The organism is Cecembia rubra (assembly GCF_003014575.1).
In the GTDB taxonomy this organism is placed as follows: Bacteria; Bacteroidota; Bacteroidia; order Cytophagales; family Cyclobacteriaceae; genus Cecembia_A; species Cecembia_A rubra.
In genome coordinates this window covers 1-56,872 of record NZ_PYGF01000018.1, presented here as the reverse complement: position 1 = coordinate 56,872, position 56,872 = coordinate 1, and the positions used below count along the sequence as shown (strand labels likewise).

Here is a 56,872-nt window from a genome sequence, read left to right as displayed (position 1 = left end):
CTTTTTTCATTTTTGCAATCTGTGTGTTAAAGGTAAGAAATTGTCTGCACACAGATCGGGTATTCGCCTACCGCGGGTTCCTCAAATTCCCCGTGCGATTTCTTCTAAATCACACAGAGAACTTCGAGGTATAACTTTAACTTCGTAAGTAGTGAAACCAACTTACACAGTTTTTGTCATAGTCCCAAAAATACCCAATGTTGGGTATTTTTTTTGTCAACTATAATCCTTTCCTTTGAAACTAACCAATTTCACTATGAAACTAAAAAACACCCCCTCCCCCCCACACACACATTTACTATCATTTAGTCTAATCTTTTTAGCGCTAATCTCATTTTGGTCCTGTACGCTCAATGAAATTGAGACTCCCGCACAATTAGAGGTGGCAGACCCACTTTCAAAGTCAAAGGATTACTATAATCAAGAAAAAACAACCCAAGGGAGCATGTATGCAAGAATACAGGCAGAACTTGAAGTTTATCCATATTGGGAAAGTTCAAAGTATCTAGTTGATGAGCAGATTTTAATAGTAGCTGCCCATAGAAAAGTACAGGCAACCTATTCACATGAATATCTACGCAGAATAGTATTTAATTTGATGCTAGCGGCCAAGTGATTAGAGGTGGTGTTTTAGAAATGTCCACCAAAGAGGAAAACTTGCTGCTAATCAATGAAGATATTTTAATCGAGGGCTTTCTGAATGGCATAAAATCTCCCAAAGTAACCTATTTATGGTCTGATTTTGCTTCTAGTCTTGTCGATGGTCTTCAAGCAAACGGATTGTCAGTTGAGCGATCCTTAGACCGTTTTCTCCAATCAAACACAGATATTTCAAATTTCAATTTTGAAAATTGCATAGACTGGTATTGGGTATATAGTAATGGCTGTGAAGAGTACAGTCATACGACTTGCGGATCAAGTTGCGAAGGAAATACCCAAGACGCTTGCTTGGATGATGGACAAAATGGTGGAGTAGGTGGAAATGGATTAGAGACCGAAGAGGAGGAGGAAATTGATATGGAAGTTTTATCTGATTGTCATAAAGATATTATTAAAAAATTGATAGGTTCATCACAGCAAGAATTCAAAAGAATATTTGAAAAATTTAACAGAAATCAACCAGTACCTGGAAATTATAATGTGAAATTTCAATACGGTACATGTCCGCTAGGGGCAACAGCTTGTACTAGTAAAAACATCCAAGACGGATGGGCTACCATCACCATCAGCCAATCCGTGAATCAAAACGCAACAGACCTTTCGTTTGCTAGGACCATGTTACATGAGACACTGCACGCTTATTTGATATTTGAACAGAACTACCCGTCAGATTGTGACCTGAACTGCTTACTAAACAACTATATCAGCAAATACGGGGGGAATAATTTAAATCCCGCACATCATAACCTGTATGTCGAAACAAAGTTCCTGAACGATATCGCCACCGAGCTGAGAAACTACGCTGCGGGTGCGGGATATAACGTAAACACCCTGGGAGATCAGTTTTTCAAGGATATGGCCTGGGGAGGGCTTCACGAAACGAACCTGTTTAAAGCAAAACCAATTTCTGAGCAAAATAGAATCAATGCCAGGGTAAAAGCTGAATTGACGGGCGGATCTCATACCTATGGGAGTAGCAGTGCATCGCCAATTGGTATTACAGCATGCGATTGAATTTGTGTTTTATGAAAAGATTTATATTCATGGTATTTTCTCTGTTCTTAATGCTTTCATGCACTGACAGGGAGGTGAAGGAGACCAGGCTTTTAATGAAATCCTTGGTGGCAGGAGAGGCGAACCACATTGTCGACACAGTACTTGTTTCAAATCAAGCCGTGACTGACTGGATAGAGAGGGCGGGTTTGGATTCCTGTATCCTTGGGGATTTGATAATGAACAACAAATTGGAGCTGGGATTATTTAAGTCAGAAAATTTCGAATCGGACTTTTTATCCGAATCGGATTACGAGAAGTTATGCAGAGAAAGCGTAGTCGATTTCCGATTTAGCCAGAAACATGTTCCCGAAGATGTATCGATTGTTCCGTATGAGTATATCCAGGGGTTACTTGAAAAATTTAGAGTTGATGGGCAGACACCAGAGATTGGGGGAATAGCTTGGTATAGTTTCTCAAGACCAGTGTTTTTTCAAAGCTACAAATATGCGTTTGTGTATTACGAAAGGTTTACCATCTCAGCTCCAATGATCGATGGCGGTACATCACTTTTGTTTTTTGAAAAATGCGATGATGGAGAATGGAAGTTGATATTATCCCAGATGCTGATGATGACATAAACCAAAGTGGGCTGATGATGGACGTAAAGTTACATTAATTGAGGGGGAGTTAGTAGATTGTATTATTCATAGAAAAGATGATGATACCGTAAGGAATTCCCTGGCTTGAAGTAGGATTACCAACTGAATAGAACCCGAACTCTATAACAAAAACTACTATGGAGCAATTCCGAGAGGGTAGAAAGCCTGTGAATAAAATGAAACCTTATATCTTCATCATTGGAATAGTTACCTTGACATGCCTGGGCTGCACAACGAGGGAAGAGAGGGAGATCAAAGCCTTGATGACCGCCGTGTTCCAAAAGGAGTTGGCGCTGGTCGCAAAGTCATTTTGTTTGAGGATGCAGAAACTAACTGGGAAGTTCCTTGGCTTGATTCTTGTTCGGCCGAAGGAATCCTGAGCCTGTAAAGCGATTTTCACCATAAAGTGTCGACTAAAGATATTTTTACACTGGAGGTTGTCGAAAAGATTTACAGGGAGGGGAGAGAACCCTACAGGTTCCGTAAGGAGATGTTTCCGGAGGGGATACATGTCTCTCCGGATAGGAGTCGGTATGACAGTATTGTGGAGGCGTTTTACAAACATCTCGGCGAACCGGAAATAGTCGAACTAGATATGGAACTGAGAAAATACATGAAGTACAAGGCGATTTCCAAACCGGTCTTCTTGCAAGGATACAGGTATGCGTTCTTGTACATCTCGAGAGAAGGTCCCCATTTCTCTGTCTACAAGAAGGATGACGGCGATTGGACACACTATTTTACAATTACGCTTATGTTGGTATAGATTAGAATCATTGGGGAATATCGCCACCGAACTGAGAAACTATGCTTCGAGTGTGGGTTATAACGTAAATACCCTTGGGGATCAGTTTTTCAAGGACATGGTCTGGGGTGGTCTGACTGAAACTGATGTTTTCAAAAACTCCAAAACTATAGCTGAACAAAACAGGATAAAAGATAGAATTAATGCGGAGATTAAGGGTGAGTCAGTCGTTAGAGCTGTAAACAATTCCAATGGTGGTTATACTAATATTGTAACGGCACCTAAGGCTTTGAAAGCATGTGATTGATATGAAAACATTAATAAAAGTACTCATTGTAGTTATTGGATGTGCGTCCTGTCAAACTAAGGAGCAGGAAGAGATTGCGTCCTTACTTGGGGCTATTTTCGAAAGGGATGTTGTAAGAGGCGATTCCGTCTATCTTATACAAGATGCCGTATTGGATTGGGAAGGATACCTGGAGGGTTCACAATGTGACTTTGAATGGTTAGAAGATTTTATGGGGAGCAACTCATTTAATAAAATAGAAGTATCAACCATATACACCGAAAAAGATGTCGAGCTTATATGCAATGAAATTGGTAAAACCTATAAGTTTTTGCCTACTCAGCTACATCCGCAGATTAGTCTTGTAGCTAAGGAAAGGATTGACAAAATGATTGCTTCCTTAGAAGAAAATGTAAAGAGAGGTGGCCCAATATATATTACCGAGGAAATGGACAAGTTTAGGTATTATGAAAAATTATCAAAACCCATTTTCACCAAAAACTATAGGTACGCAATAATATACAGGCAATCGGTTTGTTTTCCAATCCTTTGTGTTGGGCCAGTTTTGACTATTTATGAAAAAATAGATGGTACATGGAAACCGATTGCTGGGCAGAACTTCTATCTGGTTTGATAGGAGCTATCTACAGCTATTCAAGCCTCAAAGTTGCCTTGAGGCTTGAATATATCAGAAGTGAAATCTGGAACAACTAAATCGTTTGTTTGTTCAAGCCATTTTATTTAGATTGTTAAAAAAAGACATTGAGAGAAGGAGTTTCTTGCATCAAACAATTAAGTATTGAAGATTTTTTGATGACCACATATCAAGGGACCACTCCTTAAGGCAAAAAAGCATGTTAATATTTATGAGGGTTTTTAGTTACTTATTCCTTGTCAGCCTTTTGATTTCCTGTGGTAAAACTACCAAAGATGATACTGAGACTGGATTAGAAGGGTCGAGAGAAGACACCACACAAATACACGAATTTATCAATTTTCTTTATCTTCCATTAATTGAAAGAGATACGATATTCTTTTTGGTTGAGGAAGCTGTGTTTGATTGGAGAGGTAAGTTGCCTGAATCAAGCATGATTGGAATGCGAAATTTGTACCATTGGCATTAATTTCAGCAGAATTCCAATAGGTATTCTACCAGGGTGAAGAATATGTCTGTACTCGATGTGTTTAGTGGAGGAGATGAGTTTCAAAAGGTTTTACAAGAGTCTTTTGAAAAGTACACATTCCAAAAAAGCTATTTATCCAGCGGCATACAGCTTTTGGACCGGAAGTATATTCATCAGGCTCTCTTGTCACAAACGGATAGCCTCAAGGAAGATAAGTTACGGTTTTTGGAATTCTATGAAATCTCAAAACCAGTATTTTTTGGCGAAGCAGATCGATTTTGTTTCCTATACAGGTCGTATGTTTCCTATCATTGGGGTATAGGTTCAGGAAGTAATGCTATTTCAATCTATAAAAGAACCGACCAGGGGTGGAATGAAGTAGTAACATTCGGTTTAATAATGTACTAATTCTTCTCTGAATTTGGTCTCAAAATTATATGCAGGTCGTTTTAGGTATTCAGAGGGAGGTTTTAGAAGTACTGTCCTAGGTTAGATTGACATCAAGGTTTAGAAGCTAGACAAATAAAAAGCACAAAAAGAAAAATAAATTTAATCATTAAACCTTCAGCTGAACGTGGTTCGATAGATGGAGAAAGGGCCATGCTGGAAAGTCTCCTCAGTATCAAGTGCGCCGGGGCTAATGTGATTTTAAGTTACTTTGCGAAAGAGTTTGGGCTTTTAAAAATTAATAGATAGTTGCGGCAACGTAAAAATTAAACAGGTAACTATTTGATATCTCATTTTTTTTTTAATTGCTAGGAGTCTGGCCGGGCTATTAATCAATTTCTAACTTAAAATTTTAAACGAAATGAAAAAAATTGCATTGTTTTCAGCACTAGTAGTAGCTTCTATAGTTATGTTGAACAGCCCTGTAGAGGCGGCAAGTTATGAGCCGACTTACCCAGCCTGATGATGTGATTATCAAGGTTTTGAAAATTGTGTTAATTATAATTGCACAAGACCAAAGCCAAATAATTAGGTTTCATTTGGGGTTTGTTTCCACAATGGAACAAACCTCTCTTTTATTGAATATTTGCTAAAAGCAGACGGTCATAAAAAGTAATTTTCTTGAGTTTTTCTATACTAAGTTTCTTTTATCTAAAGCTAATTTTCCATGAAAAACACCTCTTATCTATTGAATTTCCTACTTCCTTTAGTTTTAATATCCTGCGGTCAATATGATCGAAAAAACACAAAAGCCATGCTTCAGGCCGATGGGGCAATTATAGAATTTCAGCTTGATGATCAGACGCCTAATGTTAGCATGGGGATGGATTATTATTCAGGATTGTTGTTCAACATCAATTGGGCTTACAACCAACTCCAGATTTATGATTTTGCCAGTAGAAAGCTAATCAAAAATCTAAATTTTGAGGTGGAAGGGGATCAGGGTGTGGGAGAACTCTTTGGATTTCATGTGTACAACTTGGACAGTATTTTCCTTTTCAGTCAGATGGATCCATTTATTTACCTAACCGATACTTCGGGTTTTGTTCGTCAAAAGATCAGGTACCAAATACCCGATGGTTATTCATCTGCCTTTGTTCATCCAGGTTATTTTCTTTCACCACCAGAATTAAGGTCAGGAGAATTGATCGTAAAAACACATTTTGCAGGCAATTACAGGGAAGTTGAGAATGCTACTTTAAAACAAATGCATATGGTTTATGCCATTAATCTTTCTACTGGAGAAACCAGGTTTTTAAGCCATACTTATCCGGAGGATTATCTGGCCAATGGCTTAAAGCATTTTGAGCCAAGTATCGCCAGAAGTAAGAATAAGATAGTTTATTCTTTTTTTGGTGACCACCGGTTGTTTTATGCTGGTTCTTATGATGAAAAACTCTCATCCATGGAAACGGCAAGTGCCTTTTTAGATAAAAACTTGAAATTGTTCCCGCTTGATGGGGGGAGATTTGAGACCCAGCAATACCTTCAAGCTTCTTCTAGGTATGAAAGTTTGGTTTATGACTCCTACCGTGAAGTGTTTTATAGGTTTGCTTATCCTACGCTTGAAGTAAGTGAAGAGAATGATGTACTTCGATTGAGAACAGCACCGGGGCCATTTGTGATCATGGTTCTTGACAATGACCTCAATATCTTAGGGGAGAGCTATTTTGAAAAGGGGAGTTATTTGCCTTCCAATTTTTTTATCAATGAAGAAGGTTTGTTTATTTCTCTTAATCACCCTGATAATCCGGAAAATAGTGAAGAGTACTTTAGGTTTCAGAAATTTTCTCTGGAATTTTTGGATAACTAAAAGCCAGGTATGAAAAATAAAAAGACCTGTCAGGTTTCAAAAACCTGATAGGTCTTTTTGAATTCTAAATAAGCGCTTAGAGTTCTTCTTCCCTCTCCAACATCAAAATTGAATGCTGTGGAACGATATAATACTTTTCTCCTTCATAGATCACTTCGTAGGAGCCGTTCAACAAGAAAATGGCTAGATCGCCTTCTTTGGCCTGCAATGGAATATATTTGATGGCTTCGTCCCTGTCTTTCCAAGGTTCATTATCTTCTACAGGAGCAGGAATGGGATAGCCTGGACCTGTTTTGATGATATATCCTTGCTGTACTTTTTCTTTTTCCTGTACGCCAGGTGGTAAATACAGTCCGGAAGAAGTCCTTTCATCCGCCTTTCTCAATTTGATCAATACGCGGTCTCCCACGATGATCAGTTTTTTCAGTTTATTGTCGGGAGTCAATTTCATAGGTATACTTATTAGGCTGTCTTGTGATAGAACCAAGATGCAAGAGACAAGAGGTAAGACTCGAATTGCCCACTTCAAAACGAATCTGTTCCCTTTTTTAGGGGCAAGAAAATAGATCTTTTTCGCTTCTGAAAGAAGGTTTTTTTAGGAATCAAAAACCAATTTTGCCCTTCATTCCTTTTTCCCCCAATTTTATTTTAAGAACAATATTCATCCCTATACGCCCCTAATATATCGCCGAAGGCATATATCAATTTATTTCGCACAAGCATATTTCATTCTCAATACCTCAAAATTTCTCCAAAAGAAAGTCTAGTCTCTCGCCTCTAAACTCTCGCTTCTAAAAAAAGAGGCATCCATATCAGATACAGATGCCGTCTTTTGTTGGTTCAGTTGATATTATTTTTTGTCTTCAGATACTTCTTCATAATCTACGTCTGATACACCATCACCGGCATTGCCCGTACCAGCACCTGCATCAGGTCCAGGTTGAGGGCCAGCACCTTGGGTGGCATTGTAGATTTCCTGAGAGGCTGCTTCCCAAGCCTTGTTGAGGCCTTCCATGGCGGAGTCAATACCTGCCAGGTTTTGGGTTTGATGTGCTGACTTCAAAGTTTCCAATGCAGAAGAGATATTCGCTTTATTGCCATCTGACAATTTATCACCATACTCCTTCAATTGCTTTTCAGTCTGGAAGATCAAACTGTCAGCCTGATTCAGTTTCTCGATTTTTTCTTTTTCTGCTTTATCAGCAGCCGCATTGGCTTCAGCTTCGCGTTTCATACGTTCGATATCGTCCTGAGAAAGTCCGGAAGAAGCTTCGATTTTGATTTTTTGCTCTTTACCGGTTCCTTTATCTTTAGCAGATACATTCAGGATACCGTTGGCATCAATATCGAAGGTCACTTCAATTTGAGGAACGCCCCTTGGTGCAGGTGGAATGTCGCTCAACTGGAACCTTCCGATAGACCTGTTGTCCTTTGCCAAAGGCCTTTCACCTTGTAAGACATGGATATCAACAGCTGGCTGGTTGTCAGCAGCGGTGGAGAATACTTCAGATTTTTTGGAAGGAATCGTAGTGTTGGCTTCGATCAATTTAGTAAATACACCACCCATGGTTTCAATACCCAAGGAAAGTGGCGTTACGTCCAAAAGAAGGACATCTTTCACTTCACCAGTTAAAACACCACCTTGAATGGCAGCACCGATGGCTACGACCTCGTCAGGGTTTACACCTTTAGATGGTTTCTTACCGAAGAATTTCTCTACTTCTTCCTGTATTTTAGGGATTCTGGTAGAACCACCTACTAAAATCACCTCATCGATGTCTGAAGGGCTCATGCCGGCATCTTGAAGCGCTTTTTTGCAAGGCTCCATAGATCTTCTTACTAGATTTTCAGACAATTGCTCAAACTTGGCCCTGCTTAAAGATCTTACCAGGTGTTTAGGACCGGTCTGAGTAGCCGTAATATAAGGCAGGTTGATTTCTGTAGAAGCTGAGCTGGACAATTCAATTTTAGCTTTTTCAGCAGCTTCTTTTAATCTCTGAAGGGCCATCGGATCTTTTCTCAAGTCCATAGACTCTTCCGCCATAAATTCATCGGCCAGCCAGTTGATGATCACTTGGTCAAAGTCATCACCTCCAAGGTGTACGTCTCCGTTGGTTGATTTCACTTCAAACACCCCATCTCCTAATTCAAGAATGGAAATATCGAAGGTACCACCACCAAGGTCATACACGGCGATTTTCATGTCCTTGTTTTTCTTGTCCATACCGTAGGCAAGGGCAGCTGCAGTAGGTTCGTTGATGATTCTTTTAACTTCAAGACCTGCAATTTGTCCTGCTTCTTTGGTAGCTTGACGCTCTGCATCGTTGAAGTAAGCTGGTACAGTGATTACAGCTTCAGTAACAGTCTGACCTAAGAAGTCTTCCGCAGTACTCTTCATTTTCTGAAGGATCATCGCAGAAAGTTCCTGAGGGGTATAGGATCTGTCTCCAATTTTTATCGCAACAGTATCATTTGTTCCCTGTTCAACTTTGTAAGAGGCATGTTTTTTCTCTTCGGAAACTTCAGAGAATTTTTTGCCCATAAATCTCTTTACAGAAGAAATGGTATTTGCTGGGTTGGTAATTGCCTGACGCTTGGCAGGATCACCTACTTTTCTCTCTCCGTTACCATTGTCCAAAAAAGCCACGATGGATGGCGTAGTTCTTCTTCCCTCTGAGTTTTGGATCACCACCGGCTCGTTTCCTTCCATTACGGCTACACAAGAGTTAGTGGTACCCAAGTCAATACCTATGATTTTTCCCATGTTAGTATATTTAATTTCTGTTATTGATTACAAATTCAGTTACAAATCCTATTGGACAAGGCTTGTGCCAAGTAGATTTCAATCCAAAATTGTGTCAGTTTGACAGATTTTATGTCAGCTAAAACTTCTTTGTATTCAAAAATTGTCATTGAATACAAATTAGTTTGTCAGGATTATAAAGTCATATCTTCAATTATTTCCCTTTTCTTGGTTTGTTTTTTCCATAGGGCCTGTCAGAAATTGTGTCATTTTCCTTTTTTACATTTTTCATGCAACCTCTAAAGAACTTTATGTATCTTGGTAGTATGAAAAGGGGATTTCATAAGAGGTTGAAAAGTGAAAGAAAAAGATGGGGCACAGTGCTGATAATCTGTGCTTTGAGTTCTTTTTATTTTTCTTCCCAGCTAACTTTAAAGTCTATAACCTATCACCTTACCCATCCCATAGAGTTTTTTAAAATGGAACAAGAAAATCCTTTCTCTAAGATTTTGACTATTTTTAGAACCGACAGCTTACCGGATAAGTTAAAAAGGTTCAGATTGTAATACATGCATTTACAGGATATTTACATTTATCCCATCAAATCTTTGGGTGGAATCAGGGTAGAAACTGCCAATTTGGAAGAAAGAGGTTTTCAATTTGACCGCAGGTGGATGTTGGTTGATCATGAAGGCACTTTTCTAAGCCAAAGAACATTTTCTAAAATGGCCTTGCTTCAAGTTGAGATTTTTTCTGACAAAATGGAGGTTTTTGAAAAAAATCAGCTTGAAATGAGGCTAACAATCCCATTTGATTGCAAAACTGATGGATTAATTGATGTCAGTATTTGGGAAGACACTGTCAAAGGACTGTTAATCAAAAAAGAGATCAATGATTGGTTCAGCGAGTCATTGGGTATGGATTGTCGTCTGGTTTTGATGCCTGAAAGCACAAGAAGAAAGCTGAAGCCCAAATATGCGGTCCATGGGGAATCTGTGAGTTTTGCAGATGCAATGCCTTATTTGATAATTGGCCAAAGTTCCTTGGATGATTTGAATATGAAATTGACAGATTCTGTACCTATGGATCGATTTAGACCCAATTTGGTGTTTAATGGCGGAGCACCATTTGAGGAAGATAACTGGAAAAAGGTGAAAATCGGAGAGGCAATTTTTAAAGTGACCAAACCATGCGCACGTTGTGTGATGACCACAGTGGATCAGCTTACCGGTGAAAAAGGAAAAGAACCCCTACGGACACTGTCCACTTACCGCACTTTTCAAAATCAGGTAATGTTTGGACAGAATATGCTATTGTTGGAGGGCAAGCAAGTTCAGGTAGGGGATGATGTATTACCGCTTTGAGTTTAATGAGAAAAAAAAGAGCCGGAAAAACCGGCTCTATTTGATTAAAAACTGAAACCCGTAGTCAGTTTAAAAAATGAATCATTCCCTTCTACCAAATCTGTCCCAAATGAGAATCTTGCATAGGGTCCTCCTCCTGGTTTGGTAAACTGGACATAAGGGCCTAACCATTGATAAACGTCAGTCGAAGCAGAAACATTAGATCCTCCGGTATTGATTAGATGTTCGAAATGTCCCCCAAATGAAAAGAAATCAGAGGCTTTGTAACCGAAGTTTGCCCAATAATGTAAGTAGGAAAGTGTCGTTCCGCTAGGGGGTGCTTCATTTCTCAATGGCGCATAAAAACCTGCATAGATCTGACCTTCAGTTTTAGCTTTGTCCAATCCTATTGTAAGGTTAGGTACTACACCATCTCCAAATCGTCCAGAGCCAAAAGTTCCTGAGGAAAGAAGGTTACCTCCAAGAATACCGATTTGAGGGTTGACAGAGACTCCGTCAGCTACATCAAAATTCAAACCCACCCCAAACTCAGTCCAGTTGCCCCAGGCACCACCTGTTCCGCCTGACCAAAGGATGCCGTAAAAGGTAAAAGCGGTGTTGTCACTCAATTTGTAATTGCCCTGAAAGAAGGGGTAAAATCCGAAGAATTGATCTGAATTCAAGCTGACATCGAAACTGAATTTGTCCTCTTCTTGTGCATTTGCTGTCTGGAAGGAAATAGCCAAAATAAATAGGGCTATCAGTGAACTGCTCTTAAGCAGTAAGGTAAACTTGTTTTTCATAGGTTGAATAGGTTTTGTGAATAATAGGTTTAATTTTTAACCAGCTTTAATCAAAAAAATGATTAAAAGCTAAGATTCGGTTTCTAAATTAATCATTAATTTCAATAAAGCAATGAAAAACAAATTTTGTGGTTAAAAAAATAACCAAATATCCGTTTTGTTGCCAAAATTTCAATCAAAAGCCATGCGTATTAAAAAATAAAAAGGCCATCCTGTTTGCAGAATGGCCTTTTTTATGATCTAGGATAACCTATCGGTAATTTTTTACAGTTTCTATAAAAACTTTTACCATTTCTGGATCTATGTCAGGATAGACCCCATGTCCCAGATTGGCGATATGCCTGGAACCCTTGAACTGATCCATCATGCGCTTGGTGGCAGCCTCTACTTCTTTCGGACTGCCATATAGGGCAGCGGGATCTAGGTTACCCTGTAAAGTTTTGAGATCACCAATCAGTTCACGCGATTCGGCAATGCCCATGTTCCAGTCCAAACCAATGGTTTCGCAGTTCAGTGCCCCCATTTCTTTTCTGGCAAAGAATGCTCCTTTGGCAAAGACTGTTTTGGGAACTTCTGTAATGGCATCACAGATTTGTGAAATATATTTCAAGGAAAATTCCTGGTAGTGATCAGGGGGCAGGATTCCAGCCCAGCTATCAAATATTTGAATCAGGTCTGCACCGGCAGCAATCTGCGCCTTGAGGTAATTGATGGTGCTGTCGGTGATCATTTTGAGCAGTCGGTGCGAAAACTTTTGTTGGGTATATAACATTGCCCTAGCTTTAGAGAAAGTTTTGCTTCCCGAACCTTCTATCATATAGGCAAAAATAGTCCAGGGCGCTCCGGCGAAACCTATGAGGGGAACCCGTCCATTCAATGCTTTTTTGGTGATCTTAATGGCATCAATGACATAATTCAAATCATCTACACCGTCAGCTATTCTGATTTTTTTAAGGTCAGCTTCAGATTTGATTGTTTCAGGGAACCAAGGTCCTCTTTTTTCTACCATTTCGTAGGGAAGACCCATGGCTTCCGGGATGACCAGGATGTCGGAAAAAATGATGGCTGCATCTACGTCTAAGATGTCTACCGGCTGAATGGTCACTTCAGCGGCCAATTCAGGCGTTTGAGCCAATTCGATAAAACCGCTTACGGATTCCCTAACAGCTCTGTATTCAGGAAGTATCCTTCCGGCCTGGCGCATCAACCAAACGGGTGTTCTTTCCACTTTTTCCCCTTTGGCCGCCCTCAATAATAAATCATTCTTCAATTGCATGGCGCAAAGATAGCTGAGGAAATTTTATTTTGTGAATAAGTCTTAAAAATTCAAATTAAGGGAAAAAAGAAAAACCCTCTGGGGGGAGGGTTTTCAATTTATGGGTCAATGTCCTTTCAGTTCCTTGGCTGAATCTTGATCACATCCTCTTCAGTAGCGCCGATGAGTTTCATCACTGCCTCGTAATCAGTAAAATCAATTCTGCTAGAAGCAAAATCAGCAGGTACTACTACAGCTCTGATCCTTTGGTTTCTAGTCCAAGAATTATCCAAAATCGCAGGATCAAATGTGGTTTCCATAAAGACAGAGAAATCATTTCTGGTAAAATCATAATTGTATATAAGCACCCCTTCTTCGAACAAAACAGTCTGTGGAAGCAATCTCCAAACCGGGTTGCCGTTGAAGGTTTCCCAGCGGATGAAAACCAAAACCACATCGCTAGGTTCAATAGCCCGAGTGAAATCAAAGTTTACTAAATAGCCGTTTTGGGCAGTAAAATCAACATTTGCTTCAAAGGCTTCCCCAACCAATATTATTCCTGGAGCTCCCTCAGGTCCAGGAGGTCCGGGAGGTCCCATTGGGCCTTCGCATGCCTGTAAAATGGCAACTATCCCTAGCAGTAGAATAAAGAGTGATCTTTTCATAAGTTGAATATTTAAAATGTGAGCACAGTAATTCAGACGAATAATGTTTTGGATTTGTTTATAATCTTTGCAATGTATTTTATCAATCTAAAATTATACCAAAATTTATTTTTCATCAGTCTGATAAATCCCGATGACCCTAACGTGTTCAGGACCAAGTATTTGGTCGACGTAGATGTTTGGAACCGGCATGTTGTTGGATTTTGCAAATTCTTCAATCTTTGACTTGACTTTATTAGGTCCGGGCATAACAAATCGGTTGGCTTCAATTTCTGCTACTATGGCTTCATGACCATCTAAAGACAGGATTTTTTTTCCGGATATATCCTCAAGCCATTTCTTCTCTATGCCCACAAAAACTTCCATGGTATCCAACTTTCCTGCAGGCTCCACATAATATATCGTGTGTAGAATGGACCCTGAATTTTCTTTTTGCAAGCCCTCAATCAGCATAAAAGAATTCCCTAAGGATTCATCCTGAGGTGTGCCTCTATAATGTATGCCTACCAATTCAATCTCACCCAGATCTTCTATTGAAATTTTTATTTCATTGAATCCTCCCAGGGCATTGAAAAAGTATAAGCCTGCTGCTATGAGCAACAAAAGAATGATTCCGGCAACTGTTTTTTTCATCTTTTAGAATATATACCTGACTCCAACACCGCCCTGGAACCTCAAATGTCCGAATCGGTCCAATAGCTCCATAAACAAGCCTGCTTCAATGAATACACTTAAAGGAAGGTCATCAAAATAATACTCTGCTCCTCCAAAAATTTCAGGGCCAAAGTCCAGATTCGTTCTGGTCTCCCTAAATAAGGCATTAGGGTTGCGAGGAGGGTCTGTATAGGAATAATCCACTTGTGTGCTCCTTAACTGGGCCCCCAAACCTCCATAACCTAACAAATAACCCAGATCTATACCGAAAAAATCGGTGATGTCTTCATGGTAAATCCCTCTTAAATTGAAAGAAAGTATGCTTCGGGTACTGTGACCGGCATAAAATGAATTGGAGCTTGGACGGTTGTTTTCGAATGACCTTTGGTAATACCTGGCATTGAAGGCCCCGGCACCTCCAAACATTCCTTCAATTGCAAAGTGGTCATCTACAAATTTTTTCATGGTGATGGACAAGGGTTCTCCTAGCCTTATCCCTATACCATCTTCCTGTGCCCAGGCAGCGAATGGCAGGTAAAATGCCATCAATAAAATAATTTTCTTCACGGTATTTGGTTTAGTTTAAATCTGCTCCATTAACGGCGCAAAAATAGGGCCTGTTGTGTTAAGTTGACAGGAAAATAGGAAAATTGAATCCAAAATCCAGGTCAGATGGCCATGGATTTCAATTGCATCTGATGCAATTGGGCATAATAGCCTCCTCTTTCCAAAAGAGATTCGTGGGTACCCACTTCCTTAATCTCACCTTGATGCAATACGATGATTTTGTGGGCTTTTTGAATGGTCGAAAGCCTATGCGCGATGACAATTGAGGTCCTTCCCTTCATCATTTTCTCAATGGCCTTTTGTATCATTTCTTCCGTTTCTGTATCTACTGAAGAAGTGGCCTCATCCAAGATGATGATTTCCGGATCATAAACCATTGCCCTGACAAAGGAAATCAATTGCCTCTGACCTACAGAAAGTGTTGCACCTCTTTCTTTGACATTATAATCTAATCCACCGGGAAGTTTTTCAATAAATTTTTTGGCTCCGACAAGTTTAGCAGCCTGCATTACTTTTTCCCGGCTGATATCCGGATTGCCAAGTGTAATATTATAATAAATCGTATCTGAGAAAAGAAACACATCCTGCAATACCACACCAATATGTTTTCTCAAAGTTCCCAGTTCAAAATCTCTGATATCTGTACCATCAATTTTGATGCTTCCTTTGTTGATCTCATAAAATCTTGAAATCAGATTGATGATCGAAGATTTTCCTGCGCCTGTAGCGCCGACCAAGGCTACTGTTTCCCCGTGTTTGACATCAAAATTGATGTCTTTCAACACCCATTCCTCATCATTATAAGCAAACCAGACATTTTCTACAGCAATGTTTCCTTTGATCTTTTCAGGTTTGAAATTGCCTTCATTGGGAATTTGTTCCTCGCTTTCAAGGAGTTTAAATATCCTTGAGGAGCTTACTACACCTAATTGGAGGGTATTGAAGCGGTCAGCTATCATCCTGATCGGACGGAAGAAGAGCTGTAAGTACATGATAAAGGAAATCAGAACCCCTACCTTGATGTCTGCATCAAAAACTCCGGTAGCACCGTACCATACCACCAAACCTATACCTATTGCCTGAATGATTTCTGCTACAGGGAAATAGATGGAATAGTAAAGTACAGATTTGATATGGGCCTTACGATGTTCTTTGTTGATTTCTTTGAATTTTTCCAGTTCCCTTTTTTCCCGGTTGAAAATCTGAACGATGTTCATTCCGGTAATGTGTTCCTGCAAAAATGAATTCAGGTTGGAAACGGCATTACGTACCTCGTTAAAGGCCACTTTGATTTTTTCTTTGAAAATGTAAGTAGAAATGATCAACAGTGGCAATGTACATAAACTGACCAGGGTAAGTTTCCAGTCAATGTAGAACATGACCGCTAAGATGGTCACCAGTTGGAGTAGGTCTCCGATGATCGCGGCTAGCCCTTCGCTGAATACATCTGCCAGGGTTTCTATATCAGAAATGTTTCGGGTCACCAATCTTCCTATAGGGGTATTGTCAAAAAACTTCAGCCGCATTTTCAATAAATGCCTGTACAATTTGATACGGATGTCTTTTATAATGACCTGTCCTATCCAGCCGGATAGATAAGTGTGGGCAAATTGTACAATGGCCTGCAGGGCCATTAAAAAGATCAAGAGGTAAATTATCTTGACCAGGCCTTTTCCGTCTCCGATCGCTACGTAATCATCTATGGCAACTTGGATATAATAAGGCCTTGTAGGTGCCAAAATGGCCAAAGCTATTGTGAGAAAAACCAAAAAATAGAACTGTGCCCTATAAGGCTTTACAAATTTGTAGAGCTTTTTAAGCACTTGGGTATCTATGATTTCCCCACTATGGACGTTTTCTTTTTCTAAGCTCAAAAGACCTAAGGTTTAAATAAACAGGTTGTCAGGATAGGTAATGTCGCATAAAAAGAGACCATGGGCAGGTGCTGCTGCCTTGGCTTCATTTCTATTTTTGCTGTCCAGAATTTTTTGAAAATCTTCGACAGTAATCTTGAAGGTTCCCACTTCAATCAGGGTGCCCACTATGGCCCGGACCATTCCTCTTAAGAATCGGTTGGCCGTTATATGAAATAACAAAAGCGGGCCATTTTGTTCCCAATAGGCCTCCTTTATTTTACAATGGAAGGTATTGACGTCAGTCTTTACTTTTGAAAAACACTGAAAATCCTCATGTGAAAGCAGGAGGGATGCAGCTTGGTTCATTAAGTGCACATCCGGGTTTTTATAAAGTTGCCATGCTGACTCTTGTTCAAATGGGTCTTTTCTAAGGCTTATCCTGTAGACATAACTCCTCCAGATCGCATCGAACCGGGTATGAGCCTCCTCTTTCACTTTTCTTAGGCTGTATCCGGCTATGTCTTTGGGGAGTATTCCGTTTAATTTTTTCAGGAAGTCATCCTCTTTTAAGTCCTCAGTAGTATCAAAATGGACAAATTGTCTGGAAGCATGAACGCCTGTGTCTGTCCGGCCGCTGCCCATAATTCCAGTATTAACACCCAAGATGGTGGAAATGGCTTTCTCCAATTCTGCCTGTACGGTATGGGCATTTTTTTGGATCTGCCAACCATGGTAATGGGTGCCTTTATAGCCCAATTCTAGAAAGTATCTGTTGGTTTTCATTTTCCAGACACAAAGATAGTATTCGTAGTCAAAAAATTATCTCCGTTTATCCAAACCTTGCGATTACAGAAATAACCCTTTTTCTTTGTTAAAATTTAGAAAAGTTATGATACAAAGAATTCAGACTGTTTTTCTTTTTTTGGTGGCTGTCGCAATGGTATTGGTGATGATGTTTCCAATATGGCATCAAGTAAATCCAGGACAGACCCAAATGATGACCTTAGATGCATGGAGCCTGGTGACCAAAGATGTGGCCAGTGGCGAAGTCATAGAATCTGATAATAAAATGATCATAGGTATCTTGGCTATAGTTGCGGCCATTTTGGCTTTGGTGAGTATTTTCCAATATAAAAATAGAAGCAAACAGATGTTGATCAATATGATTAATTCCCTGGTCATGGTAATCAATGTGGGGATGATTGTATGGATGAGCCATTCTGCCAATGAGGTTTTTAATCCAGCAGTAAATGGGGCTTTTGTTCTGGGCTTTTGGGCAATTTTTGCAGGTATGGTCTGTAACCTTTTGGCCAATAGATTTATCCGAAGGGATGAAATGCTCGTAAGGTCTGTTGATCGGATCAGATAACAGGAAAGAAAAATATCACAAGCCGACAGCAACAGCTGTCGGCTTTTTTTATCTTTATTATTTTAAATCAAGACATCATGAAAATCGAAACCATTGCCATACATGCAGGGACAATTATCACAGATAGCAATAGGCCGGTCATACAGCCCGTCACTTTGTCCACTACTTTTGAACATCATGAGGGTTCCTTGATTTATACTAGGGCCAATAATCCCAACAGAATGGCTTTGGAGCATGTTTTGACCCAATTGGAATATGGTGCAGATGCTGCCGCATTCTCTTCAGGTAATGCTGCATCTATGGCGGTGTATCAGGCATTGCCCGCTGGAAGCCATATCATTGCCCCAGACGATATGTATCATGGAATCAGAAAGCAATTGCTTGAAATATTCAAAGGTACCCATGAGACCAGCTTTGTGGATATGGCAGATCTTGGAGCAGTAAAAGCTGCTGTAAAGGAGAATACTAAGTTAATTTGGGTAGAGACCCCTTCCAATCCTTTATTGAAAATTTCAGATATAAGAAGTTTGATTAAAATTGCCAAAACCTATGGGCTTTTGTTGGTATGTGACAATACCTTTGCGACCCCTATGTTTCAAAACCCTTTGAATTTAGGCGCCGATTTGGTGATGCACAGTACCACAAAATTTCTCGGAGGGCATAGCGATATTTTGGGAGGTGCTTTGGTCACACGTGAAAAAAGTGAATTTTGGGAAAAGATAAGGCTGGTACAACATGTTGGAGGAGCCGTACCTTCACCTTTTGATTGCTACCTGCTGGCCAGGAGTATCAAAACCTTACCTTACAGAATGAAAGGACACCATGAAAATGCCATGAAACTTGCAGCATTTCTTACCAGTCATCCTCGCGTTGAAGAAGTGTTTTACCCTGGTTTAATAAGCCATCCCAATCATGAAATTGCAAGTTCCCAAATGAGAGGATTCAGTGGTGTGCTTTCATTGACAATCAAGGATGGTCCTGAAAAAGCAGATGAGGTAATTTCAAAACTTAAATACTTTACAAATGCTACAAGTTTGGGCGGAGTGGAAAGCTTAATAGAGAGGAGAGCGGCTGTAGAGGGACCTGATTCCAAGACACCAGCAAATTTGTTGCGAGTGTCTGTAGGTTTAGAAAATCCGGAAGATTTGATAGAAGATTTCAAAGAAGCGCTGGAGTATTAGTTTTTTGCAATTTTTTCAAAAATTAAAAGAGGTTGCCTTCAAGCAACCTCTTTTGGTTTTGTTTTTTTGCGAAATCAACTGAATAAAAAGCAAATTGGGTGAAGAAAGCAGCTTTTCTGTTCTAATTCCGTAAAACAAATAAAGCAATCTTTTTTCACTTTTGGAAACGAATATTGTATTATTTTCTTGCCGTTTGAAGTTTTTCAATATCCTTAATTTTCAGGTGATTAACCTGCCCATCCTTCTCTATCCAAACTCCTGTACTGAATTGCTTCGGCCAAATGTTCTACTTTGATGTCAGGTGCTTGCGCCAGATCAGCTATTGTTCTGGAAACTTTAAGGATACGGTCATAAGCCCTGGCAGATAAGCCTAACCTTTCCATGGCAGTCTTCAGAAGCAATTTTCCTGCATCATTGATGCTGCATATTTCCTTTACCATGTGTGAAGGCATCATGGCATTACAATAGATATCAGGATTGTTTTTGAATCTTTCCATTTGAATTTCTCTTCCCAAAACCACCCTGTCTCTTATGGATTTGGATGATTCTGATTTTCTGGTGGAAGTCATTTCGTCAAATTTCACTGGGGTCACCTCTACATGTAGATCTATTCTGTCTAAGAGAGGACCGCTGACCTTATTCAGATATCTTTGAACTACTCCAGGACCGCAGACACATTCCTTCTCGGGGTGATTATAGTAACCACATGGACAGGGGTTCATACTGGCAATAAGCATAAAGTTAGCTGGGTAATCTACAGAAACTTTGGCTCTTGAAATTGTTACCTTTCTTTCCTCCAAAGGTTGCCTCATTACTTCCAGTACCGTCCTTTTGAATTCCGGCAATTCGTCCAAAAACAACACTCCATTGTGCGAAAGTGAAATTTCCCCTGGCTGAGGATTTCCTCCACCTCCCACCAAGGCTACATCCGAAATGGTGTGGTGAGGCGACCGGAAAGGTCTTTGTGCTATCAAAGAGGCATTTTTTCCCAATCTTCCTGCTACAGAATGGATTTTGGTAGTTTCCAGAGCTTCCTGAAGACTGAGTGGAGGCAAAATGGATGGCAATCTTTTTGCGAGCATGGTCTTTCCAGCTCCAGGAGGTCCTATCATGATTACATTATGACCACCAGCCGCAGCGATTTCCATTGCCCTTTTGATGTTTTCCTGTCCCTGGACATCGGCAAAATCAAATTCATAATTTTCCAATGAGTTGAAAAAAATATCTCGGGTATCTGTGACAATTGGAGGTATGTTCAGTTCCCCCTCCAAAAAATCTATGGCCTCCTGTAATTTGTCTACACCAATGATATCTAGGTTATTGACGATGGATGCCTCGGATGCATTCTCCTTGGGAAGGATAAATCCTTTAAAGCCCTTTTTCCTTGCTTCAATAGCAATGGGGAGAACACCCTTGACAGGTCTTAATTCACCATCCAGGGATAATTCACCCATGATAACGTAAGATTCCAATTCCGGGAAATTGACCTGTTCAGAGGCTTTCAGTATACCGAGAGCAATCGGAAGGTCGTAGGCAGAACCTTCTTTACGGATATCGGCCGGCGCGAGATTGATGACTACTTTTTGACGTGGCATCCGGTATCCCGAGTACTTGAGTGCTGATTCTACCCTTTGCTGACTTTCTTTTACGGCACTGTCGGGAAGGCCTACCATATAAAAATTTGTACCCTGTCCCACATTTACTTCAATGGTGATCAGTTTGGCATCTACCCCGGATACCGCGCTTCCAAAAGTTTTTGCTACCATGATGTGCTAATTTTTTAAAACAAAAAAGGAAACCAAAACGGTTTCCTAATATAGAGATTTTTCAACTAACTTGTCTTTTTATTTGAAATTTTGTCTAGGCCGAATGACTGAACTTTCTTTTTCTTCTTCTTTTTGCCTCAACCTGTTTTCCATATTTTTCAGTTTGATACCCTGTTCCAAATCATAAAGCTTGGCTTTTAACTCATTTTTTTCAATATCTTTCTTCTCCAAATCACGCGTAAGTCCTTTAGAAATTGATGTGCTGGTCGCCCAAGAGATAAGGAAAAGAATAAGTCCAACCAATAATATATTGATCACCAATGAACTGCTCAGGTCCTCAATTCCCATCAATCCTTTGATACTATCAAATGATAAAAATATCACTAGGCTCAGGGCGAAATATAACAAAACGACTAAATGGGCGATTTTATTGACTTGTTTCATGGCAGGTGATGCTAATTGATGTGCAATATACTAAACGGACTGCATGGTAGAAAGATTCCTGTAAAGACCATCTTCCCCCATTAATTGTTGGTGACTTCCCCTTTGTACTATCTTGCCTTTTTTGATCACAAGGATTTCATCTGCGTGTTGAATGGTACTTAGTCTATGGGCAATTACCAGAGTAGTCCTGTTCGCCATTAGGTTGGTCAGGGCATCCTGCACTAATTTTTCAGATTGGGAGTCCAATGCAGAGGTTGCCTCATCCAAGATCAGAATGGGAGGATTTTTCAGCACAGCCCGGGCAATGCTTAATCTTTGTCTCTGGCCTCCGGATAATTTCGACCCTCGTTCTCCGATATTGGTATAATAACCATTTTCCAATTGTTCTATAAATTCATGTGCATTGGCAATTTTGGCTGCTTCTATGACCTCTGATTCAGAAACTCCCTCTAGCCCAAAAGCTATGTTATTGAAAACTGTATCATTGAAAAGTATAGACTCCTGGGTTACAATTCCCATAAGTTTTCTGAGGCTGTTCAGTCCGATTTCACGTAAGTCTCTTCCATCTAAGGTGATTTTGCCTTCGGTAGGATCATAAAAACGGGGTACTAAATCTGCTACTGTAGATTTACCGCCTCCGGATGGCCCGACCAGTGCGATGGTTTTCCCCTTTTCCAAAGTAAAGTCAATGCTTTTGAGAACAAGCTCTTTTTCATAGCTAAATGAAACTTGGTGAAATTGAATGGCCTCTTCAAATTTATTTATTTCAATAGGGCTTTTTGCATTTTGAATAGCACTCGGAGTGTCCACTACTTCAAAAATCCTTTCCGCAGAAGCCAAACCTCTTTGGATACTGCTTGCAGCCCTGGATATTTCCTTTGCTGGATTCAAAACCTGTGTAAAAATGATAATGTATGTAATAAAATCAGAGGCACCTAAAGCAGAATTATTGCTTAAAACGAGGGATCCCCCATACAATAAAATTCCGGCGACCACCATGACCCCAAGAAATTGGGAGGCTGGGGAAGCCAATTCGTTTTTCCTTGCCATGGAAATGTTGACATGGGAATAGTAATCAGTTTCCCGGTCAAATTTTGACCTCATAAATGGCTGTGCTGCAAATGCTTTGATGACCCGCATACCGCCTATGGTTTCGTCCAGAATGTTGACAATCCTGCCCAGTGATTCCTGGCTCGCAACTGCTTTCTTTTTAAGCCTTTTGGTGATGCCTCCGATTACGGCCCCTGAAATAGGAATGACCAAGATGGTGAACAAAGTGAGCTTCACCGACATGAAAAACAAAACTGCAAAATAAAGAATGATGGTTGCAGGTTCTTTAAAGACTACCCTGAGAGATTGTACAATACTGTTTTCTACTTCCTGGATATCGTTGGTCATTTTGGACATCAAATCTCCTTTGCGTTCATTGGAAAAGTAGCCAATGTGCATGTTGGTGACCTGTTCAAAAATATTCATCCGCATCTTTTTGATAATCTCTGCACGGACTTTTGCCAGCACTACACCGGATAAATAAGTGAAGAGGTTGGAAAGAAACACAGAAACCACGATGATGAGGCAGACATACAATAAGGTCCCAAATTTCCCATGACTTTCCGCTATGCTGATGAAATAGTGGTTGAAAAGGTGGAAAAAATAATCAATTGAAAAGCTGAATTCAGGCTTTTCAATGTATTTGGTTAAACTCGAGGGGTCTACCTGACCAAATATGACATCAAATAAAGGCTTGAGCAAGGTAAAGTTCAATAAGCCAAAAACGATGGCTAATATGGTGTAGACCACATAAATTGGAAAGTAACGCCTAAACGGCCTTGCATAGGATAATATCCTAAGGTAAGTATTCATGCAATGGATTTGAAATTCCCACGCAAGTTACGGAATTAAAAGTTGAAATCATTTCTAACCATGTTCACCCGGATACCTGCTTGGGTGAATTGGTTGATTTCAGGGGCATTGAGATCTTGTGCGGTTCTCCTTCTGTAGGTATGTGTCAAATCCAGAAAAACATTTTGTTTGATCATGTAGCTCAGGTTTAGGCTTCCCATAATGACCCTGTTTTCTATCCCCTGGCCAATTCTGTTTCCAAAAAGGCCGATTCCTGTATTGGGGTTCAGCCTGTTTTTGAGCACATCTTTTCCAAAATTCACACCTTCGGATGGATCATCCCCAAAATATTGGAAAATACCGGTAAAATTAGCATAAAGCCTTGGGGCGGGTTGATACCTTAGGATACCTACAGCTTCCCTGAAGTTAGCCCCAAGAGGATGGGTCAATGGTGTCCTGTAGTTGGAAAAAGACTGAAAATCGAATTTTTCCTGGTAAGTGTAGGGTCTGGCCTGGTTGTATTCCAACTGAAGATCCAGATTGGAAATTTTGAAGACATCAATGTATTTATATCCTGCCTGAAGTCCATACTTATTGCGGCTGGATTGCTTCCCGTCTATTCCAAAAAACTCACTGAAAACAAATTCATCCAAAGCGAACTGGCCATAAAGCTGCATACCGGGAGTGAAATTCCATTTGGCATCCATGCCCAGCATGATTTTGTCAGGAGTTCCCAACTGGTGCTCTACCCAACGATAGAAAATAATAGGATTGAGATAGTTCCAGTTAAACTGGTTCATCATCACTGATTCGAAAAGGCCAATATTCAACTTTTTGCCTATGTTCATACCCAATCTGTGAAATGAAAACCACTTTTGTGGATAACGACCGTCTGTGGGCCTGCCCTGTCCATCAAAAATTACATCTGCGTTCAATTGGGCCCAGACATTGGTCAGGTTGAACTTCCAGATTTTGGTGTTGATTTTGGCGAAAAGGTAGGGATTGGAAAAGTCAGAGAGAATCATGGATCGGTAGCCTTCCCCTACAAAATTGCGATCATGTCCGATCTGTGCATGGATGTGCTTGGTGAGGTTGAAGCTTACATGTCCCATGGCTGAGAAGTAGCCATATCCTTCCCCTTCAAATCTTTTCCAGAATCCTTCTCCAGGCACTGCCCCTGAGTGTTCAATATAATCCTTGACCCAGGAGGGGAAAATGGATTGGGTAGTGGTCATGTAGGTGTAAAAAGCTACCTTCCTGTCAATACTTCCCCTCAGTTCTACACCCCTGCTGTTTCTGAGTCTTAGCCGGTCTACATCCTGTTCCACTCCGCCTGCCAAATAAAGAACCGGGTTCACATGGATATCTACCACCTCATCCCTATGATGGAATAAGTCTGAAGGTTTCCTGTAAAGTTTTCGGAAAATTGGATTTTTGGAATAAGGAGTGTCCCGGCTGATAAACTCCCAATTGTCGTTGCTCAGGTATTCCAAGTTGAACCTGTCCGCTCTGGATTGAATGACTCCTGAATAGGAAATGGAGTCCAAGAATGCCCCGAGTTGATCCCTTCGATAAGGTTTGAAACCTGTATGGAATTCTGTATTGTTTTCACCTTGAAGGATTTCATACCTTTCAAGTAGGTGGTAATAGTCTCTATTGAATGGGACATAAGCTCCCTGCCCAACGCTTTCTTTATTGAAAAATAACAGGCTTAAAAAGGTCAAAATGATAAACTTTTTCATAAAGTGTCCATGCTAAAGATGTAAAGCTAAAAAAAGTAAGCCAAAAGAAAAGAACTCCGGCAAGGCAAATTCCAGAATTTGCGCCATTACCAGAGTCCTTAGTATGTGATTAATGAGTAGGGTTTTTCTTATTCAAAAAACAAAGGAAATACAAATACAACAATTGAGGCCCAGATCAAATAAACTGGTATATACTTCACCATATTCTTTCCGACAATGGAAAGGGGCTGCCTACCTGATATTGATTTGAATAAATGGAAAGTGACTAAAAGCAAGTGGATCAGCATGAGAAGATTGCTGCCTGAGACTGCCAATCGGTTTGGTGTGATTCCCCACTCGGAAATTCTGAATAAAATGGCTGAAAGAGCTATTCCATTGACAATAATAGTAAATATCGAAAGTAGTAATAAAACGGCAATTCCATAAATATTTTTCCTTTTGGAGTAAGATTCAGCTATGGAAAAGAAAATCAGAGCCATGACACCGATAAGTAGCACATTGAATAAGAGGAGAAACTCCCGGTCATGATAGGGGTCTTTTCCGGTGAAAAAGATTGCACCAAGGTAGATCATTAACATCAGGAGTACCAAGGGGCTGAAGATTTTAGCCACAAGAGGGGAAACTTTGTTGACTAAGTTGGGATTATTGTGGGTGAGATAAGCACCTAAAATCGGAATGGAAGGAAATCCAAAGATCACAATGTTTTTGAAATAGAAATCCTCGATTTTGATACCGATTAACTCAAATAGTCCAATTGTCACACCGGACATAATTCCTGCCGCAATTGCCAAGATGGCAGTCATTACCAGTGTTTCACCGTTAAAGCGTAAAAAATCCAGGTGTTTGTTTTTGTCCAAGGGACTTGATCCTGAAAATGCCACACCAAGCATACCCCAAAGTAAAATAGGCAGGTGGATACAGGCCAAAATCAAGGTGTCACTCTCCAGCACAGGTAGGGCATTGATATAAATTAAGGACAGTGCCGTGAATCCGGTAATTAAGTATTTGATTGTCGGGGGGACTTCCTGTGTCCATAGAAAGAAAGCAGTAAGTGCTGACAGAATGATGAAACCAATATTTCTTGGATAGAAGAATTCCTCATTCAGGTTGGAAAATGATGGGATTTTGGCAAGAATACCTGAAATCAGTACAATACTGATGATGAGTTGTATATCATTCCTTTTTCCCCATTGAATGGAATCTGGTTCGTAACTTAACCGTTCATACCAGGCATCTGCAAGCAGGTTTCCTTTCAATTGGGGATAAAGTTCCAGAAAAGCCTGTCTGAATTCATTCTTCCTGTTTCGATAAAGTTTTTCAAGTTGGAGGGGCTGAGTAAGGTTGTTTAAGATTTCGTTTTGCATGATTTAAGGAGTTTAATGAGAAAGTACTTTGGGATTCAAAGTGGATTGATAAATTTTTTTTAAGCTTTGTTTTGGTGGATCAGATTTTCAAGGAATTCCAAATGCTGCTGAAAAGCATTTCTTCCCAAGGCTGTGGCTTTGTAATTGGTTAATGGTTTTCTTCCAATGAATGATTTTTCAACTTCTATATATTCCTGTTTTTCCAAATAGCGCAAGTGTGAGGCCAAGTTGCCATCAGTAACTTCAAGCAATTCCTTAAAGGAATTAAAGTCATATTGCTCATTGACCATAAGAATGGACATGATGCGGAGCCTAATGACATTTTCAAATGCTTTGTCGTAATTACCCTTCAATTCATCTGTCATATCTGAAATACATCAAGCTGCCATAAATCATATGCAATACGCCAAAACCTAAAGTCCATAGAATTAGTCCAGACATTGGGTTAAAAGCAGCGATTATTCCCAGTAAGATCTGTCCATAACCCAAATACCTGATTTCACTTAGGGTAAAATGGGAAGCTTGCCAAAGGCCCATTCCGTAGAAAACCAAGGTGGCAGGGGCAATGAAAAGGAAAAATCCCTGATGTAAAAAAGCCATACAGAAAAATCCGCCAATTGCCACTGGGATAAATAGCGCCTTAAGAAAACGCTTCCCAGCTGGAGTCCAAAGTTGACTTGCTGTTTTCTTGCTTTTCTTGCGGCTAAGTGCCCAGGCGGTAGTGATGGAGAGGAGCATTACTACGATTCCTGTTAATGTCAATTTCGTCAAAAGTGGACTATCGATCTGGGCAGAGGCCTCCAAACCCCAAGGAACATTTGGAGAATAAAGCCAGGAATAAGCCAGATAGGCTCCGGTGATGGCATAAATTCCAGCCAACACACCTGATAAGCCACTTAAGGACAGAAAACGGGTGCTCCGCTCCATCATGGATTTGATTTCTGCTAGATCTTGCTGAGGGTTTTTCATTTTAAAAGTACTTTGAAATACAAAGTAAAATCAAAATTCCGACATACCTATGCATTCTCTGAATTATTTTTGCGTTATGAACAAGTAATTATCATCTTTTAACAATGTCAATTGGAGGCAGGGGATAAGTTTCCCTAGTTTACTAAAAAGTCTCTTCTAAATCCCGTGTAAACCTTTCACAGATAGGGCAGCAACCCGCGCTCTTTTTAGGAAAAAGTTCTGCTGCAACTACTTCGAAGGGTTAAATTTTATGATCCAATGTATTACAATATTCGTTTAAAATATTAATTTAGTTTCTCTCAATTTGCAAACACATGAAAATACCTTTCAGAATTTTTGTCCTTACGTTCTTGTTCTTTGATTTCTTTCAACCTGGTCAGGTGTTTAGCCAAGCGTCTAATTTCTTTTCTGAAAATAAATATGCCGACTATCCTATTATCAGCCTAAAGGAAAATTTCCTTGGTAACCCGATTTATTTTATTGAAGGGAAAAAAATTAAGGCCTCAGAGGTAAAGGCTTACATGGAAATTATGCCGGGAGATGCTAACGACTTTATGAAAAACAATACCAAAGCTATGACAGGTTCGGGATTGTCACTGGGTGGACAGTTGATTGTTTGGGGGGCTTTGGGATACGCTTTTGCCAACAGGGATAATCTGAACAATCAAATTGTCAGAAATTGGATAATAGCCACTACAATAGGCGGAATAGGTGCGGGAGTAGGTAGGCCAATGAACAGGGATGGCGTCAGAAGAATCAATACCTTGTTAAACAAGCACAATTACCTGATCAGGCAAGATGATATTACGAAGCCTTACTTGACTATGGATTTTCGCAATAATTACCTCGGCGAAAAAATCGACATTTACGATGGGCCGAATCTTTTGAACAAAAGCCGCCTCAACCAGTACATGTTGGAATTTCCGGAGTTTGCTGAGTATATGCGGAAATCTCAAAGAAACCAAAACTGGAGTTCGGCGCTGGGAATTGTAGGCTTGGCCTCTACAGCGGTATTTGTTGGATATATTCTCACTCCCCAAATTCAGTCTTCTACGCCCAGCAACATCTTACTTCCCCTGACCATGGCCAATATTGGCTTAAGTATTTCCGGGGGCGTAATCAGGAGAGCTGCCAGAAACCAAACCAGGCAGGCTTTGATGAAATTTAATTTCGGGGATGAACTTGTAAGTTATTGAATATGGGGTTTAAAATGTATAGAGGTGATTGGATTTTTTTTTAAAAGGGTTGAAACGATTCAAAACCAAATTTTGCCATCATTCGGGAATTTGGGTGGAATGGAAACTTTTCAATCCAAATAATTTTTGGAGAATTTTGGAATCATTTCAAAAAAGAAATAACTTTGTGCCTCATTTGGAAAAAGCGATCAAAGATAAATAGTAATACAATGAAAAAAGACATTCATCCTAACTACAGAGACGTCGTATTTTACGATACCTCCAGTGAGTATAAGTTCTTGACCAAGTCTACTATCGAGACTAACGAGACGATCGTATGGGAAGACGGTAAGGAGTATCCTGTATATAAGATTGAAGTTTCTTCTAACTCCCACCCATTCTACACCGGTAAGAAAATGATCTTGGATACTGCTGGTAGGGTTGAGAAATTCAACAGAAGATACGCGAAGAAATAATTTACATTTCTTTAAAGTTGTAAATCTCCCGGTTAATTATAATCGGGAGATTTTTTTATTCCAAGCCTTCAAACAACTCATCCAAGTCCAACACAAAGCCCTCAATGCATTGAGAGGGTACCCGGTCCCCTAAGGTAAAAAGTTTGGAGGGAACATATTTCCTGTCGGTAAGGGTATAAACCAACAAGGTTTTTTCATAAGGATGGATAATCCAGTATTCTAGCACGCCGCTTTCCTCATAGACCTCATACTTATTCTGAAGTTCTTTTTTGTTGTTGTAAGGGGAGAGGATTTCCATAATCAGGTCAGGGGCACCTACACAACCCAAGTCATCCAGCTTTTCCGGATCACAGACCACACAGATATCGGGTTGGACTACTGTGGTGATGTCCTCATGCTTTCTGGATTTGACAGGTAGGCGGACGTCGAAAGGGGCTGCGTAGACCTTGCATTCTTTTCTCTCCAGATGGGTATACAATTTTGCAAATATTCTCCCAGAGACCTCCTGATGGATCCTTCTTGGAGCCGCAGCGGCCTGCCGGAACACTTTTCCTTTGATCAGTTCTACCATATGGTCGATTTCCCAGGTCAGGTAATCGGCATAGGTGTAGCGGCCATATTCGGTGTAGGGCTCTTTGACAAGGTTGTTGTTTTCTTCCTCCTTTTGCATATCCCTAATTTAGTAAAAAAAGCCAAGTATTCATCATTTAGTTGTCGAGAGTTGGTGAGATTAATTCATATTCAGGCAAGAGTTAAAACCTTATGGGCTGGTTTTCCATCAGAATTTTTATTTTTGTGACATGGACAATCTAATTTTATTTGACGACCCTGCCATCAGGGGCGCTTTATTGCCTTTTACTTTTACCAGACCAGTGGCGGACATAAGGGTAGGGATTCTCAAAATCTCCGAAAAATGGGAGAGATACAGTGGTGTCAAGCCAGGCTACTTGACTCAAGAATATTTATCTGTCAAATTCCCCAAAAACGAAGGGCCTGCGCTTATGATTAATGGAGCCCTTTGCCCCAATTCAAAACTTTGGAAGTCCATTCAAGCTTTGAATCCTGGAGAGGCACTTTATTTTCAAAATATTTTGCTGGCTGTTCATGCTGATCAACCATCAGGTTTTCAACCCGAAAAAACCAAAAGCCTTTCCCAAATTGAATTTAAGGATGAGTTGCTTGTCATACAGAAAAGCTGGCATATTTTCCAGTTCAACGGAGAGCAAATCCGTGCAGATTATAAGCTGCTCACTGAAGGCAGGACTTCCCAAAAATGTACTGATCCGCATACGGTTTTGTATAATGAGGCAGATATTTTCATAGAAGAGGGGGCTAAAATCAAAGCTGCCGTTCTGAATGCTGAAGGAGGGCCTATTTATATCGGTAAAAACACCGAAATTCAGGAGGGATCACTGATTCGGGGGCCTTTTGCTCTTTGTGAAGGTTCCACTGTCAATATGGGGGCAAAAATGCGCGGTGATACGACCATTGGCCCATATTGTAAAGTAGGCGGAGAAGTGTCTAACTCAGTCATTTTTGGATATAGCAACAAAGGTCATGAAGGATTTTTGGGGAATGCCGTGTTGGGCGAGTGGTGTAATATGGGAGCAGATTCCAATAACTCCAATCTGAAAAATAATTATGCACAGGTCAAAATCTGGGATTATACCAAAGGGGGATTTACCAATACAGGTTTACAGTTCTGTGGCCTGATGATGGGTGACCATTCCAAATGCGGAATCAATACCATGTTCAACACAGGAACAGTAGTAGGTGTTGGAGCCAATATTTTTGGGGATGGTTTCCCAAGGAATTTTATTCCTTCCTTTGCTTGGGGTGGAGCAGCAGGATTCAGTACATTTCAAGTGAGGAAGTTTGAGGAAACAGCTATAGCTGTAATGAAGCGTAGGGGAATGGATTACGATGAAGTTGAAAAAGAAATTATCCAAAAGGTTTTTGAATTGACGAGGCATTACCGAATTTGGGACAAAGAGGCTTGATAGACTATGTTATTTTCCTCCATACCGGGACTTGAAGAAGTAAAACAGAAAATTATTCTGGCTGTTCAGAATAACCATTTGGCGCATGCCCTCTTATTTCATGGTCCCGAAGGTTCGGCCAACCTCAAAATGGCATTGGCACTCGCTACTTATCTTCATTGCGAAAATCCTCAGGAACAGGATGCCTGTGGTACCTGTCCTTCCTGTCAAAGAATGAACAAATTGATCCATCCGGACATGAACTTTGCTTTTCCAATGCCAGGAACGGGAGATTCAAAAGAAGAGGAAGAGGAAAAGAAGAAAGTAGATTATGTAGGATCCTTTAGGAATTTTGCCATCAATACCCCTTATGGGAATGTTTCGGACTGGATTTACCAAAATGATTTTGAGAAAAAGCAGCTGAATATTTCAAAAGGTGCTGCCCGGCAGATCATCAAAACACTCTCTCTTAAATCTTTTGAGGGGGGATATAAAATTATGCTGATCTGGTCTCCGGAGTATTTGCATGTCAATGCTGCCAACGCACTTCTGAAAATTTTGGAAGAGCCACCGGAAAAAACCATGTTTTTCTTGGTCACTTCACATCCCGAGCAACTCCTTACAACTATACTTTCCAGGACTCAAAAAATCATGGTTCGGGCATTTAGTGACAATGAGATTATGAGCCACTTGGTAGACGATGGATTTTGTTCAAGAGAAGCTGCTGCTCAGATTGCACCTTTAGCAGACGGTAATTTGCGTGAAGCCTACAGAATGATTGATCAAGTTGAAGATGAAAACACCACGTTGATCAGGGATTGGTTCAGGGCATGTTATTCATTTCAAGTCAATGATATTCTTTCATTTGCAGAGATGTTTAGCAGTAAAGATAAAGAAGCGCAAAAATCTCTCTTACTAAGTGGACTAAATGTAATAAGGGAGGTGATGTTGGATAAATCCCAACTTCAGGAATTGATGCGAAGTGTAGAGAAGGACAGGGAATTTATCCATAAACTAGGAGTACATGTAATGGATGAGGAGAAGCTCATGAGGATTTATGAATTATTGAATCGGGCCCATTACCATTTGGAGAGGAATGCCAATGCAAAAGTATTGCTCACAGATCTAAGTTTTAAAATCACCAGGGTTATGAAACCTCTACAAACTGCTTGAAAATGAAAAAAACAATCGGTAGAAGAGAAAGGATTACTTTTCCTGAATGGGATCTTAAAAATGTAATTGCCAAAATTGACACTGGCGCTTTCACATCTTCTATTCATTGTACTTATTGTGAAGAAAAAGAGGAGGAAGGGAAGTCTACACTTTACTTCAAAGTCCTTGATCCTTCACACAAAAAGTTCAAAGATAAGCTCCTTCAAACTCAAAATTTTACCCAAAAAAAGGTAAGAAATTCTTTTGGTCAGGAGGAGTTACGTTATAAAGTGACTACGAAAGTCCTTATGTTTGGGGAGGAAATTGAAGCAGAATTTACCCTTACAGACAGGTCCAAAATGAAAAATCCGATATTATTGGGCAGGAAGTTGTTGAGGGAGAGGTTTTTAGTGGATGTTCAGGGTATTTATTTGTCAAAAAAATCTAAGAAATGAGAATTGCGGTCCTATCCCGAAATCCCCATTTATATTCTACCAAAAGGCTCATTGAAGCTATTAGGGAAGCTGGCCATGAAGCACTCGTGGTTGATCATTCCATCTGTGACCTGATCATTGAACAGGAGGGACCTTCTATTATTTACAAAGGAGAGAAATTGGCAAATGTGGATGCAATTATTCCAAGGATCGGTGCGTCAGTAACCTTTTATGGGACTGCAGTTGTTCGTCAGTTTGAGTTAATGGGAACATTTTCCGCTGTGGAATCTCAGGCAATTGTAAGGAGTAGGGACAAGCTTAGGAGTCTTCAGATTTTATCCAAAGCAGGTTTGGGTATGCCCAAGACAGCATTTACAAATTTTTCCAAGGGTGGAGAAAAAGCTTTGATTGAGCGGGTAGGGGGAGCTCCTTTGATCATCAAACTATTGGAAGGTACGCAGGGTTTGGGTGTCGTATTGGCGGAGACCAAGAAGGCAGGTCAGTCTGTAATTGAGGCCTTTCATGGACTAAAAGCGAGGATAATTGTCCAGGAATTTATCAAAGAGGCCAAGGGGGCAGATATCAGGGCCTTTGTGGTCAACGGAAAAGTCGTTGGTGCAATGAAGAGACAGGGGGCTGAAGGGGAATTTCGGTCAAATCTTCACCGAGGTGGGAAAGCGACAGTGATCAAGCTATCTAAGGCAGAAAAAGCAGCAGCCTTAGGAGCTGCAAAGGCATTGGGATTGGATATTGCAGGTGTGGATCTTTTGCAATCAGACAGGGGTCCATTGATTTTGGAAGTGAACAGTAGCCCCGGATTGGAGGGAATAGAGAAAGCGACCGGTGTAAATATCGCCGGAGAGATCATTAAATTTATTGAGGAATCGGTCGAGAAGAAGATCAAAAAAAAGAAAGGCCAAAAAAATGAAGAGAGCAATCCGGATAGGCACTAGAGGGAGTAAATTGGCACTCTGGCAAGCGTATCATGTCGCTGATTTGCTGAAAGCCAAAGGTTTGGATTCAGAAATTGTGATCATAGAGACCAAGGGAGATAAAATATTGGATGTCTCTATTGCCAAAATAGGAAGTAAAGGGGTCTTCACCGAAGAATTGGAAGAGCAATTGACCTCTGGAGCAATTGATATAGCAGTACACAGTGCCAAGGACATGCAGTCCAGATTACCTAAGGGTTTTGAAATCATAGCTTTTACAGAAAGGGAAAAAGTGAATGATATCATCTTAAGCCATCAAGTGGATATCAATTACAAAGACCCTTCACGGCCATTACTCTTGGGGACTTCTTCGACTAGAAGAGTATCAACACTTAGGCATTTTTATCCCCATATCAAAACTGTGGAAGTCAGAGGAAACCTTCAGACAAGGATAGCAAAAATGGAATCAGGCGCCTGCGACGCCTTATTGCTTGCATTTGCAGGGGCACATAGAATGGGTTATGACCATATGATCAGGCACGAACTTTCTATTGAGGAGTTTACTCCTGCGGTTGGACAAGGTTCTGTGGCCATAGAATCATCTGTAAATTTGGATTCTGATTTAAAACTGAAAATAACAGAGGCCTGTCATCATGCCGAAACAGGGAATAGGCTTATGGCAGAAAGAAGCTATTTGAGGGTTTTAGAGGGTGGGTGTAGTATTCCAGTTTTTGCCTTGGCAAGTATGGTAAATGGCAAACTTCAACTAAAAGGAGGGATTGTAAGTCTAGATGGGAAGCAAAGAATTGTTCATAAGGTTATTGGAAGGCCTGAGGAAGCTAAGCAATTAGGTGAGCAATTGGCAGATCTTGTTATTGCTTCTGGGGGAGATAAAATATTAAAGGATATCAAATCGGCTTTAAAAAAATGAGAATTACAGTTTACGTATTATTAGCATTTGTTCTGACTATTTTTTCATCATGCAAATCTGAAAAGGACTATTTGGTTAAAATCCAGACCCGACATGGGGATATGTACGCAGTGTTATTTGATGAGACACCAAAGCATAAAGATAATTTCATTGAATTGGCCAAAGCCGGAAGATTTGATTCCACGGATTTTCATCGTGTCATTCAGAATTTCATGATTCAGGGAGGGGATGTTTTCGGAAAAGAGGGCCTGCCCCAAGATACTTGGCCCACTGTTACTGCAGAAATCAGGCCTGGATTTATCCATTCCAAAGGAATGATAGCTGCTGCACGTATGGGTAATAATGTGAATCCGGAGAAAAGATCCAGCGGATCCCAGTTTTATATAGTTCAAGGGAAAGTTTATACAAGGGATGAACTGGTGACAGATATGAAGTTATTGGCAGAAAATTTCTTCAAGTATATTCAATTGGCTAGCAATTCAGAATTAAAGGAAAAATATACTCATTTGTACGAAGAAGAGCAGTTTGAGGCCTTGAATGAGATGATGTTAGCTGAAAAGGCCAATATGGAAAAATTCTATAGTATCAGTCTGGAAAAGCCAATGACTAAGGAGCAGATAGAAGCTTATACTACAGTGGGAGGCACTCCCCATCTGGATGGTGAGTATACAGTGTTTGGAAAGGTAGTCAAAGGATTGGAGGTCATGGAAAAAATTGCTGCTGAACCCACTGGGCAGAGGGATATTCCTGAAAATAAGGTTTACATGAAGATTAGTGTTGAACTTTTGCCCAAATCTAAAATCGAAAAGGATTTTGGCTATAGTTATGCCAAATAACCATGATAAAGGTTTTGATAACTGGAGCCAATGGGCTTCTTGGCCAGAAATTGGTTGAAAAATTAAAGGATTATCCAAATTACCAAGTTTTTGCTACAGGCAAAGGAAAATCAAGACTTCCTGAAAATTGGAAACTTGACTATCAGTGGCTGGCAATGGATATTACTGACGGGCAGCAGGTGTTGGATGTATTTGAACAGGTGAGGCCGGATTTTTTGATCCATACAGCTGCTATGACCAATGTGGATGAGTGTGAAACGAGCAAAGAAGCATGTCATCACAGCAATGTGGAAGCTGTAGAGAACCTGGTACAGGCATGTAAAATCAGAGGCACCCATTTCATTCATATTTCTACTGATTTTATTTTCAACGGAGAAGATGGGCCATATACAGAAGAGGCTGATCCTGCCCCTTTGAATTATTACGGACTTACCAAGCTGGAATCTGAAAAACTGGTGCAGGATTCCAAGATCAAATGGGCAATAGCAAGAACAGTTTTGGTATATGGTCTGGCCACTGACATGAGCCGGTCTAATATTATTCTATGGGTTAAAAAGTCTTTGGAAGAAGGAAAGCCCATTCAGGTAGTAAATGACCAGTGGAGGACTCCTACTTTGGCTGAAGATCTGGCAGATGGATGCATTCTGATCATGGAAAAGGGGGCCACTGGGATTTTTAATATTTCGGGCAAAGATTTCTTGACTCCTTATGATATGGCTGTCATGACAGCTGAATATTTTGGACTGGATAAATCCCTGATCAAGGAGGTTGACTCAAACATTTTTAGGCAGCCAGCAAAACGTCCTTTAAAAACCGGATTTATTATTGAAAAAGCAAAAAGGGAGTTAGGCTATTCTCCCAAAAGTTTTATGGATGGAATTGGTATTTTATCAAAACAAATTAAATTAGCCGATCTTTAAACGTTAAATTTTCATTAAAAAACTACTAATCAATAGACTATGGCGATGAGTTCAGATACCCAGGGTAGGGGGCAATGGGGTTCCAGTTTGGGTTTTATTATGGCAGCAGCCGGTTCAGCGGTAGGCTTGGGGAATATTTGGAGATTTCCTTACCTCACAGGTGAAAACGGCGGAGGAGCATTCGTGTTCGTTTATGCCATTTGTGTGCTTCTGATAGGTCTTCCTCTTTTGTTGAATGAGATCGCCCTTGGTAGAATTTCAGGTAAAAACCCAATAGGGGCCATTAAGGCCACCGGTGGCAATAAATTTTGGCAAATTGCAGGTATTCTGTGTATACTGGTTTGTTTCTGTGTGCTGTCCTATTATTCAGTGATTGCAGGTTGGACTATAGGTTACATTTTTACAGAATTGATCAACATTCCAATAAATTTCAGTGAATTCCAAGAAACTCCGATGTACGTGGTCCCACTTTGTTTCCTGTTTATACTTATGACTATCGGCATTGTTTTGGGAGGTGTATCTGGAGGTATTGAAAAGGCAGCTAAGTTTTTGATGCCTGTTCTTTTTATTATTATCATATTCATTGCGGGTAGAGCGGTTACTTTGGAAGGTGCTGGAGCTGGTATTGAATATTATTTGAAGCCTGATTTCTCTAAAATAAATACAAAAGTTGCCCTTCAGGCACTTGGTCAAGCCTTTTTCTCCATGTCTGTGGGATGGGGTTTGATGATCACCTTTGGTTCCTATCTGCCCAGAACCAGTAATATTGTTAAATCTTCAGGTTGGATTGCCGGCATGGATACTGTAGTTGCTCTTTTGGGAGGTTTGATGGTATTCCCTGCTTTGTTTGCACTCTTGCCTGGAAAAGATCCTGCAGGCGGACCTGCCTTAGTCTTTGAAGTTCTACCGGCTGTGTTCGATGCAATGCCAGGAGGAAATTTCATAGGCGCTTTGTTCTTCTTGTTGCTTTTGGTGGCAGCCCTAACTTCCAGTATTTCAATGTTGGAAGTGCCAGTGGCTTATTTTATTGATGAAAAAAAATGGAGCAGAAAAAAGGCTGCATGGACTATCGGCATTGCAGCAATGATACTATCTGTGCCTTCAGCACTTTCCTCTATTGAGGGCAATTTCTTTAATGAACTTACAATTACATTTCTTGGAAATACCCAAGTAGGATTCTTCAGCATTATGGACTTCACCTTTGGAACTTTTGCTGTGGTGCTGATTTGCCTGATGCTGAGTTTGTATACAGGATGGGCAAAGAAAATCTCTGATTATGCCAATGAGTTGGCTATGGGGGCTCCAGGTTTCAAAGGATTCCTAAGAACAGCTTGGGTGTTTTTCATTAAGTGGGTATGTCCTATTGTGATTGCATTGGTTTTGTTAGACCTATTGGGGGTATTCGGAGCACCACAAGAGGGGGGGTGATATTAGATTTATTCCTAAATCCTATGAAAAGAGAGGTTATGGCCTCTCTTTTTTTGTAAATGAACTTCATAAAAATGCATTTTGTATTGAAATTTATGTAACTTAGCACTGCTACATCAATAAATAAAATATATGAAAGTCCTTGTGGTAGATGACGATGCCATTAACAGGCTTATTTTGAAGAAGATTTTTGAGAGGGAGAATGATACGGTTCAGACTGCCAATGATGGTGAAGAGGCTTTGGAAATACTTACCAATGAGCCTGACTTCAATGTCATCATCACAGATATCATGATGCCAAAAATGGATGGTTTACAGCTTTTAGCTGAAATAAAATTGAATGATACAATCAACCGAATACCAATAATTGGATTTACAGCGGGTGACATTGAGTATTTCAAAAGAACTAGTATAATCTCGTTTGACAGACTTTTGCCCAAGCCCATGGATTTTCATGAGCTATATGGAATAGCTAAAGCTTTTGGAATGGGAAGCAGTGCAATAAATTAAACAAAATCCCATTTTGGGATAAGATTAATTTTTATTCAGCGTTTTTTGAGTAAATTCATTTCAAATAGATTCAGCAATGAAAAAGCTCTTATTTACGATCGCTATTTCCTTGATTTGTTTGTACAGCGTTGCCCAGGATTTTTCTATTGGACCTAAATTTGGTGTTTCCCAGTCAAATATCCGTGTAAATGGAGATGGATTTTCTTCTGGGGATGAGCAAATAGGATATCATCTTGGTGTATTTGTTAGAATGGGTGGTCATTCAATCTTTGTCCAACCTGAATTTCTATTTACCAATACTGGAGGCACAATTATAAAACAATCCCAGGGCAATGATGATGGAATTCTGGAAACTAACTTTAATAGATTGGATATCCCTGTGATGTTTGGATTTAAATTTGCTGGTTTTTTCAGGTTACAAGCTGGTCCTATTGCTTCCATTTTGCTAGATTATCGGCTTGAAGATGCCTTACAGATTGCCCAAAATGTGGATTATAAATCTGCCACCTTAGGGTATCAGGCAGGAATTGGGCTTGATGTAAAGAATCTGATTTTAGACTTTAAATATGAAAATTCCCTTGGAAAGATAGCAAAAAGTGTTGCTGGATTTGAAACTGATCAAAGGCTTAGTCAGATCGTATTATCGGCAGGTTTTAGGTTATTTTAGAAAAAAAAAGCAGACCAACATTGACTGCTTTTTTTATTTGGGTAGGTCGTAAATAATTCTTTCCTATTTTACCTCAAATTCCTTCTCTCCTTTTTCATTGTTGACAGAAATCAGGATCTTGTATTTTCCCCTTCCAATATCTCCAAATTCCCAGCTACTTTGATTAAAACCAATTCTTGCCGAATGCGTCCAGGATTGGATCACTTCTCCTTTATCATTTTTGATTTCAAATTTGGTTTCCCCTGCTACAGGAGTATAAAAAAGTATATTCTGTCTGGGTTTATTTACTATGCCTTCGAGCCAACTTGATAATCTCGGATTGAATCTGATTTCTGAAGCTTTGAATATTTGGATTTCATTTGGATTTGAAGTCATCAACTGATGAATAGGCTTCAGGTCGATAATAAAAACACTTCTGCCATGGGTTCCTATGACCAGGTCATTTTCTCTTTTTTGAATGGCGATATCATATATGGCTACATTTGGAAGATGACCTTGGAAGAGGTTATAGGTTTTCCCTCCATCCGAACTGATGTAAAGTCCGTGATCTGTGCCTACATAAAGGATATTCTCAAATTTGTGATCTTCTTTAAGGATATTTACTGCTTCATGAGGTAATTCTGCCGCAATTGAATTCCAGGTTTTTCCATAATCCGTGCTTTTGAACACATGTGGGATAAATTCATCAAAGCGGTATCCGGTAAGGGTCACATAAACAATTCCCTCTTTGTGTTGAGAAGGGGTAATACTACTAACCCAACGGTCCTGGGGCAGCCCTTTGCTGATATCTGTCCAAGAAGCTCCATGATCCCTGGTAATCCATAAGTTTCCGTCATCAGATCCCGCATAGATTGTTCCAAATTCAAGAGGAGATTCTTCAATCACTGTCAAGGTTGCAAATGGGACATTACCACTTTTTTGATTTTTTGTCAGGTCAGGGGAGATGGTTTCCCAAGTATCTCCTCTATCTAGACTTCTGTAAACATACTGGGATCCCATGTAGAATATATCCTGATTATGCTGGCTTAGAAAGGCAGGAGTTCTCCAGTTCCAACGATTGGGAGATCTTCCAATATCATGGGCAGGGGTTACCATTTTTCTTTCCCCGGTGGCAGTATTGATCCTGAAGTAATTTCCAAATTGGAATCCGGTATAAACAATATCATTGCTTCTTGTGTCCACTGCTACAACCATTCCGTCACCTCCCATCAAAGAAGTCCATAAGTCTGATGGTTTTCCTGTAGATTTTCCGTACCATACCCCGTTGTCCTGCATTCCGCCATAAATATTGTAGGGAGTTTTTTCATCTACCATTATGGAGTAAAACTGGCTAATGGTCAATTCTGTATTGAGATGATTCCACCTTTCTCCTCCTCCATAAGACAAGTACAAGCCTCCGTCATTGCCAAGGACCAAATGTTTACTGTCTTTAGGGTTGATCCAAAGGGCCTGGTGGTCAGAATGGACATCACCTACAGTATCTGTTCTGGCAAAATTTCTTCCACCATCTCTTGAGACAAGTAAGGGAACCCCAAGAATAAAAACCTCATCTTCGCTTTGTGTACTGACCCGGATTTCTCCGAAATAATAACCGTAGGTATTATAGAGTCTATCTAAATTACTTTCATTGACCTTTGACCAGGATTTTCCGGCATCTGTTGAGCGGTATACTTCGGCACCTGTAATGGAAGTATTGAATAAAGCTGCATTGGCATCTTGTCCACCTCCATGGTAATTAGCGATTTGGGCAGGTGTAATTCTGCCCAATTTGAGGAGCCTTTTGACATTATTAGCATTGTATTTTGATGCAAAACGGTTGCTTCTAAGTACTTTTTCAAGTTTTTCATCTTCCAAATTTATGACATCTTGAACTGACATGGTTTTGATGCTCTCCAAGCTTAGTTCATCTTTAGGTGCTGTTCTGGGCGCCTGAGGTCTTGAATTTTCCTGAGGTTTTTGATAATCCAATAAAGCATAAACTATATTTGGGTTGCTTAAGCTAAAATCAAAACCAATTCTCCCGATAAATTGATCTTGTGGAAATCCTTCCATAGCTTTTTTCCATGTTTCTCCCCCATCTTCTGATCTCCAAATACCCGAACCTTTGCCGTTTCCTATGAAATCATGTGATTGTCGGAACCTTTCCCAAGTAGCCGCCAAAATTATATTGGGATTCTGGGGATGGACTTTGATGTCGATTACACCTGTATTTTCATTGATATAGAGCGTTTTTTTCCAGGTTTTTCCACCATCAATAGTTTTATACAGGCCTCTTTCTTCATTTCTGGAATACAAGGCACCCATAGAACCCACCCAAACGATATCCGGGTTTTGGGGATGGATCTGGATTTGACCAATATGATGGGAAAATGGTAGCCCCATAAATTCCCATGATTTGCCTGCATCAGAGCTTTTAAATACTCCTGCACCAGCATACGTAGAACGACTGGAATTATTTTCGCCGGTACCTACCCAAATTATTTGGTCATTAGATGGGGCGATGGCCATATCTCCAATGCCCAATGCTCCCAAATGGTCGAAAATAGGAATAAATGACTGTCCATTATCAGTAGTTTTCCATACACCTCCAGAGGCTGCGGCTATATAATAGGTTTTGAAATCACTGCTGACTTCAATATCTACTATCCTGCCGCTCATATTTGTAGGACCTAAATTTCTGGCAGGATAATCCCAATAGGGACTATTTTCCAGCATTTCCTGGTGCTTCTTGACAGCCTCCTGCATTTCTTTGGCAGAAGATGGTTTGACCTGTTGGGCAGCTGACTGATTGATTTGGAAAGTCAAGCAGGCAGACATTGCCCAAATGACAATTGGGTAAAATTTTCTCTTCATTAAGTTGTCCAATTTGTCTTTCAATATATGAATTTAGAAGTAGTTTACCCCATTGAGTTATTATTGACTGACCTATAATTAGATAATTGGGAAAAAATTTCCTTAAATTGCTTTATTGGAATTTTATGCAGGCAATTCCTATCTTTGTTTTTATCAATTTTATGAAAAATGGCCAAGTACCTGAAATACACTAAAAACTTCTATGTTGTCTTCAGTCTGTTTTTTGTGGTCTGGATGGTCTTTATGGACTCCAATGACATCTTTTCACAATTTAAGCTAAAGTCTAAGCTGAAAGAGTTGGAAAAGCAAAAGGAGTTTTATCTTGAGCGTAAAGAAAAAATCCAGGAAGACAGGGAGGAGCTAATGAGCAACTATGAAATGTTGGAGAAATTTGCAAGGGAAAGGTATCTGATGAAAAGGAAAACAGAAGATTTGTATGTTGTGGTTGAAGAATAAAATTCATTATTTTTTATTTATTGCTTTTTTTCTTTGGACTTTCGGTGTATCAGCGCAGAGAGAAATAGATGAAGGTAATCGGCCCCCTTTAAAAGACAGACTTTATTATGGGGGTAATTTCGGGATGTCCTTTGGTACCATAACCTTTATTGATGTTTCGCCTTTAGTAGGCGCCATGATTACCAATAGGCTTTCGGGAGGAGTGGGAGCTACTTACCAATATTTCGATGACAGGAGATTTATTGGAGGAAATAGCAGTCTTTATGGAGGTAGGGTATTCGGAAGATATAATGTGTTCCCCAATATTTTTCTACATTCGGAATATGAGAGTTTGAATTTTGATTTATTTAATCCTCAATCAGAGAGGTTTGAAAGAACATGGGTTCCTGGATTCTTCCTCGGTGCCGGTTATTTTGCGCCTTTTGGAAATAGGGGAGGAGCTAATTTTACTTTTCTATACAACCTCTTGCATGATAATAGGCGTTCTCCATACAATGAACCTTATGTAATAAGAGTGGGTTTTGTACTTTAGTATATCTAATTTCCGCTTTATAAAATGGAATCACTGATCAAAAAACTTAGCATTTCCCACCGCAATTGCCCGGAATGTCCTTCCCCAAAAGTTATTCATGTTTTTTTTGAAAATGTGCTTGGATTACTTTTTCCGGATTTCGCTACTGAGTTGATGAAGGAAGGAGATCAGATTGCTGAGAAAATTGAAGAATTAAGGCATAAATTGAGCCGGATTTTGATCAGAAACAAGCACCTTCATAATGGGGATGGTGCGGAAATCGCCAATCTTTTTTTTCAAAAATTGGAGCATGTCTATGATCTTTTGATTCAGGATGTTCAGGCCATGTTTGACGGAGATCCGGCAGCAAAAAGTACCACAGAAATAATCCGTTGTTATCCAGGATTCTATGCCGTAGCAGCATATCGGATAGCACATTTATTACACACGTTAGGAGTTGACCTCATTCCAAGGATGATTACTGAGTTTGCCCATAGCAAAACCGGAGTAGATATCCATCCCGGTGCAAAAATTGGAGAAAAATTTTGTATTGACCATGGTACAGGAATCGTTATTGGTGAAACCACGATCATTGGAAAATGTGTCAAAATATACCAAGGGGTTACATTAGGCGCACTCAGCGTAGAGAAATCAGATGCGGATAAAAAAAGACATCCGACTATAGAAGATTATGTAGTGATTTATGCAGGTGCTACCATTTTGGGCGGTAATACTGTAATTGGAAATCATTCCACTATTGGTGGCAATGTTTGGATAACCAAAAGTGTTCCATCAAACAGTAAAATTTACTATCAGGCCAAGATGTACAATCCTGCATCAGATGAGACGGATACATATATCATTAAAAATTGATCATGAATTTACTGGATTTGATCGGGAATACCCCCATTGTTGAATTGGCTCATATTCCCGTTAAGCCAAATGTTAAAATTTTTTGTAAGCTCGAAGGCCAGAACCCTGGGGGGAGTGTCAAAGACAGGGCTGCTTATAATATGATCAAAAGTGCCTTAGACAGAGGAGAGATTAAGCCTGGAGATAAATTGGTAGAAGCTACGAGTGGTAATACGGGAATAGCCTTGGCTATGGTGGCAAATTTAATGGGCCTGAAAATGACGCTAATAATGCCTGATAACTCAACCAAAGAGCGGGTACTTTCTATGGAAGCTTATGGGGCTAAGGTTATTTTGACTCCAGCAGATAGGACTATAGAATATTCAAGAGAGTTGGCTGAGGAAATGGCTGAAAAAGAAGGATATATCATTCTCAATCAGTTTTCAAATCCTGATAATTTTATGGCACATTATCATAGTACAGGACCTGAAATCTGGAGGGATACAAATGGGAAAGTTACTCATTTCGTTTCGGCAATGGGAACTACAGGTACGATTATGGGGGTATCAATGTACCTGAAAGAAAAAAAACCATTGATTCAGATTGTAGGAACCCAACCTACTGATGGGTCCAATATACCTGGTATACGAAGGTGGAGCCCGGAATTTCTCCCCAAGATTTTTGACCCATCCAGAGTGGATCAGGTGATAGATGTAAGTCAGGAAGAGGCAACTCTCATGACCAGAAGATTGGCCAAAGAGGAGGGGATCCTGGCAGGAATGAGTAGCGGAGGAGCACTTTTTGCAGCAATGAAACTGGCCGAATCCTTAGATGAGGGGTTAATTGTATGTATTACCTGCGATAGGGGAGACAGATACCTTAGCTCAGATTTATTTGGATAAAAAAATCCCGGAAACCACAGTTCCCGGGATTTATAAAATTAACCCAGAAAAACAAAACTTAAAATTTTATATAGTTTGTAATTAGCTGAATGCTAAGTGGTTTGTTGGTATTGATTGGTGTTTCAAACCCCCTAATCACCAAAGAATAAACCCGGTTTCCCCTTAAATCGATTTCATTACTGCTGACTAAGACTTCTCCTGTTGCTTTAGATATTACTTCTACTCTGTATTTTCCTTTTTCTATTTTTTTAAATTCGGAAATCTCCCGGAAACTATGACCTTCTCCGAAATGCCTTATATTTTGATTTAATATAACTTCAATTTCACCGGAATCAGGTGATAAATGTGCCAGTCTGATTTGTGCATGATCAGCATCAGGTTCAGTCCATATATCCTCTACTTGTATTGCTTGAAGTTCTGAAACTGTATTTGCCAAAAAAACTGAGTAAACTTTGTTTTTTTCAAAGGTAAATTCTGATTCCAACAAAGTATTTACCGCAAGATGTGGACTGAACCTTAATAATCTCTTCCCGACAAAAAACTGGCTGTATGGGAAGGATTCGCCAAATCTCAAAGGAGATTGCGTGATCTTCCTTGCTTCTGCATAAATGTCAATTTCCGGGGCATCCGGTGAACCATGATAAATGGTAACAAAGGCCGTATCAGGTAAAGGCTGGTCATTATTATCAGGCAGACAGCCAAACAAACAGATCGTTGAAACGATCAGTGTTAATGCTGAGATACTTTTGGTTAAATTCATAAAAAGAGTTTTCATTTTTTTAAAATAGTTGGTTTAGTCTTCATAAAAAGAAGACGCAACAAAGGCTAAAAGTGCTACATCTTGACAAAAAAATATCCCCAAATTTTTGATGGGGATATTTTTTGTACTCATAAAGTCCACAGAAGTTAAACCTTGTCAGGTTCGGGATGCACCCATGGTCCTCTGTAAGGTCTTCTTAATCTGGAAGTTGCCTCGGGGTCATTGGTTACGATCATTTTTTTAGGATCGTAAGCCAGTGGTCTTCCACCTAGTTCCATGGAGATATTGGCCAAAATACAAGAAGCTGTGGAAATATGTCCTTCTTCAATGTCTGCAACAGGAAGTTTGTTCGTCTTAATGGACTCAATTAAATTCTGCATCTGCCTTCTGGTAGCGGGTGCGGCATTGAGTTCTATCCTTTCTTCTTTTAAATCTTCAGGGTATTTCTCCCTTTCATACAGACAGTCATAAAGAATTTTTTCACCCTTTCCATAAGGAAAGTATTCGGCTTTAAGTGTACTTCCCGCTAGCATACCATGTTCCCCAAATATTTTAAATGCCCATGGGTATTCAGGATCCACAGGATTTCCCCAGGATCTATGCTGCCAAACTACATTCATTTCATCATATTCAAAGATGGCAGTTTGGGTATCAGAAATATTTGATTTTCCTTCTTTTTGGACATATATACCTCCTGTGGAGGTGATCCTTTTTGGCCAACCCAATCCCAGAAGCCACCTTACTGTATCCAACATATGCACACACATGTCACCGGTTATCCCGTTTCCATATTCCATAAAAGTTCTCCACCATCGTATATGTGGAAGGCCATCATAAGGTCTCAAAGGCGCAGGTCCTGTCCACATTTCATAATCTAGGAAATCAGGTACAGCTTCTTCGGGCGGATTGCCATTAGCCCGCATATGGAAATAACAGCAGATTTCAACATGTGAAATTTTTCCCAATTTACCTGATTCCAAGATCTCCTTTTTGGCATCCAGCAAGTGGGGTGTACTTCGGCGTTGAACTCCCACTTGGACTTTTTTATTATATTTTCTGGCAGCAGCTACTACTGCTTCACCTTCTATAACATCCACTGAAATAGGTTTTTGGAGATATACATGAGATCCGGCCTGAATGGCAGCTATTGCCTGTAAAGCATGCCAGTGGTCCGGACTTCCGATCACAGTTATATCGAGTTTGTGGTTTTTTAGTAATTCTCTGTAGTCTTTATAGAGTTGGGGAGTTTTGCCAGACTTTGATCTTTTGGCTACCAATTCTCCTGCCTCCTTAAGTATATTGGCATCCACATCACACAAAGCCACCACATCACAATTGGCTACCTGCATCAGCCTGAAAAGATCACTCTTGCCATACCAACCAGTACCGATAAGGGCGACTTTGAGGGGCTGTTCATTATTGATTGGATGCATCCCCATAAGACCCATGCTTGCTAGGGCTAAGGTTGCTGCACTTCCTGTTTTAAGAAATTCTCTTCTATTGAGATGATTCATAGGTTATTGGGTAAATAGGTTTTCAATTCATTTGTCAACAATTTACAAAAAGACCAAAACCAAACCAATGCCTTTTGATGAATGGCTAAATAAAAAGAAATCAGATGCTTTTATGAAAAATCAAGCCATCCTTGTTAGGAAAGCTTCAGTTTCTCTCAATGATGGGTTTTCCAGTTTTTTTTGAAAGAATTTGGAAAGCAAAATCACCTTACATTTTAATCCCAAACCTTTCTCCTAATTGGCTTAAATCTTCCACAACCGGATCAAGAAGAGGAATCCCATTGTTGCGTCTTTCAGCCTCCAGTTCTCTTTCAGGATCTCCAGGGATAATTACCTTTTCATTTCCAGGTGTGGGTGTAGCCTTTCTAAACCGGGTAATCCAGTTATCCATATGTGTTTTGAACTCATCAGCAGGACGGAATGCATCTACACGCATAGCGCCAAAAAAGTGTCCTATTCCATCTCCGACTGGATTCGGGTCTGGATCAAGAAATGCTACAAAAGGTGGGACCCAAGGGCCATAATTGGCTCCTGACAAAACCGCTGAAAAAATATCCACAATTGCTCCTAAGGCATAACCTTTATGAGAACCGTGCTCCCTATCTCCACCCAATGGCAGTAAAGCACCACCTTTTTTCACCCCATTCGAGTCGGTAGTAGGATGTCCCTCTTTATCTTGCACCCACCCAATGGGTGCATCAAGGTTTTTTCTTTGTAAAATTTCCAATTTTCCATTGGCGGCGGTTGTAGTGGCCATATCCGCCACAAATGGGGGCTGTTCTTTGGCTGGAATAGCTACTGAAATGGGATTGGTGCCCAGAAGTCTTTCTTTGGAAAAGGTAGGGCTTACTAATGGACTTGCGTTTGTTAAAGAAAGGCCTATCATTTCATGCTCCAAAGCCATCATGGCATGGTATCCGGCTATTCCATAATGGTTGGAGTTCTTTACCGCCACCCATCCAGTTCCTGCGTTCTTAGCTTTATCAATTGCGACTTGCATGGCATAGGGAGCCACAACCAATCCCAGACCGCCATCACCATCCACAACTGCGGTGCTGGGAGTTTCGTGGACCACGCGGATTTTGGGCTGGGCATTGATCCTTCCTTTTTCCCAGAGGCGTACGTATCCTGAAAGCCTGGCCACTCCGTGAGAGTCTACTCCTCTTAAATCAGCGGACAATAGTACATCGGCCGCAAGGGCAGCATCTTTTTCAGAACATCCTATCTTTAAAAGAATGTTTTTGGTGAATTCGAATAAATGCTCGTATGAAAATGTCATGAATTTCTTGTTTTTATCTGCTCTCAGCGTTTGCCATAGTGTGCCTGCCCATCAATCTTGCAATTGCTCCTTCCTTTAGGGCATAATTGGAACAAATTAAGGTGTCAACAGGAACCAATTGGAGGATATATTCGATAAGGCAAGATGCGACCACTATCATATCTACTCTCATAGGTATCATGCCGGGTATTTTCAATCGGTCTTCTTTATGAAGAGTCAACAATTGCCTTGCGATCTGCTCAAAGGCAGCTTTGGGCAGTTGAAAAGTTTGTTGTGTTCTTGCCTTGTGCTGATGAAGAGATGCGTAATAAATATCTGTTAGCGTGTCAAAAGTTCCTGATGCACCAACTAATCCTGTCGGTTTATAGGTGTCAATGGCTCTGGCGAGTGACTGCAGTTTTTCTTCAAGATAGGCAGTAAGGTTTTTGATTTCTTCCGGTAAAATGGGGTCATGGTAGTGGAAAAGGTCAAGCATACGCTGCCCACCGATTTCAAAACTTTGTTTCCAAAGAACTTCTTGTGAATTCCCAATAATAAATTCCACTGAGCCTCCACCTATGTCCATCATCAGGGAAGTTTCTCCATTTAAAGATCCACTCAGCCGTATGCCCTCATAGATCATCTGGGCCTCCTCAGCCCCATCTATGACCTGAACAGTAATATCAAATCTTTCTTTAATTTCTTTGACAAAATCCGCACCATTATTGGCATTTCGGACTGCCGAGGTAGCAAATGCAAATACTTTGGTTATGCTTTCCCCATTGATCAAATTCTTGAAATGTTGAAGCGTATGGAATGCTCTTTTCTTAGCATCCGGATGAATTGTATTGTTGCTTATGCCACCCTGTCCAATCTTTACAGGGATTTTTTCTTTATAAAGGGTCTCAAACTTATTCTCAAAAATTTCCACCATTACCAAATGAAAGGTATTGGTACCCATGTCTATAACTGCCGCCTTATTAGGTATCATACTCGCCTAAATTTAAGTTGTGCGAATATAGAAACTTATTTGTAATTCCATCATTATGAATTATTTTAAAGTACGAGGCCCAATATTCAATGAAGGTTCTCGTACAAATATTTCCATTGGTTGGAAGCCATCCTTATATTTGGGCAGCTTAAATTTTAAGAATGTATGGACAGCAATATCAAAGGAATTTATACCCTTCCCAGTAATAAGGACAAGTTTGAACTGCTTCAAAAGAAAAACGAAGAAGCCCTACAAGGGGGTGGGGAGGCAAGGATAGCTGCACAACATAAAAAAGGAAAACTTACTGCCAGAGAGCGGATCCATCTGTTGCTTGACGAGGGTACATTTCAGGAGATTGATAAATTTGTGATGCACAGGGCCAAAGATTTTGGTCTTGAAAAGGAACATTACCTCGGGGATGGAGTAGTGACAGGATATGGTGAAGTTAATGGCAGATTGGTCTATGTATATTCCCAGGATTTTACTGTTTTCGGTGGTTCGCTTTCTGAGACCCATGCAGAGAAAATCTGTAAAATCATGGATATGGCCATGAAAAATGGAGCTCCTGTGATTGGTTTGAACGATTCCGGAGGTGCCAGAATACAAGAAGGTGTAGTTTCTTTGGGAGGGTATGCAGATATTTTCTACAGAAATACCCTTGCCTCGGGGGTAGTACCTCAGATATCAGCCATCATGGGGCCATGTGCGGGAGGGGCGGTATATTCACCGGCCATTACCGACTTTATATTGATGGTTGAAAACACTTCCTACATGTTTGTTACCGGTCCAAATGTAGTTAAGACTGTTACCCAAGAAACAGTGACAGCCGAAGAATTAGGAGGGGCAAGCACTCATAGCACCAAAAGCGGGGTGACCCATTTTGCCTGTGCCAATGAGCTCGAATGTATCAACCATATCAAAAAGCTACTCAGCTATATTCCCCAAAACTGCGAAGATGAAGCGCCTATATATGAGTATGAACTAAAAGACGATGAAAAACGGTCTGTGCTGGATAGTATTATCCCGGATAATCCCAATCATCCTTACGATATGCGTGAAGTGATTGATGGTATAGCGGACGAGGGCTCTTTCTTTGAAGTGCATAAAAACTATGCAGACAATATAGTGGTTGGCTTTGCCCGATTGGCAGGAAGAAGTATAGGAATTGTAGGCAATCAACCACAGTCCCTTGCTGGCGTACTCGATAACCATGCTTCCATCAAAGCTGCAAGGTTCGTCCGTTTCTGCGATTCCTTTAATGTGCCTTTGCTCGTTTTGGTAGATGTGCCAGGTTTCTTGCCAGGTACTGATCAGGAATGGAATGGAATCATTGTCAATGGTGCAAAATTATTATATGCTTTCTCTGAGGCCACTGTACCAAGGGTAACCGTGATTACAAGAAAGGCCTATGGTGGTGCTTACGACGTGATGAACTCCAAGCATATCGGTGCAGATCTAAACTTTGCTTGGCCTACAGCTGAAATAGCAGTGATGGGAGCTAAAGGAGCAGCGGAGATCATCTTTAAGAGAGAGATTGCAGAAGCTGAAAACCCTGAGACCAAATTACAGGAAAAAATAGATGAGTATACGGCCAAGTTTGCCAACCCTTACCGTGCCGCTCATAGAGGGTTTGTGGATGAGGTAATTGTCCCGTCAGAGACAAGGGAAAAACTGATCCGTGCCTACAAAATGCTGGAAAATAAGGTAGATAAACTGCCTAGAAAGAAGCATGGGAATATTCCGCTTTAAGGGGTTAGTTCATTGGGTGATTGGTTAATTAGGTGAATAGTTATTAGTTGATTGGGTTATTGGTTAACGGGGGTTGTATCATTAGCAAATTGGTTTTGCGGTTGAAGAGAGGTTGTTAGGATTGTTGATTAATTAATCGATTAACTTGGTAGGCAGTGTTTGTTATTTTAAGCACCCTAATTAATTTGGGTTTTTATTGTCTTTGGTTCTAAACTTTTGCGTTTATGGAATTTAAGTTATTTGAAGACCTTGAAGTTTGGAAGAAGGGTAGAGAACTCAGATTATTCGTCAGAGATCTGATCAGAAAATTCCCTTCTGAGGAAAAATATGCTTTAACCCTGCAGATAAGGAAATCTTCCCGTTCGATTACCAATAATTTAGCGGAAGGCCATGGACGGTATTTCTATCAAGAAAATATTCAGTTCTGCAGGATTTCGAGAGGTTCGTTAACTGAAACCCTTGACCATGTCATTGTTGCTTTTGATGTAGAGTATATTTCTCAACATGAGCTTGATAATTTTAGAATATTGTACAATGATTGTCTGAAATTACTTAACGGTTAAATTGGTTACCTAAAAAAAGCCAAAAACGATCAATTGAAACCATAAAACAAATCCACTAATCACTATTCACTTATTAACTAAACGACCAATCACTTTCATTGTACCAAGAACCAAGTATTGGGTACCATGAAGGGTTTCGGACTAAAATTAGCCGAAACGTTATTCTTATGTAAGTTAATTCAATGAACGCCAGTTGTCAGCTTTAATGAACTTATCACTAATTACTATTAACTCAATTAACCAATCCCTAATCCATTATTCACTAATCACTCAATCAACCAATCACTAAATCCACCTCCTAGATATGTCTAACTCGGAAACCTTCCTCTACACTTACCTCAACAACCCTTCTCCAACTGGATTTGAGGCTTCCGGCCAGCAGATTTGGCTGGATTACCTAAAACCCTTTGTTGACACCTATTTTACCGATCACTACGGAACTGCCGTTGGGGTAATCAATCCAGAACATCCTTACAAAGTAGTCATTGAAGCCCATGCAGATGAAATTTCCTGGTTTGTCAATTACATTACCTCAGAAGGATATATATATGTCAGAAGAAATGGTGGTTCAGACCATATGATAGCCCCATCCATGAGGGTAAATATCCATACAGATAAGGGTATTGTTCCAGGGGTATTTGGATGGCCAGCGATTCATGTAAGAAAAGAAGGGAAAGAAGAATCCCCTACCTTGGATAATATCTTTATTGACGTTGGTGCAAGATCCAAGGAAGAGGTAGAAAACCTAGGGATCCATGTAGGTTGTGTGATTACCTTTAAAGATGAACTACAGGAGTTGAATGGTAAGTTCTATTCCGGTAGGGCTTTGGACAACCGTATAGGAGGGTACATGATTGCTGAAGTTGCAAGAAAAATCAATGAGTCTGGAGTGAAGCTTCCATTTGCTTTGTATGTGGTAAATGCGGTCCAAGAAGAAATTGGTTTGAGAGGAGCAGAGATGATCGCTTCTAGAATTAAACCAAATGTGGCCATCATTACAGATGTGTGCCATGATACCACTGCTCCTATGTACAGCAAAATTAGCAGTGGTGATCAGACAGCAGGAAAAGGGCCGGTACTTACCTACGGAGCTGCGGTTCATAAAAAATTGTTGGACCTGATTATAGGCACGGCAAAGAAAAATGATATCCCTTTCCAAAGAGCTGCTGCCTCAAGAAGTACGGGGACAGATACCGATGCTTTTGCTTATTCAAATGAAGGTGTACCATCTGCTTTGATATCTTTGCCTTTGAAATACATGCACACCACTGTAGAAACTGCCAGCAAGGAAGATATTGACAATGTGATTGAATTGATGTACAAGTTCTTGACTGAATTTGATCCAGGTTTTGATTTTAGATATGTGGTTTAGAGGCTAGAAGCGAGAGGGCTAGACTACATTTGTTGAATGACTTGAGATTGTTGTACGGAAGAAAGAGTCAAGAAACAAGATAGAATATCGAATGTTGGTCGATTTTTCGATAAAGAGGCGAGACATTAAAATAATACGCAAATCACAAGAAAGGAGACTTAAGGCTGAAATGGTTTTTGGGGCTTTTGTTTTGACAGATACAGTTCAGAACAAGGATAATCTAACAACCATGACAACTATTCATAAGTAACTTAATCAACCAGTAACTCAATCAACCAATTCCTAACTCCTAATTTCATATTCCTCATTCCAGATGCCTTTCTTCACTGATCAGATGAACAGAACCATTGACATCCCTGAGAAGCCTCAGCGGATTATTTCCTTGGTGCCTTCGCAAACGGAATTGCTGGTGGATTTGGGTTTGGAGGATAGGCTAGTGGGATTGACCAAGTTTTGTGTGCATCCCAAAGGGCTAAAAAAACAAAAAACCATTATTGGCGGGACTAAGAATTTTCATTTCGATAAGATAGATGCCCTGCAACCCGATCTGATTATCGGTAATAAAGAGGAAAACTATCAAGAGGGAATAGAGCTTTTGGACAAGAAATATCCCGTATGGATGAGTGATATTTACACTTTGGAGGATGCATTGGTGATGATGAAGGGAATAGGGGAGATTACCGGAACTGCTGTACAGGCAGAAAGATTGATTCATGAGATCACCCAAGATATGACTTCCCTTTCTCAACAAAATAAGGGCACTGCTGTGTATCTGATATGGAAAGATCCGCTCATGGCAGTAGGACCACAAACTTTTATCCACGATATGTTGGGAAGGGCAGGTTTTACCAATATGGTGGAGGAACCTCGTTATCCCGAACTTTCCATGGAGGAGTTGAAAAAACTTTCTTCTGATTATTTATTACTGAGTTCAGAACCCTATCCTTTTAAGGAGAAACATGTGAAAGAGTTCTCATCATTGTTGCCGAACACTAGAGTTCTGGTAGTAGATGGGGAGATGTTTTCATGGTATGGGAGTAGATTATCTTTGGTCAGGGCTTATTTTTCGGGATTGGTTTCTAGCTTCACCACTTAAGGAAAATCCAACCGTTTATAAAATTATACATCATCCTATCGGACTTTTTTAAAATTTTTAATTAACTTTTCGTCTTTAAAAAATACTAATACCCAAATGCCATGAAGCAACAAAGAAGGAACTTCTTGAAAAAACTAGGAGCGACAGGAGCAGTTGCTGCCTTAAGTCCCTTTGCACTCAGCGGAGAAGCGAAAGCAAACAATATTCTGGAAAGGGATCCACTGTTCTCCAGCACCAATAATTCTACTATTAAATTAGCCCTCATTGGAGCCGGAATTATGGGAATTGAGGACACCAACACTGCTCTTCGCCATGCCAATGTTGAACTTGTGGCTGTTTGCGACCTATATAAGGGGAGGCTGGATGCGGCAAAACAGCGTTGGGGCAATCACCTTTTTGTGACCCAAGACCATACAGAACTTCTAAAAAGAAAAGATATAGATGCAGTGATCATAGCAACCCCTGATCATTGGCATAAGCAGATCAGCATAGATGCCCTTAATGCCGGTAAACATGTATATTGTGAAAAGCCAATGGTTCACTCCGTAAAAGAAGGGATGGACGTCATCAATGCCTGGAAAAAGTCAGGAAAAGTGATGATTGTGGGTAGTCAAGGTGTTTCTTCTTTGGGAAATGAAAAAGCCAAAGAATTATTGGCGGGAGGTGCAATAGGAGATATAGTGTATGCAGAAGGCTTTTGGGCAAGGATGTCTCCAGAAGGTGCCTGGCAATATGCAGTACCTAAAGATGGGAATGAGCAGAATGTGGATTGGAAAAGGTATTTATCCAATACAAATAAAAGAGATTGGGATCCGCTAAGATTTTTCCGATGGAGAAATTATTTGGATTACGGAACAGGAATGTCAGGTGACCTGTTTGTTCACCTGTTCTCTAGCCTTCACTTTATTACGGATTCCTATGGACCCAATAAGATTTCGGCCATGGGTGGTTTGAGGTATTGGAAGGATGGGAGGGAAGTTCCTGATGTATTATTAGGGACTTTTGATTACCCAGAAACTCCCCAACACTCCGGTTTTAACCTTTCATTGAGATGTAATTTTGTGGATGGTACCAGTGGTACGACCTATTTGAGAATTGTAGGAACAAAAGGTTCCATGGACGTGAAATGGGAGGAAGTTGTAGTAAAAATGAATCAGACTATGACTTCTGATGATCCTTTCCTCCAAGAGCAGGCGAGATTGAGGGGTGAGCCAGAAACCAGAGCAACTATTTTACCTCCAAAAGAACTGGTGTATACTGCACAGAGAAACTGGAAAGGTGCACATTATGATCATTTTGGCAACTGGTTTACAGCCATAAGAACCGGTGGTACTGTAGCTGAGGATCCTGTTTTTGGTTTCCGAGCAGCTGCTCCCGCACTATTGTGTAATGACAGCTACTTCCAAAACAAATTCATAAATTGGGACCCTGTAAACATGAAATTGATATGATTATGAATAGAAAAACAATTGGATTGTTTGTCCTTTCTGCTATGATTTGGGCATGTTCCCCTGAGAAATCCGGGGAAAAAGAAGAAGTGGAAGAAGTTGTAGAGGTTGTTGCTGACAATACCTTAACGGAGGAAGAAAAAGCTTTGGGTTGGATGTTGTTGTTTGATGGGGAAGACCCCGCGGGATGGAGGGCTTTTAATGGAAAAGAATTTCCAGAAGGGTGGACCGTTGAAGATGGAGCATTAAAAGCCTTGGGGACTGGCGGGGATATCGGAGGAGATATTGTTTTTGCTCCAATGGACTTTGAGCAATTCGAGCTTGAATTTACTTGGAAGATCGCCCCAGGAGGGAATAGCGGTGTATTTTATCATGTTGTAGAGGACCCTAAATATAAGGCCCCTTATGAGACAGGGCCTGAATATCAGGTCATAGACCAACTGGGTTTTGAAAGTCCTCTTGAAGACTGGCAATCTATTGCTTCAGATTATGCGATGTATCCAGGGGATGTGGAAGGAGTGGTTAGGCCGGCAGGAGAGTGGAATGAGTCCAAGATTATATTTAGGAATGATGGTGCCAGCTATTGGTTGAATGGTAAAAAGACATTAGAGTTTGTTCCTTACTCAGAAGATTGGACTACAAGGAGGAACAGTGGCAAATGGGATGCCTTTCCTGATTATGCCATTGCCAAAAGAGGATTGATTTCACTTCAGGATCACGGTAGTGAAGCATGGTTTAAAAACATTAAAATAAGACCCCTATGAGAAAAGTTTGGAAATTTGGCATGATGATTTTGTTGACAGCGTCATTCTTATCCTGTAAGCAGGATAATGAAATCAGTTTATTCAATGGTAAAGACCTGTCAGGATGGATTGTTTATGGAACAGAGAAATGGTATGTGGAAGACGGATTGTTGGTTTCAGAAAGTGGCCCGGATAAGGAATATGGGTATTTGGGTACAGATAGACATTTCAAAGATTTTGAGATCAATCTGGAGTTTAAGCAAGAAGCTGATGGAAACAGTGGTGTTTTTATCCGCTCTACAGTTGATGGGACCAAAGTTTCAGGTTGGCAGGTTGAAGTTGCTCCTCCCGGCCATGATACCGGAGGTATTTACGAATCTTATGGCAGGGGATGGTTGATCAAACCAGATCCTGAAAAAGATAAAGCATTGAAGTATGGTGATTGGAATCAAATGAAGATCATTGTAAAGGGAGATCGGGTACAATCATTCCTCAATGGTGTGGAGATGGTCGATTTTTCTGATGAGAAAATCGGACAAGGAGAAGGAGGAGTTTTGCTTCAGATCCATGATGGGGGTGGGATAAAAGTTTATTGGAGAAATATTGTGATCAAACCCCTGTAAGTAAAATTTCACTCAGATAATGCCTGTCCAGAAACCTGGACAGGCATTATTTTTATTTTTTTCACGCTGTCTTTCAGTGATTTTTGTCCTATATGGAAATTAATTTTCGGAGCTTCTTTGTGAATTGGAAAAACCTTCCCACTTTTGCAATCCCAAACGGGGGAAAACAAAAAAGAGATTTCGAAACGAAAAAAAATAATTTCGAGTTCTTCTTGCCAAATAGAAAAGAGTTCTTACCTTTGCACTCCTGTTGAACGGAACAGGTGTTAAATAGATCGGCGCTTTAGCTGACGAGCCGTACCGTAAGGGTACGGATAAGTTCTTTGGGATACTGGAATACGAAACGACACAAGACAGGTAAAGACGAATGTTTTTACTCCCTGAAGTCCGGAAATAATGGATCTGCCGTAAAGGCGGATCCGGAAAAAACTTTACAATGGAGAGTTTG

The 56,872-nt window shown here is 40.3% G+C and carries 57 protein-coding genes and 1 pseudogene; 36 read left to right on the top strand and 22 right to left on the bottom strand.

Features of this window, described 5'->3' with window-relative positions; translation table 11 throughout:
• Positions 1 to 256 precede the first annotated feature (256 nt).
• The 10 genes and pseudogenes from CLV48_RS19755 to CLV48_RS19710 all read left to right on the top strand — a co-directional run bounded on the left by CLV48_RS19755 (position 257) and on the right by CLV48_RS19710 (position 6,730).
• A complete protein-coding gene (locus CLV48_RS19755) occupies positions 257 to 616 on the top strand; it encodes a hypothetical protein (RefSeq protein ID WP_106569027.1) in 360 nt (119 codons plus the stop codon).
• 20 nt (positions 617 to 636) lie between these two features.
• Positions 637 to 1,674: a hypothetical protein gene (locus CLV48_RS19750; RefSeq protein ID WP_146140128.1), complete on the top strand. Its 1,038-nt coding sequence runs from the start codon at positions 637 to 639 to the stop codon at positions 1,672 to 1,674.
• 11 nt (positions 1,675 to 1,685) lie between these two features.
• On the top strand, positions 1,686 to 2,294 hold the full coding sequence (locus CLV48_RS19745) for a hypothetical protein (RefSeq protein ID WP_106569025.1): 609 nt from the start codon (positions 1,686 to 1,688) through the stop codon (positions 2,292 to 2,294).
• Between the two features lie 616 nt (positions 2,295 to 2,910).
• On the top strand, positions 2,911 to 3,081 hold the full coding sequence (locus CLV48_RS20625; RefSeq protein ID WP_170069062.1) for a hypothetical protein: 171 nt from the start codon (positions 2,911 to 2,913) through the stop codon (positions 3,079 to 3,081).
• 10 nt (positions 3,082 to 3,091) lie between these two features.
• Positions 3,092 to 3,367: a hypothetical protein gene (locus tag CLV48_RS19735; RefSeq protein WP_106569023.1), complete on the top strand. Its 276-nt coding sequence runs from the start codon at positions 3,092 to 3,094 to the stop codon at positions 3,365 to 3,367.
• Between the two features lies 1 nt (position 3,368).
• Entirely contained in the window at positions 3,369 to 3,980 is a 612-nt protein-coding gene (locus CLV48_RS19730) for a hypothetical protein (protein ID WP_106569022.1), read from the top strand.
• A 232-nt stretch (positions 3,981 to 4,212) separates the two neighbouring features.
• Positions 4,213 to 4,470, top strand: a complete 258-nt coding sequence (locus tag CLV48_RS19725) for a hypothetical protein (RefSeq protein WP_106569021.1) — start codon at positions 4,213 to 4,215, stop codon at positions 4,468 to 4,470.
• Between the two features lie 42 nt (positions 4,471 to 4,512).
• Complete coding sequence (locus tag CLV48_RS19720) at positions 4,513 to 4,878, top strand: hypothetical protein (protein WP_106569020.1); 366 nt, start codon at positions 4,513 to 4,515, stop codon at positions 4,876 to 4,878.
• Between the two features lie 144 nt (positions 4,879 to 5,022).
• Positions 5,023 to 5,166, top strand: a pseudogene (locus tag CLV48_RS19715) (porphobilinogen synthase); the annotation flags it as partial.
• 418 nt (positions 5,167 to 5,584) lie between these two features.
• Positions 5,585 to 6,730: a DUF4221 family protein gene (locus CLV48_RS19710; RefSeq protein ID WP_106569019.1), complete on the top strand. Its 1,146-nt coding sequence runs from the start codon at positions 5,585 to 5,587 to the stop codon at positions 6,728 to 6,730.
• Positions 6,731 to 6,806: 76 nt separating this feature from the next.
• Here the strand turns inward: CLV48_RS19710 and CLV48_RS19705 are convergent, their stop codons facing one another.
• Both CLV48_RS19705 and dnaK read right to left on the bottom strand, forming a co-directional pair.
• A complete protein-coding gene (locus CLV48_RS19705) occupies positions 6,807 to 7,181 on the bottom strand; it encodes a co-chaperone GroES (protein WP_106569018.1) in 375 nt (124 codons plus the stop codon).
• Between the two features lie 399 nt (positions 7,182 to 7,580).
• On the bottom strand, positions 7,581 to 9,494 hold the full coding sequence (gene dnaK / locus CLV48_RS19700; RefSeq protein WP_106569017.1) for a molecular chaperone DnaK: 1,914 nt from the start codon (positions 9,492 to 9,494) through the stop codon (positions 7,581 to 7,583).
• A gap of 548 nt (positions 9,495 to 10,042) precedes the next feature.
• Between dnaK and CLV48_RS19690 the strand changes: the two genes are divergently transcribed.
• Entirely contained in the window at positions 10,043 to 10,837 is a 795-nt protein-coding gene (locus CLV48_RS19690) for an MOSC domain-containing protein (protein ID WP_106569015.1), read from the top strand.
• A 44-nt stretch (positions 10,838 to 10,881) separates the two neighbouring features.
• On the opposite strand, the gene CLV48_RS19685 is transcribed toward CLV48_RS19690, so the two are convergent.
• The 7 genes from CLV48_RS19685 to truA all read right to left on the bottom strand — a co-directional run bounded on the left by CLV48_RS19685 (position 10,882) and on the right by truA (position 17,399).
• The gene (locus CLV48_RS19685) at positions 10,882 to 11,619 is read right to left on the bottom strand and encodes a DUF6733 family protein (protein WP_245889621.1); all 738 of its coding nucleotides are present in this window, start codon (positions 11,617 to 11,619) and stop codon (positions 10,882 to 10,884) included.
• A gap of 250 nt (positions 11,620 to 11,869) precedes the next feature.
• On the bottom strand, positions 11,870 to 12,895 hold the full coding sequence (gene hemE / locus CLV48_RS19680; RefSeq protein ID WP_106569014.1) for a uroporphyrinogen decarboxylase: 1,026 nt from the start codon (positions 12,893 to 12,895) through the stop codon (positions 11,870 to 11,872).
• A gap of 116 nt (positions 12,896 to 13,011) precedes the next feature.
• Positions 13,012 to 13,539 (bottom strand): hypothetical protein, encoded by a 528-nt coding sequence (locus CLV48_RS19675; protein WP_106569013.1) that lies wholly within the window; start codon positions 13,537 to 13,539, stop codon positions 13,012 to 13,014.
• A 105-nt stretch (positions 13,540 to 13,644) separates the two neighbouring features.
• On the bottom strand, positions 13,645 to 14,172 hold the full coding sequence (locus tag CLV48_RS19670; RefSeq protein WP_106569012.1) for a GyrI-like domain-containing protein: 528 nt from the start codon (positions 14,170 to 14,172) through the stop codon (positions 13,645 to 13,647).
• Positions 14,173 to 14,175: 3 nt separating this feature from the next.
• A complete protein-coding gene (locus CLV48_RS19665) occupies positions 14,176 to 14,760 on the bottom strand; it encodes a hypothetical protein (protein ID WP_106569011.1) in 585 nt (194 codons plus the stop codon).
• Between the two features lie 101 nt (positions 14,761 to 14,861).
• Positions 14,862 to 16,634, bottom strand: coding sequence for an ABC transporter ATP-binding protein (locus CLV48_RS19660; protein ID WP_106569010.1), 1,773 nt, complete (start codon positions 16,632 to 16,634; stop codon positions 14,862 to 14,864).
• Positions 16,635 to 16,646: 12 nt separating this feature from the next.
• Complete coding sequence (gene truA / locus CLV48_RS19655) at positions 16,647 to 17,399, bottom strand: tRNA pseudouridine(38-40) synthase TruA (RefSeq protein WP_106569009.1); 753 nt, start codon at positions 17,397 to 17,399, stop codon at positions 16,647 to 16,649.
• A 106-nt stretch (positions 17,400 to 17,505) separates the two neighbouring features.
• Here truA and CLV48_RS19650 point away from each other — a divergent pair, with 106 nt between their 5' ends.
• Both CLV48_RS19650 and CLV48_RS19645 read left to right on the top strand, forming a co-directional pair.
• Positions 17,506 to 17,985 carry a DUF4293 domain-containing protein gene (locus CLV48_RS19650; RefSeq protein WP_106569008.1) on the top strand — a complete coding sequence of 160 codons (480 nt, stop codon included), beginning with the start codon at positions 17,506 to 17,508 and terminating at the stop codon, positions 17,983 to 17,985.
• A 77-nt stretch (positions 17,986 to 18,062) separates the two neighbouring features.
• Complete coding sequence (locus CLV48_RS19645) at positions 18,063 to 19,166, top strand: trans-sulfuration enzyme family protein (protein WP_106569007.1); 1,104 nt, start codon at positions 18,063 to 18,065, stop codon at positions 19,164 to 19,166.
• Between the two features lie 227 nt (positions 19,167 to 19,393).
• On the opposite strand, the gene CLV48_RS19635 is transcribed toward CLV48_RS19645, so the two are convergent.
• From CLV48_RS19635 to CLV48_RS19605, 7 genes are all read right to left on the bottom strand, one after another.
• Positions 19,394 to 20,932, bottom strand: coding sequence for a YifB family Mg chelatase-like AAA ATPase (locus CLV48_RS19635; RefSeq protein WP_106569005.1), 1,539 nt, complete (start codon positions 20,930 to 20,932; stop codon positions 19,394 to 19,396).
• A 78-nt stretch (positions 20,933 to 21,010) separates the two neighbouring features.
• Positions 21,011 to 21,376, bottom strand: a complete 366-nt coding sequence (locus tag CLV48_RS19630) for a hypothetical protein (RefSeq protein WP_106569004.1) — start codon at positions 21,374 to 21,376, stop codon at positions 21,011 to 21,013.
• 30 nt (positions 21,377 to 21,406) lie between these two features.
• A complete protein-coding gene (locus CLV48_RS19625) occupies positions 21,407 to 23,239 on the bottom strand; it encodes an ABC transporter ATP-binding protein (protein WP_106569003.1) in 1,833 nt (610 codons plus the stop codon).
• Between the two features lie 35 nt (positions 23,240 to 23,274).
• A complete protein-coding gene (locus CLV48_RS19620) occupies positions 23,275 to 24,960 on the bottom strand; it encodes a hypothetical protein (protein ID WP_106569002.1) in 1,686 nt (561 codons plus the stop codon).
• A gap of 128 nt (positions 24,961 to 25,088) precedes the next feature.
• Positions 25,089 to 26,324, bottom strand: a complete 1,236-nt coding sequence (locus CLV48_RS19615) for a DUF4153 domain-containing protein (protein WP_106569001.1) — start codon at positions 26,322 to 26,324, stop codon at positions 25,089 to 25,091.
• 59 nt (positions 26,325 to 26,383) lie between these two features.
• On the bottom strand, positions 26,384 to 26,689 hold the full coding sequence (locus CLV48_RS19610; protein ID WP_106569000.1) for a winged helix-turn-helix domain-containing protein: 306 nt from the start codon (positions 26,687 to 26,689) through the stop codon (positions 26,384 to 26,386).
• Positions 26,679 to 27,293 (bottom strand): hypothetical protein, encoded by a 615-nt coding sequence (locus CLV48_RS19605; RefSeq protein WP_106568999.1) that lies wholly within the window; start codon positions 27,291 to 27,293, stop codon positions 26,679 to 26,681. Before CLV48_RS19605 ends, CLV48_RS19610 begins: the two co-directional genes overlap by 11 nt.
• Positions 27,294 to 27,607: 314 nt before the next feature.
• Between CLV48_RS19605 and CLV48_RS19600 the strand changes: the two genes are divergently transcribed.
• Both CLV48_RS19600 and CLV48_RS19595 read left to right on the top strand, forming a co-directional pair.
• Complete coding sequence (locus tag CLV48_RS19600) at positions 27,608 to 28,489, top strand: hypothetical protein (RefSeq protein ID WP_245889620.1); 882 nt, start codon at positions 27,608 to 27,610, stop codon at positions 28,487 to 28,489.
• Between the two features lie 209 nt (positions 28,490 to 28,698).
• Positions 28,699 to 28,944, top strand: coding sequence for a type B 50S ribosomal protein L31 (locus CLV48_RS19595; RefSeq protein ID WP_106568998.1), 246 nt, complete (start codon positions 28,699 to 28,701; stop codon positions 28,942 to 28,944).
• 55 nt (positions 28,945 to 28,999) lie between these two features.
• Here the strand turns inward: CLV48_RS19595 and CLV48_RS19590 are convergent, their stop codons facing one another.
• Positions 29,000 to 29,614: a Uma2 family endonuclease gene (locus CLV48_RS19590; RefSeq protein WP_106568997.1), complete on the bottom strand. Its 615-nt coding sequence runs from the start codon at positions 29,612 to 29,614 to the stop codon at positions 29,000 to 29,002.
• A 130-nt stretch (positions 29,615 to 29,744) separates the two neighbouring features.
• Here CLV48_RS19590 and CLV48_RS19585 point away from each other — a divergent pair, with 130 nt between their 5' ends.
• The 10 genes from CLV48_RS19585 to CLV48_RS19540 all read left to right on the top strand — a co-directional run bounded on the left by CLV48_RS19585 (position 29,745) and on the right by CLV48_RS19540 (position 38,733).
• A complete protein-coding gene (locus CLV48_RS19585) occupies positions 29,745 to 30,944 on the top strand; it encodes a GlmU family protein (RefSeq protein ID WP_106568996.1) in 1,200 nt (399 codons plus the stop codon).
• Between the two features lie 6 nt (positions 30,945 to 30,950).
• The gene (locus tag CLV48_RS19580; protein WP_106568995.1) at positions 30,951 to 32,096 is read left to right on the top strand and encodes a DNA polymerase III subunit; all 1,146 of its coding nucleotides are present in this window, start codon (positions 30,951 to 30,953) and stop codon (positions 32,094 to 32,096) included.
• Positions 32,097 to 32,098: 2 nt separating this feature from the next.
• Positions 32,099 to 32,530, top strand: a complete 432-nt coding sequence (locus tag CLV48_RS19575) for an ATP-dependent zinc protease family protein (RefSeq protein WP_106568994.1) — start codon at positions 32,099 to 32,101, stop codon at positions 32,528 to 32,530.
• The gene (gene rimK / locus CLV48_RS19570) at positions 32,527 to 33,462 is read left to right on the top strand and encodes a 30S ribosomal protein S6--L-glutamate ligase (RefSeq protein ID WP_106568993.1); all 936 of its coding nucleotides are present in this window, start codon (positions 32,527 to 32,529) and stop codon (positions 33,460 to 33,462) included. The genes CLV48_RS19575 and rimK overlap by 4 nt, the downstream gene beginning before the upstream one ends.
• Entirely contained in the window at positions 33,434 to 34,372 is a 939-nt protein-coding gene (gene hemC, locus CLV48_RS19565) for a hydroxymethylbilane synthase (protein WP_106568992.1), read from the top strand. The genes rimK and hemC overlap by 29 nt, the downstream gene beginning before the upstream one ends.
• Positions 34,369 to 35,208: a peptidylprolyl isomerase gene (locus CLV48_RS19560; RefSeq protein ID WP_106568991.1), complete on the top strand. Its 840-nt coding sequence runs from the start codon at positions 34,369 to 34,371 to the stop codon at positions 35,206 to 35,208. The genes hemC and CLV48_RS19560 overlap by 4 nt, the downstream gene beginning before the upstream one ends.
• 2 nt (positions 35,209 to 35,210) lie before the next feature.
• The gene (locus tag CLV48_RS19555; RefSeq protein WP_106568990.1) at positions 35,211 to 36,128 is read left to right on the top strand and encodes an SDR family oxidoreductase; all 918 of its coding nucleotides are present in this window, start codon (positions 35,211 to 35,213) and stop codon (positions 36,126 to 36,128) included.
• A 39-nt stretch (positions 36,129 to 36,167) separates the two neighbouring features.
• Complete coding sequence (locus CLV48_RS19550) at positions 36,168 to 37,556, top strand: sodium-dependent transporter (RefSeq protein ID WP_106568989.1); 1,389 nt, start codon at positions 36,168 to 36,170, stop codon at positions 37,554 to 37,556.
• A gap of 132 nt (positions 37,557 to 37,688) precedes the next feature.
• Positions 37,689 to 38,066 carry a response regulator gene (locus CLV48_RS19545; protein ID WP_106568988.1) on the top strand — a complete coding sequence of 126 codons (378 nt, stop codon included), beginning with the start codon at positions 37,689 to 37,691 and terminating at the stop codon, positions 38,064 to 38,066.
• A 76-nt stretch (positions 38,067 to 38,142) separates the two neighbouring features.
• Positions 38,143 to 38,733: a porin family protein gene (locus CLV48_RS19540; RefSeq protein ID WP_106568987.1), complete on the top strand. Its 591-nt coding sequence runs from the start codon at positions 38,143 to 38,145 to the stop codon at positions 38,731 to 38,733.
• A 63-nt stretch (positions 38,734 to 38,796) separates the two neighbouring features.
• On the opposite strand, the gene CLV48_RS19535 is transcribed toward CLV48_RS19540, so the two are convergent.
• Entirely contained in the window at positions 38,797 to 41,586 is a 2,790-nt protein-coding gene (locus CLV48_RS19535; RefSeq protein WP_106568986.1) for a WD40/YVTN/BNR-like repeat-containing protein, read from the bottom strand.
• Between the two features lie 168 nt (positions 41,587 to 41,754).
• Between CLV48_RS19535 and CLV48_RS19530 the strand changes: the two genes are divergently transcribed.
• The 4 genes from CLV48_RS19530 to cysM are packed head-to-tail and all read left to right on the top strand — an operon-like array spanning position 41,755 to position 44,307.
• On the top strand, positions 41,755 to 42,042 hold the full coding sequence (locus CLV48_RS19530) for an FtsB family cell division protein (RefSeq protein WP_106568985.1): 288 nt from the start codon (positions 41,755 to 41,757) through the stop codon (positions 42,040 to 42,042).
• Complete coding sequence (locus CLV48_RS19525) at positions 42,023 to 42,574, top strand: hypothetical protein (RefSeq protein WP_106568984.1); 552 nt, start codon at positions 42,023 to 42,025, stop codon at positions 42,572 to 42,574. The genes CLV48_RS19530 and CLV48_RS19525 overlap by 20 nt, the downstream gene beginning before the upstream one ends.
• Positions 42,575 to 42,598: 24 nt before the next feature.
• Complete coding sequence (epsC, locus tag CLV48_RS19520; protein ID WP_106568983.1) at positions 42,599 to 43,426, top strand: serine O-acetyltransferase EpsC; 828 nt, start codon at positions 42,599 to 42,601, stop codon at positions 43,424 to 43,426.
• 2 nt (positions 43,427 to 43,428) lie between these two features.
• Positions 43,429 to 44,307, top strand: a complete 879-nt coding sequence (gene cysM, locus CLV48_RS19515) for a cysteine synthase CysM (protein WP_106568982.1) — start codon at positions 43,429 to 43,431, stop codon at positions 44,305 to 44,307.
• Between the two features lie 58 nt (positions 44,308 to 44,365).
• Here cysM and CLV48_RS19510 read toward each other — a convergent pair whose 3' ends face one another.
• The 4 genes from CLV48_RS19510 to CLV48_RS19495 form a co-directional block, all read right to left on the bottom strand.
• Entirely contained in the window at positions 44,366 to 45,067 is a 702-nt protein-coding gene (locus tag CLV48_RS19510; protein WP_170069061.1) for a DUF4397 domain-containing protein, read from the bottom strand.
• Positions 45,068 to 45,213: 146 nt separating this feature from the next.
• Entirely contained in the window at positions 45,214 to 46,581 is a 1,368-nt protein-coding gene (locus tag CLV48_RS19505; protein ID WP_106568980.1) for a Gfo/Idh/MocA family protein, read from the bottom strand.
• A gap of 208 nt (positions 46,582 to 46,789) precedes the next feature.
• A complete protein-coding gene (locus CLV48_RS19500) occupies positions 46,790 to 47,860 on the bottom strand; it encodes an Ldh family oxidoreductase (RefSeq protein ID WP_106568979.1) in 1,071 nt (356 codons plus the stop codon).
• 13 nt (positions 47,861 to 47,873) lie between these two features.
• Positions 47,874 to 48,830 carry a Ppx/GppA phosphatase family protein gene (locus CLV48_RS19495; RefSeq protein ID WP_106568978.1) on the bottom strand — a complete coding sequence of 319 codons (957 nt, stop codon included), beginning with the start codon at positions 48,828 to 48,830 and terminating at the stop codon, positions 47,874 to 47,876.
• A gap of 165 nt (positions 48,831 to 48,995) precedes the next feature.
• Here CLV48_RS19495 and CLV48_RS19490 point away from each other — a divergent pair, with 165 nt between their 5' ends.
• From CLV48_RS19490 to CLV48_RS19460, 7 genes are all read left to right on the top strand, one after another.
• On the top strand, positions 48,996 to 50,579 hold the full coding sequence (locus CLV48_RS19490; RefSeq protein WP_106568977.1) for an acyl-CoA carboxylase subunit beta: 1,584 nt from the start codon (positions 48,996 to 48,998) through the stop codon (positions 50,577 to 50,579).
• 224 nt (positions 50,580 to 50,803) lie between these two features.
• Positions 50,804 to 51,142 carry a four helix bundle protein gene (locus CLV48_RS19485; protein WP_106568976.1) on the top strand — a complete coding sequence of 113 codons (339 nt, stop codon included), beginning with the start codon at positions 50,804 to 50,806 and terminating at the stop codon, positions 51,140 to 51,142.
• Between the two features lie 304 nt (positions 51,143 to 51,446).
• Positions 51,447 to 52,514, top strand: a complete 1,068-nt coding sequence (locus tag CLV48_RS19480; RefSeq protein ID WP_106568975.1) for a M42 family metallopeptidase — start codon at positions 51,447 to 51,449, stop codon at positions 52,512 to 52,514.
• A 313-nt stretch (positions 52,515 to 52,827) separates the two neighbouring features.
• Complete coding sequence (locus CLV48_RS19475; RefSeq protein ID WP_106568974.1) at positions 52,828 to 53,610, top strand: ABC transporter substrate-binding protein; 783 nt, start codon at positions 52,828 to 52,830, stop codon at positions 53,608 to 53,610.
• A gap of 101 nt (positions 53,611 to 53,711) precedes the next feature.
• The gene (locus CLV48_RS19470; protein WP_106568973.1) at positions 53,712 to 55,061 is read left to right on the top strand and encodes a Gfo/Idh/MocA family oxidoreductase; all 1,350 of its coding nucleotides are present in this window, start codon (positions 53,712 to 53,714) and stop codon (positions 55,059 to 55,061) included.
• 2 nt (positions 55,062 to 55,063) lie between these two features.
• Complete coding sequence (locus CLV48_RS19465; protein WP_106569028.1) at positions 55,064 to 55,822, top strand: 3-keto-disaccharide hydrolase; 759 nt, start codon at positions 55,064 to 55,066, stop codon at positions 55,820 to 55,822.
• On the top strand, positions 55,819 to 56,424 hold the full coding sequence (locus CLV48_RS19460) for a 3-keto-disaccharide hydrolase (RefSeq protein ID WP_106568972.1): 606 nt from the start codon (positions 55,819 to 55,821) through the stop codon (positions 56,422 to 56,424). Before CLV48_RS19465 ends, CLV48_RS19460 begins: the two co-directional genes overlap by 4 nt.
• Positions 56,425 to 56,872: the final 448 nt, after the last annotated feature.

Coding starts and splice junctions, on each gene's coding strand:
- hemC (WP_106568992.1), top strand. CDS start 33,434: ATGAAGAGAGCAATCCGGATAGGCACTAGAGGGAGTAAATTGGCACTC.
- CLV48_RS19505 (WP_106568980.1), bottom strand. CDS start 46,581: ATGAATCATCTCAATAGAAGAGAATTTCTTAAAACAGGAAGTGCAGCA.
- CLV48_RS19710 (WP_106569019.1), top strand. CDS start 5,585: ATGAAAAACACCTCTTATCTATTGAATTTCCTACTTCCTTTAGTTTTA.
- CLV48_RS19535 (WP_106568986.1), bottom strand. CDS start 41,586: ATGAAGAGAAAATTTTACCCAATTGTCATTTGGGCAATGTCTGCCTGC.
- CLV48_RS19625 (WP_106569003.1), bottom strand. CDS start 23,239: ATGAATACTTACCTTAGGATATTATCCTATGCAAGGCCGTTTAGGCGT.
- CLV48_RS19725 (WP_106569021.1), top strand. CDS start 4,213: ATGAGGGTTTTTAGTTACTTATTCCTTGTCAGCCTTTTGATTTCCTGT.
- CLV48_RS19465 (WP_106569028.1), top strand. CDS start 55,064: ATGAATAGAAAAACAATTGGATTGTTTGTCCTTTCTGCTATGATTTGG.
- CLV48_RS19585 (WP_106568996.1), top strand. CDS start 29,745: ATGGACAATCTAATTTTATTTGACGACCCTGCCATCAGGGGCGCTTTA.
- CLV48_RS19745 (WP_106569025.1), top strand. CDS start 1,686: ATGAAAAGATTTATATTCATGGTATTTTCTCTGTTCTTAATGCTTTCA.
- CLV48_RS19685 (WP_245889621.1), bottom strand. CDS start 11,619: ATGAAAAACAAGTTTACCTTACTGCTTAAGAGCAGTTCACTGATAGCC.
- CLV48_RS19730 (WP_106569022.1), top strand. CDS start 3,369: ATGAAAACATTAATAAAAGTACTCATTGTAGTTATTGGATGTGCGTCC.
- CLV48_RS19675 (WP_106569013.1), bottom strand. CDS start 13,539: ATGAAAAGATCACTCTTTATTCTACTGCTAGGGATAGTTGCCATTTTA.
- cysM (WP_106568982.1), top strand. CDS start 43,429: ATGAATTTACTGGATTTGATCGGGAATACCCCCATTGTTGAATTGGCT.
- CLV48_RS19705 (WP_106569018.1), bottom strand. CDS start 7,181: ATGAAATTGACTCCCGACAATAAACTGAAAAAACTGATCATCGTGGGA.
- CLV48_RS19750 (WP_146140128.1), top strand. CDS start 637: ATGTCCACCAAAGAGGAAAACTTGCTGCTAATCAATGAAGATATTTTA.
- CLV48_RS19530 (WP_106568985.1), top strand. CDS start 41,755: ATGGCCAAGTACCTGAAATACACTAAAAACTTCTATGTTGTCTTCAGT.
- hemE (WP_106569014.1), bottom strand. CDS start 12,895: ATGCAATTGAAGAATGATTTATTATTGAGGGCGGCCAAAGGGGAAAAA.
- CLV48_RS19575 (WP_106568994.1), top strand. CDS start 32,099: ATGAAAAAAACAATCGGTAGAAGAGAAAGGATTACTTTTCCTGAATGG.
- CLV48_RS19480 (WP_106568975.1), top strand. CDS start 51,447: ATGTCTAACTCGGAAACCTTCCTCTACACTTACCTCAACAACCCTTCT.
- CLV48_RS19510 (WP_170069061.1), bottom strand. CDS start 45,067: ATGAATTTAACCAAAAGTATCTCAGCATTAACACTGATCGTTTCAACG.
- CLV48_RS19495 (WP_106568978.1), bottom strand. CDS start 48,830: ATGATACCTAATAAGGCGGCAGTTATAGACATGGGTACCAATACCTTT.
- CLV48_RS19615 (WP_106569001.1), bottom strand. CDS start 26,324: ATGCAAAACGAAATCTTAAACAACCTTACTCAGCCCCTCCAACTTGAA.
- CLV48_RS19720 (WP_106569020.1), top strand. CDS start 4,513: ATGTCTGTACTCGATGTGTTTAGTGGAGGAGATGAGTTTCAAAAGGTT.
- CLV48_RS19605 (WP_106568999.1), bottom strand. CDS start 27,293: ATGAAAAACCCTCAGCAAGATCTAGCAGAAATCAAATCCATGATGGAG.
- CLV48_RS19595 (WP_106568998.1), top strand. CDS start 28,699: ATGAAAAAAGACATTCATCCTAACTACAGAGACGTCGTATTTTACGAT.
- CLV48_RS19485 (WP_106568976.1), top strand. CDS start 50,804: ATGGAATTTAAGTTATTTGAAGACCTTGAAGTTTGGAAGAAGGGTAGA.
- epsC (WP_106568983.1), top strand. CDS start 42,599: ATGGAATCACTGATCAAAAAACTTAGCATTTCCCACCGCAATTGCCCG.
- CLV48_RS19475 (WP_106568974.1), top strand. CDS start 52,828: ATGCCTTTCTTCACTGATCAGATGAACAGAACCATTGACATCCCTGAG.
- CLV48_RS19645 (WP_106569007.1), top strand. CDS start 18,063: ATGAAAATCGAAACCATTGCCATACATGCAGGGACAATTATCACAGAT.
- CLV48_RS19545 (WP_106568988.1), top strand. CDS start 37,689: ATGAAAGTCCTTGTGGTAGATGACGATGCCATTAACAGGCTTATTTTG.
- dnaK (WP_106569017.1), bottom strand. CDS start 9,494: ATGGGAAAAATCATAGGTATTGACTTGGGTACCACTAACTCTTGTGTA.
- CLV48_RS19460 (WP_106568972.1), top strand. CDS start 55,819: ATGAGAAAAGTTTGGAAATTTGGCATGATGATTTTGTTGACAGCGTCA.
- CLV48_RS19650 (WP_106569008.1), top strand. CDS start 17,506: ATGATACAAAGAATTCAGACTGTTTTTCTTTTTTTGGTGGCTGTCGCA.
- CLV48_RS19670 (WP_106569012.1), bottom strand. CDS start 14,172: ATGAAAAAAACAGTTGCCGGAATCATTCTTTTGTTGCTCATAGCAGCA.
- CLV48_RS19560 (WP_106568991.1), top strand. CDS start 34,369: ATGAGAATTACAGTTTACGTATTATTAGCATTTGTTCTGACTATTTTT.
- CLV48_RS19525 (WP_106568984.1), top strand. CDS start 42,023: ATGTTGTGGTTGAAGAATAAAATTCATTATTTTTTATTTATTGCTTTT.
- CLV48_RS20625 (WP_170069062.1), top strand. CDS start 2,911: ATGGAACTGAGAAAATACATGAAGTACAAGGCGATTTCCAAACCGGTC.
- CLV48_RS19500 (WP_106568979.1), bottom strand. CDS start 47,860: ATGACATTTTCATACGAGCATTTATTCGAATTCACCAAAAACATTCTT.
- truA (WP_106569009.1), bottom strand. CDS start 17,399: ATGAAAACCAACAGATACTTTCTAGAATTGGGCTATAAAGGCACCCAT.
- CLV48_RS19620 (WP_106569002.1), bottom strand. CDS start 24,960: ATGAAAAAGTTTATCATTTTGACCTTTTTAAGCCTGTTATTTTTCAAT.
- CLV48_RS19490 (WP_106568977.1), top strand. CDS start 48,996: ATGGACAGCAATATCAAAGGAATTTATACCCTTCCCAGTAATAAGGAC.
- CLV48_RS19755 (WP_106569027.1), top strand. CDS start 257: ATGAAACTAAAAAACACCCCCTCCCCCCCACACACACATTTACTATCA.
- CLV48_RS19630 (WP_106569004.1), bottom strand. CDS start 21,376: ATGAAACAAGTCAATAAAATCGCCCATTTAGTCGTTTTGTTATATTTC.
- CLV48_RS19610 (WP_106569000.1), bottom strand. CDS start 26,689: ATGACAGATGAATTGAAGGGTAATTACGACAAAGCATTTGAAAATGTC.
- CLV48_RS19555 (WP_106568990.1), top strand. CDS start 35,211: ATGATAAAGGTTTTGATAACTGGAGCCAATGGGCTTCTTGGCCAGAAA.
- CLV48_RS19550 (WP_106568989.1), top strand. CDS start 36,168: ATGGCGATGAGTTCAGATACCCAGGGTAGGGGGCAATGGGGTTCCAGT.
- CLV48_RS19690 (WP_106569015.1), top strand. CDS start 10,043: ATGCATTTACAGGATATTTACATTTATCCCATCAAATCTTTGGGTGGA.
- CLV48_RS19635 (WP_106569005.1), bottom strand. CDS start 20,932: ATGGTAGCAAAAACTTTTGGAAGCGCGGTATCCGGGGTAGATGCCAAA.
- CLV48_RS19470 (WP_106568973.1), top strand. CDS start 53,712: ATGAAGCAACAAAGAAGGAACTTCTTGAAAAAACTAGGAGCGACAGGA.
- CLV48_RS19600 (WP_245889620.1), top strand. CDS start 27,608: ATGAAAATACCTTTCAGAATTTTTGTCCTTACGTTCTTGTTCTTTGAT.
- CLV48_RS19590 (WP_106568997.1), bottom strand. CDS start 29,614: ATGCAAAAGGAGGAAGAAAACAACAACCTTGTCAAAGAGCCCTACACC.
- CLV48_RS19540 (WP_106568987.1), top strand. CDS start 38,143: ATGAAAAAGCTCTTATTTACGATCGCTATTTCCTTGATTTGTTTGTAC.
- CLV48_RS19580 (WP_106568995.1), top strand. CDS start 30,951: ATGTTATTTTCCTCCATACCGGGACTTGAAGAAGTAAAACAGAAAATT.
- rimK (WP_106568993.1), top strand. CDS start 32,527: ATGAGAATTGCGGTCCTATCCCGAAATCCCCATTTATATTCTACCAAA.